Origin of the sequence: Ochrobactrum sp. S1502_03 (assembly GCF_044435015.1) — a bacterium.
Classification (GTDB): Bacteria; Pseudomonadota; Alphaproteobacteria; order Rhizobiales; family Rhizobiaceae; genus Brucella; species Brucella chromiisoli.
In genome coordinates this window covers 56,998-114,668 of the sequence record NZ_JAYEXN010000001.1, presented here as the reverse complement: position 1 = coordinate 114,668, position 57,671 = coordinate 56,998, and the positions used below count along the sequence as shown (strand labels likewise).

Here is a 57,671-nt window from a genome sequence, read left to right as displayed (position 1 = left end):
ATCAGGGGCTGCGCAGCTATATGCTGGGCGTTTACAACATGATGGCTATCGGCTTGGTCGTTACCGGCCTTGCTGCTCTGGCTGTCTCATCGCTGGCAACAACAACAGACCCATCGGCTGCAGTCGCGCAGATGGCGAACGGCAAGATGCTCACTGCACTCGGTGCAGCCCTTTACACATCCCCGCTGCGCTGGGTTGTTATGCTTGCGCCGCTCGCAGCAGTCTTTTTCCTGAGCTTCCGCATTGAGCGTCTGTCGGTATCGACCGCCAATGCTGTGTTCTGGGGCTATGCGGCACTGGTTGGTCTGTCGCTGTCGTCGATCTTCCTGGTCTTTACCGGCCAGAGCATCGTTCGCACCTTCTTCGTGACGGCTGCCTCTTTCGGCGCGCTGTCGCTTTACGGCTACACCACCAAGCGTGATTTGTCCGCTATGGGGTCGTTCCTGATGATGGGTCTGTTTGGCCTGATCATCGCTTCGGTTGTTAACATCTTCCTCGGCTCCACCGCGCTGCAGTTTGCAATCTCGGTGATCGGCGTGCTGATCTTTGCAGGTCTGACCGCCTATGACACGCAGTCGATCAAGGAAATGTATTTTGAAGGTGATTCGGCCGATTCGCAGGGCCGTAAGGTTGTTATGGGCGCGCTGCGTCTGTACCTCGACTTCATCAACATGTTCATGTTCCTGCTTCAGTTCATGGGCAACCGCGACTGATCAGTCTGGAATAGAATGAATGCGAAAGGGCAGCGGAAACGCTGCCCTTTTTGCTTTTCAAAAAGACTTCTTCGGGGCATGTTGAGCGGGTAATTTCAAACAGAGTCCTGGCTTTCGCTATGCCCTTCATTCGAGACTTTCAGCCCACCGATATGGCAACCATTTCCGCGATCTACACGGAAGCGGTGTTAAACGGCTCCGGTTCCTATGAGATTGAGCCGCCTACTCTTGATGAGATGAAGCGGCGCTTCGACACTTTCGTCGATCAGGGTTTTCCGATTCTTGTTGCGGAAGAGCATGGCCGGGTGCTGGGCTATGCCTATATCAGCTATTTCCGCACAAGGCCTGCCTATCGCTGGCTTGCAGAAGACTCGATCTATATCGCACCCGATGCGAAGGGAAAGGGCCTTGGTAAGCTGCTGCTTGGAGAATTGATAAAGCGCGCGACCGCGCTTGGCTTCCGGCAGCTGCTGGCGGTGGTGGGCGATGGTGAGCACAATATCGGCTCGGTGAAGCTGCATGAAAGCCTCGGCTTTATCCATTGCGGGCGTATTCAGGGTTCCGGTTTCAAGCATGGCCGCTGGCTTGATACCGTGCTGATGCAGTTGCCGCTTAATGGCGGTTGCACGGTTGATCCCGGCGCCATGCCACTGACTTAAGTCATCGCTTATTTATCGACCAGCTTGAGGCTCTTGTCGAAAACGCGAAGCACACGCTCAAGCTCGTGCCCGCGCTTCATGATAAGGCCTGTTGCGGCAATGACAGAATAGGCGCCCTGCTTATTTGCGAGCTTTGGATTTTTCTCAATGCGAAAAAGCGGCACTTCGCTTGCCCGACGGAAAATCGAAAAAACAGCCCTGTCTGCGAGATGGTCAATCGCATAATCCCGCCAAACGCCTGTTGCGACCATGCGGCCATAAACATTCAGGATTTTTCCAAGCTCATGCCTGTCAAAGCTGATGGTGGTTGGAGCAGTTTTTATATGCCCCACAAGGGCAATGTTTAGGGTGGACGAAGAGTTGGGAAGTGAATGGGACGCTGCCGCATTCTCATTTGCAGCGCTTTGTTTATCCATGGTTTTCCTTTCGACGCTGGATGGTTAGCCAAGGAAATGTGCAAGTCGCAATTATCTTGCCGCATAAGCCCATGGTGATGGTTTTGTTAAATCTTTGCAAGGTTGTGATTGGCGCTGGTGATCGCGCGCAAATTGATCTATAAAAAATCAATCCCAATTAGTTGTATATTAGCTGGTCACGAAAAAAGAACGCCTGTTCTGAATGGTGATGATTGGCCACATTTTGGCCTTGTTAACTTCGCATTCCGGCCTGATTGTGCGGCCTATATTAGCGTGTTGCCTGAGACGGTTCGGTTCGGGTTTGTCCGACCCCAAGCCCCCCGCCCAAAGGACTGCTCGAACCGAACCAGCTCACACGCGATCAGCCTCTCAGGCAAATGTGAAACTTCCAAAAAATTATCGAAAACAGGCCGTCAAAGACGTGATCCTGATAGCGTTTCGCGCATTACAGGCTAAGCGGGCTTCTTTGCTTGAATATGGCCGCACCATGGATTGGGCCAAGCGCATTGGCGCTGTTGCTTTCCTGCAAAATGATTGCGCAGCCGTTTACGTCCTTGCGCTTGAGCTCTGAGGCAGGCAGCTCGATTTTCATAGCTTCACCGTCCCACATGCCGATCGTGTCAGTGTCCATCACCGTATTGCGGTACGTGACTGACTGGCCGGCATTCTCGCCCCGGTCGATCGGGATCGTGACTGCATCGCGCAAATAGAACATCACTACATGCACCGGACTTTTCGGCTTTTCACCTTTGGCGATCTCGATGGACAGACGTCCGTCATCCAGCTTACGGATCGAAACGGGCACGTTAAGTTTGTTTGCAGCAATATGTTGTTTTACGGCCTCAGCATCGCGACCATTTACTTCAGACGTGCCATTGACGATGGCCTGCGGCGTATACAGCATCTTGGCATTAAACGAATTGCGATAGGCGTTCTGGCGGTCCGTGTTGTCCTGCGATGCAAGCGTATCGTGCCAGCCCATATAGTCCCAGTAATTGACGTGGAATGACAGCGCCAACACGTTCGGGTCATCGGCATATTTCGCCAGATTCTTATCGGCTTGCGGGCAGGATTTGCAGCCTTGGCTGGTATAAAGCTCAATCACCGATGTGCGCGTGCTGCTGGATTCAGCGTTCGCCACGCCATGCATGGACAAACTACCCGTAAACGCCAAACCCAGAGCAGCACAAACACAGCGCAGACCGGGAGCATATTCGCCGGAAAATCGTGTACATGTCCCATTGAAAGGGGAGTGGAAGGTCACTTTGGTTTCATCCTGCAATCAACGCATTTCCAGCAAAACGAAAACGGTTTTGAATGGTTCAATGCGTATATAATTAGCTCTGACATATATTATGTAGGAATTGGCATGATCAATAGGAAGTCACGTTGCAGTGAGTTTCATGTCGGTACTGTTTCTTTTATCCCACGCTTGGCGTGACCTGCGATAAAAGGATGGTGTGCCAGAAAATCCATAGGGACGGGACTGATCGAATATGCGGTTGAGCCTAAGAGAAAGAGCCATCGCCATTTGCGATGAAAAGATAGCCAAAAAGGGCGAGACGGTTGGCATCTCTTTTTACGCGTTCTTTGCCAATAAGAATTCTGACCCCGAATTGCTTATGGAAGCTGCTCAGTGGTGGATTAAAACCCACTCGCTTGATCATTTTGAGAAAGCAGTAAAAATCAGGGATATGATTCGTTCGGGCTTATAAACCAAAAAGCCGCCGGATTTCTCCGGCGGCCTTTTAATTTTGATGCTGTACTGATTAAGCAGCCAGATCGCGCAGAACGGTCTGCAGAATGCCGCCATTCTTCATGTAGTCGAGCTCATCCAGCGTATCGATACGGCAGATGAGTGGAACCTTCTTCACGCTGCCATCGGCATAAGTGATGGAAGCTTCGACCTTTTGGCGTGGGCGCACATCGGCAAGGCCTTCGATGGAGACGATTTCATCGCCCTTAAGACCGAGTGTCTGCCAGCTTGTGCCTTCCTCGAAGACGAAAGGCACAATGCCCATGCCAACGAGGTTGGAGCGGTGAATACGCTCAAACGACTGCGCAATCACAGCCTTGACGCCGAGCAGATTGGTGCCCTTTGCAGCCCAGTCACGCGACGAGCCATTGCCATATTCGACGCCGGCAAAGATGACGAGCGGAACGCCCTCTGCCTTATATTCCATAGCGGCGTCGTAGATCGACATTTCTTCCTTCGACGGATAGTGAATGGTGTATCCACCTTCACGACCGTTTTCGCCCAGCATGTGATTGCGAATACGGATATTTGCAAACGTGCCGCGCATCATCACTTCATGGTTGCCGCGACGTGTGCCGTACTGGTTGAAGTCGGCAATGCCGACGCCATGGTCAAGCAGATACTTGCCAGCAGGTGACTGCGCCTTGATGGAACCGGCAGGTGAAATATGGTCGGTTGTGATCTTGTCGCCGAAGAGACCAAGCACACGCGCGCCTTTGACATCAGAAATCGTGCCAGCCGACTTGCCCATGCCCACAAAGTAAGGCGGGTTCTGCACATAGGTCGAATTGTCGTCCCATGCATAGGTCTGGCCAGCAGGAACCTGAACGGCCTGCCAGTTTTCGTCGCCCTTAAACACATCCGCATATTTCTCGGAGAAGATTTTGCGGGTGACATTCTTGGCGATGAAGTCCTGAATTTCCGCCGATGAAGGCCAGATATCGCGCAGGAATACCGGATTGCCATCTTGATCTTCGCCAAGCGGCTCTGTTGTCAGATCCTTGGTAACCGTACCGGCAAGCGCGTGAGCAACAACCAATGGCGGCGAAGCCAGGTAGTTTGCCTGAACGTCCGGCGAAACACGGCCTTCAAAGTTACGGTTACCGGAAAGAACGGCAGCCGCAATCAGACCCTTTTCATTGATGGTCTTGGAGATCGGCGCAGGCAATGGACCGGAATTGCCGATACAGGTCGTGCAGCCGAAGCCAACGAGGTTGAAGCCGAGTGCATCAAGATCCTTCTGGAGGCCAGCGGATTCAAGATAAGCGGCCACAACCTGAGAACCGGGTGCGAGCGAGGTCTTGACCCATGGCTTGGTCTTGAGACCTTTGGCAACCGCATTGCGCGCCAGAAGACCGGCAGCAATCAGCACGCTTGGGTTGGAGGTGTTGGTGCAGGACGTGATTGCGGCAATCGCCACATCGCCATGACCAAGATCATAGTCTTCACCTTCAACGGCATAACGTGTGGTCTGGCCGGTGGTCTTCTTGTACTCGGTTTCAAGCGAGGTTGCGAAGCCCGATGCAATGTTTTCCAGCGCAATGCGGCCTTCAGGACGCTTTGGACCAGCCATCGATGGAACAACGTCGCTCATGTCGAGTTCGAGAATGTCGGTAAAGACTGGGTCTTCGGAACCGGCTTCACGCCACATGCCCTGAGCACGCGAATAAGCTTCCACGAGCGCGAGGCGGTCTTCTGCACGACCGGTCGTGTTCATGTAGTTGAGCGTTTCCTTGTCGATCGGGAAGAAGCCGCAGGTTGCGCCATATTCCGGGCCCATATTGGCAATGGTCGCACGGTCGGCAAGCGTCATGTTTTCGAGGCCTTCGCCGAAGAATTCGACGAATTTGCCGACAACGCCCTTCTTGCGCAGCATCTGTGTGACGGTGAGCACGAGATCGGTTGCGGTCACGCCTTCCTTGACTTTGCCTGTCAGGCGGAAGCCGATGACTTCTGGCAAAAGCATGGAAACGGGCTGGCCGAGCATGGCAGCTTCCGCTTCAATACCGCCAACACCCCAGCCAAGAACGCCAAGGCCATTGACCATGGTGGTGTGGGAATCGGTGCCAACGCAGGTATCAGGATAGGCAACGGTTTCGCCATCTTCTTCCTTGGTCCAGACGGCCTGTGCCAGATATTCAAGATTGACCTGATGGCAGATGCCGGTGCCCGGAGGAACAACACGGAAGTTCTTGAATGCCTGCTGGCCCCATTTGAGGAAGCGGTAGCGTTCGCCATTGCGCGCATATTCGAGGTCCACATTGGCCTTGAAAGCATTTGGATTGCCGAACTCATCGACGATCACCGAGTGGTCGATGACGAGATCGACAGGAACCAGCGGATTGATCTTTTCAGGATCGCCGCCCAGCGCCTTCAGACCATCGCGCATGGCTGCAAGGTCAACAACGGCTGGAACGCCGGTGAAGTCCTGCATCAGCACACGGGCCGGGCGATAAGCGATTTCAGCGCCTGCCGAGCCGCGATCATTGAGCCACTTTGCAACAGCTTCGATGTCCGACTTCTTGACAGAGCGGTCGTCTTCGAAGCGGAGCAGGTTCTCAAGGAGAACCTTCATGGAGAAAGGAAGCTTGGATATGCCCGTCAAGCCGTTCTTTTCGGCTTCGGTCAGGCTGTAATAGACATAATCCTTACCGCCAACGGTAAGGGTTTTGCGGCATTTAAAGCTGTCGATGTGCGACACTTCATTCGTCCTTTATGCTACTGGCCGGAAAACCAGGACGAACGCCTAGGCTAGCGTTTCAAGGACGCGCCAAGGTGCGGGTGCAGTCATTTCCGCTGTCCGTCCCGAAACTTGTATAATAGGTTACAAGTGTTTGAGATCGGCCAAAATTCGTTTCCACACCGACCGCTGGCATGGTAGCCCTCATATAGAGAGTTTCCTAAAACGATTCCAGACTGAATTTCGTGAATTTGCCCCCTTGCGGCGAAATGTTGCGATAGCCCCTTTTAGACGTTGCCAGAAGGGGCTGAGGAGAGAGAATGCGGCTCAAAGCCGAAAATCTGGCAGGTGAGCGCGCGGGCGAGACGATCTTCGCAGGCCTTTCATTTGACTTGTCGTCGGGTGAAGCACTTATTGTCACCGGCCCGAACGGCTCTGGAAAATCGACATTGCTGCGAATCATCTGTGGTCTTCTGGCGCCGGAAAACGGCACCATTGCGCTCTACGAAGACACTGTTTCGATGCCAGTGCGCGCTGCTTGCCATTATCTTGGCCATCTCAATGCAATGAAGCCCGCTTTGAGCGTGCGCGAGAATCTTTTGTTCTGGCAAAAATTTAATGGTGCTGCACGCTTCGATATTGAAGAGGCACTGGAGGCAGTCGATCTGCCGGGCGTTGACCATCTGCCTTTTGGCTATCTGTCAACCGGGCAGAAGCGCCGTGTTTCCATTGCCAAACTGCTGATCAGTCATCGCCCGGTCTGGATTGTCGATGAGCCGACCGCCGGTCTCGACAAGGCATCCGAGGCGCGCTTTGCAGAACTGATGCGCGATCACAGGCGTGAGGGCGGCATGGTGATTGCCGCAACGCATATTCCGCTTGGTCTGACGGGGATCAAATCGCTCGACATGGCCGCCTATGCGCCCGAGGTGGCGTGATGGGAGCACTGTTTATCAGAGATTTGCGTTTGGGTTTTCGTGCCGGTGGCGGCGCACTGATCGGGATTTTGTTCTTTCTGGCTGTCATTTCAGTGATGCCGTTTGGTGTCGGCCCTGATCTTAATCTGCTCTCGCGCATTGGTCCGGCCATGTTATGGATCGGCGCTTTGCTGGCAACACTTCTTGGCCTCGACCGGCTGTTTCAGGCGGACCGAGAAGATGGCTCGCTTGATCTGCTGCTGATTGGTGCAGACCGCCATATGCTGGCTTTTACAGTCTTTGTGAAATGTCTTGCCCATTGGGTGGCGAGCGTTTTGCCGCTGGTCATTGCGTCACCCATGTTGGGGCTGTTCATGAATATGGATATGACCGCAACCGCTGCAACTGCGCTGACACTTCTGGTCGGAACGCCAGCCATTGCTTTCATCGGCGCAGTCGGTGCGGCATTGGCGGTGGCGCTTCCGCGCGGCGGCTTGCTGGTTTCGGTGATCGTGCTGCCGCTGACCATTCCGGTGCTGATTTTCGGTGTCTCGGCTTCATATGGCGCGACCGATGCTGTGGCCCCATTCTTTGCGCCGTTTCTGATTCTGTGTGCGCTGACTTTGTTTTTTGCTGTTTTAGGGCCGTTGGCAGCTGCTGCATCTTTAAAAAGTTCGGCGGATTGAGCATGATCCCGAAAAGTGGGAACCGGTTTTCGGATAAGATCATGCTCGAAAATAATGTGATCCCGAAAAGTGGGAATCCGTTTTCGGATAAGATCAGGCTCGGCGGATTGACGCAGTTGATTACGGTCAATTGAACGGCATATCGCGTCAGGTATAAGTATAGGCCATGACGAATGACATGATGAAAACCCAAAGCTGGCTCGATCTGGCAAACCCGACCCGCTTTCTCGCTTTTGCGGGTAAGGTTCTGCCGTGGCTTGGAGGCTTTGCCGGGCTGTTTCTGGCAGCCGGGCTTTATATGGTTTTTCTGTCGCCGGATGATTATCAGCAGGGTCTGACTGTCCGCATCATGTATATCCATGTGCCTTTCGCCTGGCTTTCGATGATGTGCTATTCGATCATGGCAATCTCGGCCCTGGGGACGCTGGTCTGGCGCCATCCGCTGGCGGATGTCTCAATCCGCGCAGCGGCTCCCTTGGGCGCGGTGTTCACAGCGCTTGCACTTGCAACCGGCTCGCTCTGGGGCAAGCCGATGTGGGGCACATGGTGGGTGTGGGATGCGCGATTAACTTCCGTGTTCGTGCTGTTTTTGATGTATCTCGGCATTATTGCGCTGTCGCGCGCCATGGATGATCCGGCCAAAAGTGCAAAGTCCGTCGCCGTCCTCACACTGGTTGGTTTTATCAATATTCCGATTATCAAATTCTCGGTCGACTGGTGGAACACATTGCATCAACCCGCTTCGGTTTTCCGCATGGATGGTCCGACGATTGACGGCTCTATGCTGCGGCCGCTTTTTGTGATGGCGATCGGCTTCACGCTGCTGTTTCTCACATTGCACATGATGGCGATGCGCAATGAAATCTGGCGTCGTCGCGTGGCTATGATGAAAAAGCTTGCAGCCCGCAATGCAGATCGCAGCCGTATGAAAAAAGTGCGTGTGGAAGCACAGGAGGCAACGCAATGAGCCATTTCGCTTATGTGGCGATCTCCTATGGCATCGCCGCCGCAGCCCTCGCCATCACGATTGGCTGGATACTGATCGATCAGCGCATTCAGAAAAATGAGATCAAACGGCTTGAAGCGCAAGGCGTGCGCCGCCGCTCGGCAAAGAGTTCTGCGCAATGAGTGAAGCCGATACCGCTAAAAAGCCCCGCATATTGGTGGCGCTGCTGCCTTTGCTAATCTTCGTTGGCCTTGCCGCGATCTTTGCCGTGCAGCTTTTATCCGGCAAAGACAATACGACCATTCCTTCGGCCTTGATTGGCAGACAGGCACCGCCAACCAATCTTCCGCCCGTCGAAGGCCTTCTGCGCGATGGTGCGCCCGTGCCGGGGCTCAACAGCGAAGATTTCAAAACGGGCCCTGGGGGCAAGCTCACGCTCGTCAATGTCTGGGGATCATGGTGCGTACCATGCCGTCAGGAGCATCCGCTTTTGATGGAAATCGCCAAGGACAAGCGCATTCGTGTGGTTGGCCTCAATTACAAGGACCAACCCGAAAACGCCCGCCGTTTTCTTGGCGATCTCGGCAATCCCTTTGCTGCCGTGGGCGCAGACCGCGCGGGACGCTCCGCCATTGAATGGGGGGTCTACGGCGTGCCGGAAACCTTCCTCGTCGATGCAGACGGTAAGATCGTTTACAAGCATGTCGGGCCGTTTACGCCGGAGTCGGTCAAGAACGATTTGATGCCTGCGGTGGCGAGGGCTTTTAAAGCTGATTAAAAAGGCTCGTGTCCGTGTAGTTCGCGAGCAAATTCGTTATCATTGGCTTTTGAGAAGGCTTCTTTTAATGATGGGATGTGATTATCAAAGGTTTCCCTGAATTTATTAGATAAACTGAATTTGTCTATTGAGTTCATCCGTTTTTGAATAAATCTTAAGTGCTGATCATTAATAGCATAAGCGAGCCTTTTACTCGATAGGGCGAACAAATTATTAAATTTGAGTCGGACGGTCTGTAAAGGAACTGCTCTTAATTGATTAGCTGTATCCTCACTTTGATACGCAAAAAATAAATGATGGGGCGAAATCGGGCAGGCCAACCAGCCTTGAGAATTATTAAAAGGTGTATCGAAAATAACGGGTCTATCTGAAGTGATAAAATCATAGTTACGTACATAAAGTACGAACCATTTCATTTTGAGAATTCCATCGATTATTCTTTTGTTGGACATTATCTCTGGTAATTTAAGCATGGCTTTCTGAGGCGCAGGCGCGATTATCTCAGTACTAATTTGATCGAATTGATTATCCGAAGCGCGTCGAATAGTATTATATACTGTTTCGAATTCAGGTATGATAGACTTGTAGAGATCGTGCAACGATGCCTTAAAATTTAAAATGTCATCCGGCATTCTCAACATCAAAGTTGCGATAAATTGAGCCCAAGCATGTCGCTGGGCTGGGGAAAGCGATTGTTTAGATAATAATAGTTTTTGCGCTTCAGCAGCTCGGCTGTCGATAGGGGACAAAAATTCTGTTTCAATTTTCTGCGCAGCTTCGTCTGGGAGGCCGTCAATAGCATACAAACGATAGATATAGCCCGTAGCTGCGGGGTGAACTCGTCGCGGCTTTACAACGTTACCGTAAGGTCTGCTGAACTCAACAAGGGTATCTGCTTCTCCAGTCCATTGTTTGAGGTAAAAAACGGGAAGAAAATGATGCTTTTTTGGAGCGGCCATTATTTTATCTAAATCCTAAAAACGGACTTGAATATTTTACCGGAGAAGCCGTCCAAGAATCACCCCCTCCCCGCATGAAGGAAGGGTTTGATTACTGCATCTGAATTTTCAATCAATCCGGCAATTTCCGCACCGCGCCCTTGGCAGCACTCGTTGCCATGGAAGCGTAAGCTTTGAGCGCGGTTGAAACCTTGCGCTTGCGCTCTTCAAGCGGCTTCCAGCCGGATGCATCCTGCTCGGCGCGGCGTTCCGCCAGCGTTGCATCATCAACAGCCAGATGGATTTTGCGGTTTGGAATGTCGATATCGATAATATCGCCTTCGCGCACCAGACCGATCGTGCCGCCTTCGGCTGCTTCCGGCGAAACGTGACCAATTGAAAGACCCGAAGAGCCGCCCGAAAAACGTCCGTCAGTGACCAGCGCGCAAGCCTTACCGAGGCCCTTCGATTTCAGGTAGCTGGTTGGGTAGAGCATTTCCTGCATACCCGGACCGCCGCGCGGACCTTCATAGCGGATCAGCACAATGTCGCCAGCCTTGATCTTGCCGTTCAGGATACCGAGCACGGCAGAATCCTGGCTTTCGAAGATGCGGGCAGGGCCGGAGAATTTCAGAATGGAATCATCCACGCCTGCCGTCTTCACGATGCAGCCGTCTTCAGCCAGATTGCCGTAAAGCACGGCCAGACCGCCATCCTGACTAAACGCATGTTCTCTCGAACGGATAACGCCCGTTTCACGGTTCGTATCAACGCTGTCAAAGCGGCGTTCCTGGCTGAATGCAACCTGTGTCGGCACGCCGCCGGGGGCCGCCGAATAGAACTTGTGCACCATTTCACTGTTGGTGCGCGTCACGTCCCAATGATCGAGCGCCTTGCCCATGGTTTCACTATGGATGGTCGGCAGATCGGTATTGATCAGCCCTGCCTTGTCGAGCTGGCCGAGAATGCCCATAATGCCGCCTGCACGATGCACATCTTCCATGTGAACCGTATTGTTGGCAGGCGCGACCTTACAAAGAACCGGCACGCGGCGCGACAGACGGTCAATATCGGCCATGGTGAAGTCGATTTCGGCTTCCTGTGCAGCCGCCAGAAGATGCAGGACCGTATTGGTCGATCCGCCCATGGCAATATCAAGCGTCATGGCGTTTTCAAAAGCCGGGACGCTTGCAATCGAGCGCGGCAGGATGCTGTCGTCGTTCTGCTCATAATAACGGCGCGCGAGATCGACAACCAGATGACCGGCTTCCACAAACAGGCGCTTGCGGTCGGCATGGGTTGCGAGCGTCGAACCATTGCCCGGCAGCGACAGGCCAAGTGCTTCTGTGAGGCAGTTCATCGAATTGGCGGTGAACATGCCCGAGCATGAGCCACAGGTTGGGCAGGCAGAGCGCTCAATCGCCTTGACCTGATCGTCGGTATAGTGGTCATCGGCGGCAGCAACCATGGCGTCCACGAGGTCGAGCTTCTTGACCTGATCGTCCCACACGACCTTGCCAGCTTCCATCGGACCGCCGGAAACGAAAACGACCGGAATATTGAGGCGCAGCGAGGCCATCAGCATGCCGGGCGTGATCTTGTCGCAGTTGGAAATGCACACCATCGCATCGGCACAATGGGCATTGACCATATATTCCACCGAGTCGGCGATCAGCTCGCGCGATGGCAGCGAATAGAGCATGCCGTCATGACCCATGGCGATGCCGTCATCGACCGCAATGGTGTTGAATTCTTTCGCAACGCCACCAGCGCTTTCGATTTCACGGGCAACCAGCTGGCCCAAATCTTTCAGATGCACATGGCCCGGCACGAACTGGGTGAACGAGTTCACCACGGCAATGATTGGCTTGCCAAAATCCTCATCCTTCATGCCGGTGGCGCGCCATAGGCCGCGCGCGCCAGCCATATTGCGGCCGTGGGTGGTAGTACGCGAACGATAAGGAGGCATTTTCAAACCTTTTAGGAACTGTTCTAATTTGGTCGTCGGTATGCCAGAATCACCCGCTCTACGCAAAGCGCAAATTGCCCCAGCGCCTGCACTGGTGCGCTATTTTCAAGCACATCGCATTCAGCGGAAATGTTCAGGCGTGCAATCATAATTGCCGACACCGACCGCCCCAACTTAGCATATTGTTGATATAATGCAAAAGATTTTACGCTTTAAACGTAAGGAAATTTCTTAAACGCCGCTCGTTGCTTCCGCCAAGGCGCTGTCAATCAACGCATTGACGGTTTTCATGCACTGCTTTGAAAAACGTGCAGGTCAAAAAGAGCCGATGTTTTCGCTCTAAATGAGCCCGACGTCGAGACAGGAGAGGCGAAACTAAAACCGGCTGAAAAAAACGGCCAAAGCGACATGCGCAGAGTCGGTGCGCGTGATTGTGGTTGTCGCCTTAGGCTTTCGTTTCTCTCAGCACGGTTGCAAAGTCGGGAAAACTGTGCCGCATCGTCAGCGCTGCATCACTTCAGAAGAAAATGCGTAGGCCAGCGTCCTCGTCAGCACGTAGGGTGGCACGGGTTTTCGAAACACCGGCACATCAGGATAGCGCGCAGCAAGATGCGTGGGCAGTCCTCCACCTGTATGAACCACGACAAAAACGTTGCGGCTCTTTAGTCTGTCCAGAATAGGCTCCAAATCACCATCCGCAAGGTTGACGTCGAGAATGGCGGCGTCCACTTCCTGCTTATTGATGAGGTCTATGGCTTGTTTTACGGTGCCCACAGGGCCGATAACAGTGCCCTGGGCATCTTCCACAGTGGCGGCAACGTCGAGAGCGACGAAAATTTCGTCCTCCACGACCAGTACCCGCCTATGTTCAAGATTATCCATGATCTTTCCACTGTCGCTATCGATTTCTGTTTGCTCTAAACCCAGTGTGGGTTGTCGCAGAGTCAATGCTCAGGCACACAAAGAGGTTCCCTGAAGGATCAGGATAATGGATTAATGGTGAATCAAATCTTTATTTCAGGCAGGGCAGCCCGATTTAGCTCACTTTAGAAAGCAGTGAAGGTCAGGGTCGTGAGCGAACGCACAATATTGGGAATATCGAGCACATTTTCATTGATGAATTTGCCGATGTCGTCGCCTTCTTTTACGTAGATCTTGGCGAGCAGATCATATTCGCCGCTCGTCGAATAGAGTTCCGAAACAATCTCACGCTGATAGAGCGTGTCCGCAACCTCATAGGTCTTGCCGGGGGCGCATTGCAGTTGCAGGAAAACGGGCTTCATATCTGTTCCTTTCGCCATATGGCGGTCAGCGGCCATAGAGCTAAATTGGCCATTATCTTTGGCTGTTTCAAGCACGGGCGGATACGCGAAATCAAGAGCGTTTCCCGTATGCAAACGGTGTTTCTATCGCAGGTTTAATTTACAGAATTGTGTTTTTAATCAATGAAGGCGATAAGACACCGCTAAAGTGGAAATAAGATAATCATTACATGCTTTATGTACTCCCAGCCGTTTTAATGCTGTTTTCACTGGCCTTTGTGGTTGTCGGTGCAATGGATAAGCTGCGCCGCCATCTCTTATGGTGTGCATTATGCTTTTTCTGCATCGGCCTGGCCATGCTTTCCCAGCTTGTCGATATACCGGCAGATGATGGTGTCAACACGCTGTTGACCACCACAATATATGTGGTCGGCACTTTATCGGGCGGGCAGGGCATTCTTCTCAGGTCCGCGCGCCGTTTGCCGCTGTGGTTCGGGATTGTCAGTTTTGGTCTGATTGTCGGTGGCGTTGTTTATTTTCTCTACGTGCAGCCCAATGCGATCAATCGCATTTACGTTGTGAATTTTGGCCTCGCATGCATGATTTTGACCTTTGTCTGGTACTTGCGCGGATTGGCGCGGGGCTCTGTCGCTGACCAGCTCATTCTGGGAATGCTGTTTTTGGTTGCGGTGCAGTTTTTTCCCCGAACACTGCTGACCGCGCATTCCATTGTCGGTGATGACACGGCAGCTGACTTTGCTTTTACGCCATTCTGGCAATGGACTGTTTTTTCAACCGCTGTTGCGGGTGTCATTGCCGGTCTGGTGCTATTTGCGGCAGCGGGGGCTGATCGGTTCAGAGAACTGGTTTATGAACGGGATACTGATCCGCTGACCGGGCTTTTAAACCGCCGTGGGCTTGAAACAGGGATGAACGCGCTGGAGCGCGGTCGCTTTTCTGGCTGGGTTGTCGCCTGCGACATCGATTATTTCAAAACGATCAACGATATTTATGGACACGCGACGGGGGACACAGTGCTCACAGAGTTCGCAGCTATTTTAAGGTCCTATTGTACTGATCGTCATCTGACGGCGCGTATCGGCGGCGAGGAATTTGTCATCTGCCTTGAGGATATGCCGAGTGAGGCGGCGTTTGAGCTGGTCGAGAGCATTCGGAGAAGCGTCAAGACACGCGTTTTCTCGCGCCTGTCAAAGGATACGAGCCTGACGTGCAGTTTTGGAGTGGTCAGACTGGGGCATAAAGACGATTTCTGGCGGGCGGTGGAGCGCGCTGATAAGGTTCTTTATGAAGCCAAAGAGGCCGGTCGAGATCGGACTTTGTTTGAAGATAGAATTTCCTGAGCGTTGTGGCGTTTGAAATTCTTGCTGTGAAAACCGGATAAACTTGCTGTGATGATCAAAAATCTGACGCAGATTATGTGTTAGAAGCGTTTTTTACACTCCCGCAAAGCGAGTTATGCGTAAGCCAATGCAATTTTTATCCGCTCTGATTTCGAATTTTCCTTTTCGCTTTTCGTCATTTTTTATCATGAGTGTTGCCGCCTCTTTGAGTACGCCGTCCATGGCAATGACGGCGCTGGAAAAAGCACAACTTGAAAGGCTTGACCCTGCAACGCGTCTTGAGCAGCGTTGCGATGTCGAGGCGATGGAACGCATCAGCAAGGATAAAAGAAAGCTTTCGGTCGATAAGGTGCTGGCCTATGCCTTTTCTGACCCTGTTGCCTCAAAAAATATGATCAAAGCGGATGGCGCTGCTTTTCGCAGCCGCGAGCATTGGTACAAGCTCTCATTCGTTTGCAAAACGGATGATGAGCACATCAATGTCGTTTCATTTGATTATCACATTGGTGAGGAGGTTCCGCAGTCTCAGTGGGACAAGCATTACCTCGTGCCATGATGATGAGCGCACCTTTATAGGTTTGCCGGAACGTTTCTATTGCGCACCATCATCCGCGCGGCAGGCTGAAAGCAGCGTGATTTCTTTGGCCGAATCGTCCGCCTCCAGATGGGTGAGAATGGCCCGTCCATCTTTTTCAGCCCAGCGATAGCTGTCCTGCTCGTCCATTGCGACATATTTCCTGAGCGCATTATGCCATTGCAGAGCAACCATTTTGCCTTCAACGTCAATGACGGCAAAAGCAGGCTCTTCGCCCGCATGAATATAGGTGACAGGCACCACGACCCCGCGTTCACAGACATAATCCGTCCGAATGACCGAATCCCGGCTGATTGTCTGGGCCAGAGCGGGGCTTGATGCGAGTGCGCTCAGAGCAAGAACGATGCCTGTATTGCGAGATTTTCTCAGCATAATGACCTCTGTTTCGTAAAGCGTTATGAAAGGTCTGGCAGAAAAAACAAAGAATTTCAATTTTTTACGGGAACCTAATTTACACTTGGCCGTTCTTCATGTGCTGGTCGTTAGATCGGCCGGGGCCCGGAGTTAATTTGCCCCCGCAATCCTAATCCGGGTCCCACTTTTAAATCTGCCGCTTCATCCTGAAATTGATAATTCTTTCCCCGGAATTCGGTTATTTGAGAAATCGGGTGAAAATTTAATTCCGCATATTTCATTATCATAGCTTATAATTTTCGAAGTGCTTTCAAATAAGAGAAAGCTTATGGCATCCTGTGTGCAAAGACCTCTGATACTCTCAGGTCAATGAAACGCGGAGAGGTGGTCATGAAAATATCGAGAGTCTCATTCACGCTTGCAGCTTTTTTAGCAACGGCGGGTATTGCCGGAACTATTCAGGTCGGTCACGCCGATCAGACATTGCTCAATGTGTCCTATGATCCGACGCGGGAGCTTTATAAGGATTACAACGCGGCTTTTGCGAAGCATTGGAAAGAGCAGACAGGCGAAAACCTGACCATCCGTGTTTCGCATGGTGGTTCGGGCAAGCAGGCACGTTCCGTTATTGATGGCGTGAAAGCGGACGTTGTCACCCTTGCACTGGAAAGCGATATTGACGCAATTGTCGAACATTCCGGCAAAATCGACAAGGATTGGCGCAAGCGCCTTCCGCATAATTCTTCGCCTTATACATCGACGATTGTTTTTCTCGTGCGCAAGGGAAACCCGAAGGGCCTCAAGGATTGGGGCGATCTGGTCAAAGACGGGGTTGAAGTCATCACGCCCAATCCGAAGACCTCGGGCGGTGCACGCTGGAATTATCTCGCTGCATGGGCATGGGCCAATAAGGAATATGGCGGCGATGAAGCCAGGATAAGGGAATATATCGGCGAACTTTTCCGCCATGTCCCGGTGCTTGATACGGGTGCGCGTGGTTCGACCACAACCTTTGTGCAGCGTCAGTTGGGTGATGTTTTGCTGGCCTGGGAAAATGAGGCCTATCTTTCCATCGCTGAATTCGGCGACAATGCCTTTGATATTGTGGTGCCGCCGCAGTCTATTCTGGCAGAACCACCGGTGGCGCTGGTTGACAAAAATGCTGATGACAATGGAACCCGTAAGGTTGCGCAGGCCTATCTCGAATATCTCTATTCACCGGAAGGTCAGGCCCTTGCCTCCAAGCATTTCTATCGTCCATCCGAGCCGGATATTGTGCCTGCTGACCAGAAACGTGATTTTCCGAAGCTCGACCTTGTAACGATTGACGACCCGGTTTTCGGCGGTTGGGCCAAGGCGCAGCCTTATCACTTTGGCGATGGTGGTACTTTTGACCAGATTTACAAACCGGGTAAATGAGCCTCTGTCAGGGCAGTGATTGCTGAGAAAGACCAATAAAAGGGAGCAAATATTGATGTCTTCGCACCCTGCACGGGTCAGAGCAGGGTGGCATTTCAGAAAACCGAGCGTTGTTCCGGGCTTCGGACTGACGTTCGGTTTTAGTGTCGCCTATTTGACTCTCCTCATTCTCATTCCGCTTGCAGCCCTCGTGCTGCGCTCAACAGATGTTGGCTTTGCCGGCTTCTGGCGGATCATCACCGATGAACGCACGTTAAAGGCACTTGAAACCAGCTTTGGCACCGCTTTCATTGCTGCAGTCATTAATGTGATTTTCGGTGTTATTCTCGCATGGGTTCTCGTGCGCTATCGTTTTTTTGGTCGCAGGTTTATCGATGCAATCGTTGATATTCCCTTCGCGCTTCCCACAGCCGTTGCCGGTATCGCGCTCGCTTCAATCTATGCGCCCAATGGCTGGATTGGCAGTCTGCTGGCGCCTTTCGACATTCGCATTGCTTTCACCCGTGCCGGCATCGTTGTGGCGCTGATTTTCATCGGGCTGCCATTTGTGGTGCGCACGGTGCAGCCCATTATGGAAGAGATCAGCCGGGAGGTCGAGGAGGCGGCGGCAACGCTTGGCGCATCGCGTTTTCAGACGATCTGGCAGGTTTTGTTGCCCGCATTGCAGCCCGCAATTCTTACTGGCTTTGCACTGGCTTTCGCGCGCGGGGTGGGCGAATACGGCTCGGTCATTTTCATAGCAGGCAACACGCCTTATGTTTCGGAAATTGCTCCGCTGCTCATCGTGATCCGGTTGGAGGAATATGATTATGCCGGTGCAACGGCGCTTGCGACTGTGATGCTCGCACTTTCATTTGCCATGCTGCTGTTGATCAATCTGTTCCAGTCGTGGTCAAGAAAGAGGTATGGCTATGGCGCGTGACCATGTTTCTCCTGCGCGCAGCGCTGTGAGCGAAAGCCTGCCAACGCGTATTGTGCTGATCAGCATAGCGCTGATCTTTTTGTTGCTGTTTCTTATCCTGCCGGTGGTGGCCGTTTTTGTCGAAGCCTTCCGTAAAGGCATGGGCGAATATCTGGCAGCCTTGGCGGAGCCCGATGCATGGGCCGCAATTCGGCTGACATTGCTCGTTGCGGTTATCTCTGTTCCGGTCAATCTGGTTTTTGGTGTCGCGGCTGCATGGGCGATTGCCAAATATGAGTTCAAAGGCAAGGCGCTTCTGACAACGCTGATCGATCTGCCTTTTTCGATATCACCGGTGATTTCGGGTCTGGTTTTTGTGCTGCTTTTTGCAAGCCACGGCTTGCTGGGGCCGTGGCTTGAAAGCCATAATATTCAAATCCTGTTTGCTGTTCCGGGCATTGTCCTGGCAACGCTTTTTGTGACGTTTCCGTTTGTGGCACGCGAGCTTATTCCGCTGATGCAGGAGCAGGGAAGCGGTGATGAAGAAGCAGCCATTTCGCTGGGCGCCAATGGTTGGCAGACCTTTCGTTATGTCACTTTGCCCAATATCAAGTGGGGCCTTCTCTACGGTGTCTTGCTGTGTAATGCCCGCGCAATGGGCGAATTCGGCGCTGTTTCGGTGGTGTCAGGACACATCCGCGGCCTCACCAACACCATGCCGCTGCATGTCGAGATTCTCTACAATGAATATAATTTCGTTGCGGCTTTCGCGGTTGCATCTCTGCTGGCCTTGCTTGCCCTTGTGACCTTGGCGGCCAAAGCTTTTCTGGAGATGCGTTATGGTGATGAACTGGCTGGCAGTAACGGGCATTAAAAACTAAATTGTCCAAAAGAAAATAAGCCGCCCATGCTTTGGCTGAGCAGTCGGTGGTAGGGGAAAGGATCGGGAATGGAAGTTCGTGTCGCCGGTGTGCGTAAAGAGTTTGGTCGCTTTCCGGCATTGCATAACGTGTCGCTGGATATTCGTTCGAGTGAACTGATTGCTTTGCTTGGTCCGTCCGGATCGGGCAAAACAACCTTGTTGCGTCTGATTGCCGGTCTTGAACGGCCCACAGAAGGAGCGATTTTTTTTGGTGATGAGGATGCCTCGCATAAGAGCGTGCAGGAGCGCAATGTTGGCTTCGTGTTTCAGCATTATGCGCTGTTTCGCCATATGACGGTCGCCGAGAATATCGGTTTTGGCCTCAAGGTCCGCCCCGGCAGCACCCGTCCGCCTTCCGCTGAGATCCGGCGTCGTGCACTCGAATTGCTTGATCTGGTGCAGTTGAAGGGACTGGAAAATCGCTATCCAACGCAGCTTTCCGGTGGGCAGCGTCAGCGCGTTGCTCTGGCCCGCGCCATGGCGATTGAGCCAAAGGTTCTGCTGCTTGATGAACCCTTTGGCGCACTTGACGCGCAGGTGCGTAAGGAATTGCGCCGCTGGCTACGCGAAATTCATGACCGTACCGGCCATACGACCGTGTTCGTCACGCATGATCAGGATGAAGCGCTGGAGCTTGCGGATCGCGTGGTGGTGATGAGCCAGGGGCGGATTGAACAGATCGGTACCCCGGATGAGGTTTATGATCAGCCGAACTCGCCTTTTGTTTATGGCTTTATTGGTGAATCCAGCACGCTGCCGGTAAGGATTGAAAAAGGGGAAGTCTGGCTGGCGGATCGCAATATCGGACTGGTGGCTGATGGCGCGGACGATGGCGAAGCACAGCTCTTCTTCCGCCCGCATGATGTCGAGTTGCTCGATGGCTGTGGGGGCTGCATCGCAGGCACAGTTATTGCCAGCCGAAGATCGGGGGGCAAAAGGCGGGTCGAGCTTGAAATCGGCGGGGCGCGTCAACGTGTCGAGATCGAGATTCCGGCCGAACATCCAGCGGCTGAAAAAAGCCGCATCGCTTTCCGTCCGCGCTATTGGCGGATTTTCGGACATGACCGAGCATCTCGAGCGGATGAAAAAGCAGAGGTTTTGGCTCAAGGCCATTCATAATTCAGGCGTATCGCCCCGATTTTACCCATCAGACATCCGCATTGGCGGGTGTCTTTTTCATTTTAGAAACAAAGAGCATCGGCAGAGCATTTTCGAAATCTATTCTTCAGAGTGGTATTATTCTTATTTTCAGTATGTTAGGGTTGTAGAAACCGCTCATTTTATAACGCAACATTAATGTTCGGAAAGAATTGTGCGTTGCGATCTAAACGATTTGAATATCTCCACAGACTGTCGTCGCATTTTTGTCAAATGAGGACGACATTCAGGGAACCGAATACGGATATTGTCGTTTTTCTGCATTGAAATTCAATCTAATATCCATCCGCCGCATTTCACTCATTCCCTTCGGAAAGGCTGTTAAGGCACATGCCGGAATTGTCTTCTTCGCCGTCTCATTCGTCCATTGCCGATCATAAGACTTCGGATCAAATTCCGCCCGAACAACCTTCTCCGATACGTGCGCTTTACAAAAGCGAGGATGAACTGCGTGAGCTCGCAGCCTCCGTTGCACGTGGTGAAGAACTGGCATTACCCGGTTATCAGTCTTTTGAGTTCGATCAGCGCCTGTCTGAAAATGGCAAGCTTATCCTGCATGCCTATCGCTCGTCGGATGCGGCGTCTCGCGCTGGCGAAACCATCACGCCGGCGGCGCAATGGTTGCTCGATAATCATTATCAGATCGACAAGACGGTCCAGCAAACCCGCCGCGATCTCCCGCGCAAATTCATCCGGCAATTGCCACCCTATGCCGCCCGCGATGAAAAATTTAAGGACATGCCACGTATTTTTGCGCTGGCATGGCTCTATGTCGCGCATACCGACAGCAATTTCTCGCTCAAATCACTCACCGCGCTGGTTCAGGGTTTTCAGACGGTTGAGCCGCTCAAAATCGGTGAATTATGGGCGCTGCCATCCGCTGTTCGCTATTTTCTGATCGAGAATGCACGCCGGTTGGCGCTGCGTGTGGATCGTGCGCGCAATATGCGCAATCTTGCCAATACCGCAGCAGACCGTATCGTCGTTGCCGCCAATGGCGACGAGCTTGATACGGTTCTTGCACAATATGCGCAGGCGGCACGCGACAGTACCTTTGCCACCCATCTTCTCTATCGTCTGCGCGGCGCTTCCACCGATACATCGGCTGCGGCCAGCTGGCTTGAGCATATTCTTGAGCAGGAGGGCAGCAATCCAGAGGACGCCATCGTTGAAGAACATGCGCGCCAGTCGACCGGCGGCGTGACGATGGGCAATGCGATCAGCAGCCTGAAACGCATTGACGATATTGATTGGGAAACCTGGTTTGAAACCGTCAACGAGGTCGATGCGATCCTGCGCGACCACAGCGATTTCGAACTGCTCGATTTCCGCTCGCGCAATGCCTATCGCGTGACAATTGAAAAGCTCGCGCGCTTTTCAAATATGAGCGAAATCGACATCACCTGGGCGGCGCTCAAACTTGCAGAAGAAAGCAAGGCAAACGGACCAGAGGCAAACGGGCAGGAAGGCAGAGGTTCTATTGCCTATTACCTTTCGGGTGAAGGGCGTACAGAACTTGAAAAGGTCTGCGGCTACAAAGCACCCTTTGGCGTCAAAGCCCTGCGCTTTTATCGCAATCTTGGCCTTTTGGGCTTCTTTATCCCGACAGCCATTTTCACGATTTTGATTCTGCTGGGCGTCAATTACTGCATGAGCAGGGCCGGGCTTTCGGCTGATTGGCGCTTGCTGTTCACGCTTCTGGCACTTTTCCCGGCGATGGATGCGTCCTATTCGCTGTTCAATGCGCTGGTGCCGTGGTTTGTTCAGCCGACGCGTCTGATCGGTTTTGAATATAAGGAAGGGCTTCCCGTCGAGGCGCGCACGCTTGTTGCAGTCCCGACGCTGATCAATTCTCGCGATTCCATTGACGAGCAGATCCGTAACCTTGAAGTTCACTATCTTACCAATCCGCGTGGTGAAATCTATTTCGCACTGGTGAGTGACTGGGTTGATGCCAAGCAGGAAATTACACCTGCTGATATGGAAATTTACGAATATGCGCGCGATGAAATTGCCAAGCTCAATGAGCATTATACCGGCAATGAACAGCCGCGTTTCTTCTTGCTGCATCGCCGCCGTCTGTTTAACGAAAAGCAGAGCTGCTGGATGGGCTGGGAGCGCAAACGTGGCAAGTTGCATGAGCTGAACCTGCTTTTGCGCGGCGATCAGGATACGAGCTTCTTCCCACCTGATGAGCGCCTGCCGAAAGATGTCAAATTTGTCATGACGCTGGACGCGGATACACGGCTTACGCCTGAATCCGTGACCAATCTGGTTGGCAAGCTCAGCCATCCGCTCAACCGTCCCGTCTTTGATGAAAAGACCGGTAAGGTGGTTCGTGGTTATGGCATCCTGCAGCCACGCGTGACGCCATCTTTGACAACGGGTGATGAAGCCTCGTTCCTGCAACGTGTCTTCTCGGTCAATCGCGGCATCGATCCTTATGTCTTTGCAGTTTCTGATTCCTATCAGGATCTGCTGGGTGAAGGCAGCTTCACCGGTAAAGGCCTGTATGACATCGACGCTTTTGAAACCGCGTTGAAAGGCCGTGTGCCGGAAAACACGCTTCTCAGCCACGATCTGCTGGAAGGCGGCTATGCGCGTGCAGCACTCGTCAGCGATGTTGAAGTGGTTGAAGATTATCCGACCGGCTATAATGTCGACGTGTCGCGTCATCACCGATGGGCGCGTGGTGACTGGCAGCTTCTGCCATGGCTTTTCTCGACAAGCCGCGGCGTCAGCAACGTTACCCGCTGGAAGATGATCGACAATCTGCGCCGGTCGCTTAATCCTATCCTCTGGCTGATCGCTTCGGTTGTTGGGTGGAGCATTCTGCCGATTGGACCGGCTGCCGTCTGGCAGGCCTTCCTGATCGTCAGCATGTTTGTGGCGCCGACCTTTGGCATCATCACCAATCTCATTCCGTCCAATATGGACTATTCGCTCAAAGGCCACGCGCAGTCGGTTCTCACCGATATTGCTCTTGGTACTGCGGATGTGGCGCTTCGCACCACCTTCATTGCCCATTCCGCTTTCCTGATGGCCGATGCGATTGCACGCACGATCTATCGTTTGTTTGTCTCGCGCCGTGATCTTCTGGAGTGGCGCACGGCTGCACAGGCCAAGTCATCGCCTGATACGCTTTTGTTCTATTTCCAGCTGATGTGGCCAGCCATTGTCATCGCAGGGCTTGCAATTTTCTTTCCGCTCGCCGCGCAAAGCCATGCGGCAATGATCGCCGCGCCCTTTGCGGTGATCTGGTTTGCATCGCCGCTGATCGCATGGCTTGTGAGCCGTTCGGCCAAGCCGCAGGATACGCTGGAAGTTCTCTCTTCCGATAAGGCTGATCTGCGCCGCTATGCACGCCGCACATGGCGCTATTTTGCTGAGTTTGCCAACGAGGAAAACAACCATCTTCCGCCGGATAACTTTCAGGAAGACCCGGCTCCGATTGTCGCGCAGCGAACCTCGCCTACCAATATCGGCGTTTATCTTCTCTCGGTCATTGCCGCGCGTGACTTTGGCTGGATCGGCTTTGCCGAGACGATGAACCGCGTTGAAGCCACCGTCACGACGCTTGAGAAGATGGAGAAATATCAGGGCCATCTCTATAACTGGTATGAGACAAACACGCTGACGCCGATGCGTCCGCTTTATGTCTCCGCCGTGGATAGCGGCAATCTTGCCGGTCATCTTGTGACGCTTTCTTCGGCTTTGGAAGAATGGGCGGAAGCGCCTTCGGTTTATCTTCAGGCTGATCTCGACGGCATTATCGACGTCAATGATGTGCTTGAGGAAGCGATTGCAAAAATCCCGGATGATCGCCGGATTTTGCGCCCGCTGCGTCGTCGTCTGGAAGAGCGGATTGCCAATTTCCGCCGTGCGGTGCGCACCATCAAGGACGAGCCGGAAACAGCCTCCTTCCGCACCATCAATCTGTCGCTCTTTGCGACGGACATTGTGCGCCTGATGGAAGAGCTCGATAGTGAAATTGAAACGCCAGCAAGCGCTGAGGCAAAGGAATGGGCCAATATTCTGGTCGATACCTGCAAGGCGCATACGGATGATTCCGTTGGCGATCGCAACACAGATGAGCTGCGTGAGCGCCTGCGCGATCTCGCAGGGCGCTCGCGCCAGCTGGCATTCGATATGCAGTTTGGCTTCCTCGAACGCAAAGAACGCCGTTTGTTGTCGATCGGTTTCCGCGTTCAGGAAAACGAACTCGATGAAAGCTGTTACGATCTCCTGGCGTCCGAAGCCCGTCTTGCAAGCCTGTTTGCGATTGCAAAGGGCGATGTGCCTGTTGAACATTGGTTCAAGCTCGGTCGCCTTCTGGTGCCTGTTGGCTGGAAGGGCGCGCTGCTCTCCTGGTCAGGCTCGATGTTCGAATATCTGATGCCACCGCTGGTCATGTCCGAACCGCTTGGCTCCCTGTTGGATCAGACCAATAAGCTCGTTGTGCAGCGCCAGATTGATTATGCAACCTCGCGTGGTCTGCCATGGGGCATTTCGGAAGCGGCGTTCAATGCGCGGGATGCGCATATGAACTACCAGTATTCCAATTTTGGCGTGCCAAATCTGGGTCTCCAGCGTGGACTTTCGCGTAACGCCGTTATCGCGCCTTACGCAAGCTTGCTTGCATCGCAATATCAGCCAGCGGCTGCGGTTGCCAATCTGAAGCGTCTGGAAAAGCTTGGTGCACTGGGCCGTTATGGTTTCCACGATTCGGTGGATTTCACCCCGTCGCGTGTTCGCGAAGGTGAAACCTATGCGGTCGTAAAAAACTACTATGCCCACCACCACGGCATGGCCATTATCGCGGTCAACAATGTGATTTTCGAAGGCCGTATGCGGGAACGCTTCCATTCCGACCCGGTGATCGAAGCAGCAGAACTTCTGTTGCAGGAAAAAGCACCACGCGAAATTCCGATGATCTACGCAAAGACCGAAAATCCGATGCGTGTGGATTCGGGCGGCTTCGACGATGCGCCAATGCGCATCATCGACGTTCCTTTCAAGGCACCGCGCACAACGCATATGATGTCGAACGGCCAATATGCGCTGATGGTTACGGCCAACGGTTCCGGTTACAGCCGCTGGCACAATTGGGACATCACCCGTTTCCACGCCGATGCCTCGGAAGACTTGCAGGGCACATTCCTGTTCCTGCGTGACATGGAAAGCGGCTATTCATGGTCGGCAACCGGCGAGCCTGTGCGCAATCCGGATGAAGAAACCAAGACTGTTTTCACGGAAGACAAGGCTGAGTTCTACAAAACCGCAGGCGACATCAAGACGGTCATGGAAGTGATTGTGTCGTCTGAATCCGATGGTGAGGGCCGCAGGCTCGACATCATCAACACCTCTGCGCGCGATCGTATCATTGAGGTCACGTCTTATGCGGAACTGGTGCTGACCGACAGCGACAGCGATGCGGCGCATCCAGCCTTTGCCAAGATGTTTGTTGAAACCGAAATCGCTGATAACGGTTCGACCATCTACGCCAAGCGCCGTAAACGTGCGCCGTCCGACCCGGATATTCATGTCGCACATTTTGTGACCGATCTTTCGGGCTCTATCCGCGAAACGGAAGTCGAAACCGATCGCCGTGCCTTTATCGGTCGGGGCCGTTCGCTGCGTGATGCGGCAGCCTTCGATGAAGGTGCAAAGTTTACGGGAAGTCAGGGCTGCGTGCTTGATCCGATTGCATCGGTGCGCACACGTGTCCGCGTTCCGGCACATAAAAAGGTCAGCCTTGTTTTCTGGACCTTTGCGGGTGGAAGCCGCGATGCGGTTGAACATGCGGTGGCAACGCATCGCCATCCAGAAACCTTTGCGCGGGAATATTCACTCTCATGGACAAGCTCGCAGGTTCAGCTTTATCATATCGGTATCAAGCCTGCGGAAGCTGCTGACTATCAGAAGGTTGCCGCCTATCTGCTTTATCCGGAGCGCAATCTGCGTCAGCCGCCGGAAACCATTGCAGCCGGACTTGGCAAGCAATCCAACCTCTGGCCGATGTCGATTTCGGGTGACTATCCGATCTTTGCCCTGCGCATCGACAACGAGGTTGATCTTGATGTGTTGCGCGGCGTGCTGCGTGCACAGGAATACTGGCGCAGCAAGGGCCTTATCGTTGATGTGGTTGCGGTCAATGAACGCGCCTTCTCCTATGCGCAGGATACGCAACGTGCGATTGACTGGATCGTGGAAGGCTTCCGCGCACGCGGTGGCGGTCTGCCGCATATCTTTGCGGTGCGTCGCGATCAGATGAGCGAGGAAAGCTATAATACACTTCTGGCTTCTGCGCGTATCGTCATGCATGCGCAGAACGGTCCGCTTGCCGAGCAGTTGCGTCGCAGTGAGGAAATCACTGTCGATTTGGCTGCACGCAGTGATGCCAAAACACCGGCCACTGCACAGCAGGGGCTTGGTTCTGCGGGGCTTGGGCCGATTGCGCTTGAACGCGGCTCGGAAGAGCGTCGTCTGGTTGCAAAGCCGAAACCAGTCACTCTGCCGGCTCCATCGGGCGATGATCTAGAGTTCTGGAATGGCTATGGCGGTTTTGCGCAGGACGGCAGCTATGTTGTGCGCATCAACAACCGCACGACCACGCCGCATCCGTGGATCAACGTGATCGCCAATCCGAATTTCGGCTTCCATGTCTCGGCAGAGGGGTCGGCTTTCACATGGGCAGGCAACAGTCGCGATTATCAGCTCACCCCATGGGCGAATGATCCGGTCACCAACCGTCCGGGCGAGGCAATCTATATTCTCGACCGTGAAACGGGCCGCAGCTTTGCTCCAACGGCCAATGTGCTGCGCGACGAGGCGGTCACCTATGAAGCGCGCCACAGCCATGGTTACAGCACTTTTGCCGCTCAGCATGGCGAACTGGCACTCGAACTGACCCATATTGTCGATGCGGAAAAGCCTGTCCGGCTTTCGCGTCTGACGATCACCAATAAGGGCCGTTCCAAGCGTAAGCTGCGCGCTTATGGCTATGTTGAATGGGTGCTGGGCAATGCCCGCTCCAAGAATGTGCCGTTCATCGTTCCATCGCAGGATGAAGAACTGGGCGCACTCTTCGCAGGCAATCCTTATCACCCGGACAAGTCCGTTCAGGTGGCCTTCTTTGCGGCGAGCGAAAAGCCGCAATCGGTAACGGCTGACCGTGGCGAATTCATCGGCACGACCGGATCGGTGGATCGCCCTGAAATCGTGCTTGCAGGCAAGCCGCTTTCCAACACGGTTGAGGCCGGGCGCGATCCTTGTGCAGCGCTTGCCATCGATATTGAAGTCAATCCGGGTGAAAGCCGTGAAATTGTCTTCCTGCTCGGCAATGCTGCCGATCAGATGCAGGCAAAAGCGCTTGTCGAACAAAGCCGCAAGGCTTCGTTTGACGACAAGCTTGAGGGCGCGCGCAGATATTGGGAAGGTCTGTTCGACCGCGTACAGGTCAAGACACCGGATCCGGCATTCGACCTGCTGATCAATGGCTGGTTGCCCTATCAGGCGATTGCCTGCCGTATCTGGGCCCGCGCTGCCTTTTATCAGGCCAGCGGTGCTTTTGGCTTCCGTGATCAGTTGCAGGATACGCTCTCACTTCTGCTGATCGATCCGTCGCTGGCACGTGCGCAGATCCTCAATGCCGCTTCGCGTCAGTTCCCGGAAGGCGATGTTCAGCATTGGTGGCTGCCTGCAACCGGTGCAGGTGTCCGCACGCTGATCTCCGACGATGTGGTCTGGCTCGGCTATGGCACGTCGCTTTACGTCCAGACGACGGGCGATGATGCGATTCTTGATGAAAAGCTGGCCTTCCTTGAGGGACGCAAGCTGGAAGAGGGCGAACATGATGCTTTCTTTGAGCCGGAAATCTCGGATCAGACAGCAAGTCTTTACGAGCATTGTGCGCTGGCGCTTGATCTGGCGATCAAACGCACCGGCAAGCATGGCTTGCCGCTGATGCTGGGCGGCGACTGGAATGACGGCATGAACCTTGTCGGCGTGAAGGGCGAGGGCGAGAGTGTGTGGCTCGGCTGGTTCCTTGCCTATACGCTGAAGCAGTTCATCCCGATTGCCCAGTCGCGCAATGATATGCGCGCAACAGCGTGGGCGAACCATCTTGAAAGCCTGACCAAAGCGCTTGATCGCGATGGCTGGGATGGTGAATGGTATCGTCGTGGCTTTTTCGACAATGGCGCGCCGCTTGGCTCAAAAGACAGCGATGAATGCCAGATTGATGCCATTGCACAGTCGTGGAGCGTGTTGTCGGGCGTTGCCGATCCAAAGCGGTCCGAGCAGGCCATGGCTTCGCTTGAGAAATATCTGCTCGATGATCAGGGCGAATTGCTGCGTCTCTTCACGCCGCCTTTTGACAAGACGGTGCAGGAGCCGGGTTACATCAAGGGCTATCCTCCGGGCGTTCGTGAGAATGGCGGTCAGTATACCCATGGTGCAACATGGGCCATTCTGGCGCTCGCCCGCATGGGCAAGGCCGCTGAGGCATGGCGTTTGTTCTCGCTCATCAGCCCGGTCAATCATGGTCGCAACCCGGATGTTTATCGCGTTGAGCCATATGTGATTGCAGCCGATATCTATTCGGTTGAGCCGCGGCGCGGACAGGGTGGCTGGACCTGGTATACGGGGTCTGCCGGCTGGTTCTACCGCGTTGCGACTGAGGGTATTCTTGGCGTTACCAAACGCGGCAATCGCTTGCATCTTGATCCGGCCTTGCCGCCGGAATGGGAGGGCTATGAAGCAGAACTTCGTTTCGGCGAAGCGCTCTATCGCGTGAAGGTGATCGCCGGTGCCAAGGACAAGGTGATCAGGCTCAATGGCCGCAAGGTCGGCAAACCAGATGAAGGCGTGCCGATCAAGACGGATGGTGAACATGAAATCATCGTAGAGCTTCCCAAATCTGAATGAAGCATTTAAAAAGGCAGGTGAAAACCTGCCTTTCTTTTTGCTGCCAAGCATTTGGTTTGGCTGAAGCACATGCTCATGCAATGGAGGCCGTCATGGCCAAAACCGATATCGCGCGGCGCGTCTATAATCACGCATGGAAGCTTGATCCGATTGTCCGCAGCCTGTTGGATACGGACTTTTACAAACTTCTGATGTTGCAGATGATCTGGGGGCTTTACCCCAAAGTGGATGCGACCTTTGCACTTATCAACCGCACGACAACCGTGCGCCTTGCTGATGAGATTGACGAAGGTGAGTTGCGCGCACAGCTTGATCACGCCCGCACGCTGCGCTTCACCAAGAAGGAAATGATCTGGCTGGCGGGTAACAGCTTTTATGGTCGAAAGCAGATTTTCCAGCCGGAGTTTCTCAACTGGCTGCATGATTTCCAGCTGCCGGAATATGATCTGCGCCGCAAAGACGGCCAGTATGAGCTGCATTTCCATGGTCCATGGTCGCACACCACCATGTGGGAAATTCCCGCACTTGCCATCATCAATGAATTACGCTCGCGCGCTGCGATGAAAAACCTCGGGCCTTTCTCGCTTGATGTGCTCTATGCTCGCGCCAAAGCCAAGATGTGGAGCAAGGTCGAGCGGTTGCGCGAACTGCCAGACTTGAAGATTTCCGATTTTGGTACGCGTCGCCGTCATTCGTTTCTGTGGCAGCGCTGGTGCGTTGAAGCACTCAAAGAAGGTATCGGCAGCGCCTTTACCGGCACCAGCAATGTGTTGCTGGCAATGGATACTGATCTTGAAGCGCTTGGCACCAATGCGCATGAATTGCCAATGGTGCTGGCAGCGCTGGCCAATACGGATGAAGAACTGCGCAGTGCGCCTTATCGCGTGTTGCAAGACTGGAACCGCTATTATGGTGGCAATCTTCTTATCGTTCTGCCGGATGCTTTTGGCACGGCTGCTTTCCTGCGCAATGCGCCGGACTGGGTTGCGGATTGGACAGGCTTCCGCCCAGACAGCGCACCGCCCATTGAAGGCGGCGAACGTATCATTGAATGGTGGAAGTCACGCGGCAAAGACCCACGCGAAAAGCTGCTGATTTTCTCGGATGCGCTCGATGTCGATACAATTGAGGAAACCTATCGCCATTTTGAAGGCCGCGTTCGCATGAGCTTCGGCTGGGGCACCAACCTCACCAATGATTTTGCCGGATGCGCACCGACAACGATCCATGGTCTCAAGGCGATATCGCTCGTTTGTAAGGTGATTGATGCCAATGGACGCCCGGCGGTCAAACTTTCCGACAACCCACAGAAAGCAACCGGCGATCCGAAGGAAGTCGAGCGCTATTTGAAATTCTTCGGCAATGAGGAACGTGTAGAGCAGCTCGTCAGAGTGTGACGAGCTGCGGTTTGTCTATTCCATCAATCGGGCCGTGCCGGAAAGGCGGATAGATTCGCCCCTCACGTGGCCGATTTCTGCGCGCAGATGTGAGGGCACGCCCATATCCTCGCCCTGGATGACTTCAATAGCGCCGCCATGCGGCCAGCCCAGATCACGCAGATAAGCGGCAAAGGCCGCAGTCGATGCACCTGTCGCCGGGTCTTCATACACGCCGCCAGACGCAAAAGGATTGCGGCTGTGGAAGCGCTGTGGTGTTTCCGAATGCACCAGAAGGATCGTGGTCCAGCCCTGCCGGTTCATCAGTACCCGCCCACGCGGAAGGTCATAATGCATGGCGGCAAGCTTTTCGCGTGAGCGCAATGCCAATACGATATGATCAGCGCCTGCATGGATGAGTGCTGGCGGGATGCCCGGTGCGAGATCGTCCTTTTCATAGTTGAACAGCGCGAGCGCCTGCTCAATTTCGATCTCAGAGGCCGCACGGTTTCGCGTAGATGGCGATTGAAGGCTTGCAGAGAACAGATCGCCCTCCTTGCGGCCTTCTACCTTTATTGTCGTATTGTTGAGCATAAGCGTAAAAGCACCATCGCCTTCACGCATGGCCAGCGCTGCACCGAGTGCAATTGTGGCATGGCCACAAAAAGGGACTTCCATTTCCGGCGCAAAATAGCGCACACGAAAGCCTCCGGCTTCCGGCATGGCGAAAGCCGTTTCCGAAAAGCCTACATTGTGAGCGATTGTCTGCATGTCTTGAGCAGAGGGAAGTTTTTCAGAAATCAGCACACCGGCAGGATTGCCGCCCTGATTACCTTGCGAGAAGGCGGCTATACGCAAGACGTTCAATGACATGTCCTTTGCCTATCTTCGATTCTCTCCCGCCCCCCTCTTATAGAAGGCGCGCGATGCGTCGGGTCAAGGGAGCAATTATGCTCAATCGCGCATTTCTGTTGCCCATGGAGGATTGGCGCCTGCACGCGAAACGGTTACCGCGGCTGCACGAACGCCCAGCGCTATGGCGGAGTGAATCTGGTCTTCGTCCAGCTGGGCGAGGGCATGTTTGTTAAGCAGTCCCTGACTATGCAGGCTTGCGAGGATACCGGCATTGACCGTGTCGCCCGCGCCAACCGTATCCACCACATCGACTTTAACGCCGGGAACACGGATGGTCGCGTTTACGCTATAGGCATCGGCACCATGCGCACCTTTGGTAATCACGATGAGCTTAGGCCCGAGCGTGAGCCATCGGGCGGCAATCTCGTCATGACTGCCCTTTTCACCGAACCATTCGAGGTCTTCGTCGGATAGTTTCACAATATCGGCAAGGGCGATCATGCGCTTCATGCGCGCCAGATGCTTTTCGCGGTCAGTGATAAAGCTCGTACGAATATTCGGATCGAGAAAAATGACGCGCTTGGATGCTTCGCGCGTCATCAGTGCTTCATAGACACGCCCGCATGGCTCTGAAATCAGGCTGATACAGCCAAACAGCAGTGCATCAATTCTATCATCGATCTCCGGGATGTCGTTTTCCGAAAGCATCCGCAGCGCTGTGTTTTCATCGTAAAATGCATAGCGTGCCTGCCCGTCAACGAGCCGCACAAAGGCCAGTGTTGTCGGACGGTCAGAGACTGCCGAGAAGGAGTAATCGACATTGGAGCGCGCAAGCGCGTCGCGCAAAACCTCGCCGAAAAAATCTGACGAAAGACCGCAGAAAAATCCGGTCGGAACGTTAAGCCGCCCAAGTGCGATTGATGTGTTGAACACCGAACCACCGGCCAAAGGCATGAAGGCCGTTTCTCCCTCTGCCGTCTGGCGAGGGAGCATGTCGATCAGGGCTTCACCGCAGCATAGGATCATAGAATTCGTCTTTCAATTATACGTGCTGGCCACCATTGATGTGAATTTCCGCACCCGTGACATAGGATGAGGCTTCCGAGCACAGATAATAGATTGTTTCGGCCACTTCTGATGTTTTTCCAAGCCGCCGCATCGGCAATTGCTCGACGAGCTTTTCCGTACCCGGCGAAAGAATCGCCGTATCGATTTCGCCCGGCGCAATGGCGTTCACGCGGATACCATGGGGACCGAAATCGGAGGCCATTTCGCGGGTCAGTGCTGCAAGCGCTGCTTTGGATGTTGCATAGGCAGTGCCTGCAAACGGATGCACGCGGCTACCTGCAATGGAGGTCACATTGACCACAGAACCCTGCGCTGCTTCCAGTTCTTTGAACAGCCCGCGTGCGAGCATGATCGGGGCCATGAAATTCACCTGAAACACATCACGCCACGCGGCCATTGGCGTTTCAATCGAGTTCAGGCGGCGACCGCCTTCGGCTTTGGGCGAAATGCCGGCATTGTTGACGAGCGCGTGCAACTTGCTGCCATTGGCTTCCAGTCTGCGCCGGATTTCAGAAATGGCTTTGCCAATATCTTCCTGATCGGCAAGATCAACTTTGATATGATCTTCCGGACCCGCGGGCCAAGGACAGTTTTCTGAAAAATCCTGTCGCGAACAGGTGATGACGCGCCAGCCGGCGCGGGAAAAACGTTTGACCGTCGCATGCCCTATGCCGCGGCTGGCGCCTGTCAGAACAAGCGTTTTGCGTTCCGCGGCAACATCGGGACGGGACGTATCGGTTGGGGAAATTGTAGACATGGCAACCTCACTCTCAATCTTTGAATAGACTAAGCCGCTCAGGATTTCGAGTGGATTCAACCGATCAGGCCGTTGGATGCTTCACTTGACCGCGATAAGGGCCGGTTGGCGACCGGCCCTGAACGAATTTTATCGTGAATTGCCCATGATAATATCGAGAAGCGTGGTTGAATCACGCGGTTTCTGTTGTCCGCCGACGCTGGCAGGCGGCATTGGCTGAGCGTTATGATCCATACCCGTTGCGGTACCGGCCGGATAATCGGCTGTCGTGCCCTGCTGGATCGTGTTGCGCGCAGGCGAATCGGGTGCCGGTGGCCAATAGCCATCATCGTCATTGCCTGCCATAGGCGGATTGCCATAGCCGCCCTGCGGTGTCATGCCGGGTTCATAAGGCAGGTTCGGATCAATGCCATCGCTGCCGCCGGGAACCATGTTCTGAATATCGTAATGACCGGGCAATTCTGCGATGGGCACGCCCTTATGGGCTTCCTTCATAAAGGCTTTCCAGGCGGCCACCGGAAGCGTGGAGCCGAACACCCGCTTCATGCCCTTGCCGTCATCATTGCCAAACCACACACCTGTGGTGAGATTGGCGGTATAACCGATAAACCACGCGTCACGGAAATTCTGGCTGGTGCCGGTCTTACCTGCTGCTGGCCAGCCGAAGGCCGCGCGCTTGGCAGTTCCGTCCTCCACTGTCTTGCGCAGCATAGCATTCATCATGCCGACATTGCGCTCATCAATCACGCGCGGACCAATACCGTCTTGCCTCTGATAGAGAACCTTGCCCTGTGCATCTGTGACTTTGGTGATGAAATAAACAGGCGCACGATAACCGCCATTGGCAAAAGGCACATAGGCGTCGGTCAGTTCCAGAAGCGATACTTCCGAGGTGCCCAGTGCCAGCGAGGCATTGGGCTCAAGCTTTGACTGAACGCCAAGGCGGTGTGCGGTGTCGATCACGGTCTGCGGGCCGACCTCCATCACCAGCTGCGCTGAGACGGAATTGAGCGAATGGGAGAGGGCGGTGGCAAGCGTGACTTCGCCCATATATTTCCCGTTATCGTTGCTGGGCGTCCAGTTGCCAATCCGCACCGGCGCATCATTGCGCACTGAATCCGGTGTGCGGCCCTGTTCGAGTGCGGAGAGATAAACGAATGGCTTGAAGGATGAGGCAGGCTGGCGCTTGGCATCGGTCACGCGGTCAAACTGGCTGGCGGCATAATCATACCCCCCCACCAAGGCACGCACAGCACCCGTACCATCAATGGAAACGAGCGCCCCTTGGCTCACATTCATCTTCTTTCCGTTTTCGGAAATCTGATCCTTGATTGCTTCTTCACCGATATGCTGGAGGTTAAGATCGATGGTTGTCTCAACCGTGATATCGCTTTTGGTGTCGCCGATCAGCTCTGGCAATTCTGCCACGACCCTGTCTGCAACGTAATTTTCCGAGCCTTGCCAATAGGATGCAGCGCGTGTGGGCGGTTCGCTTTCGGCAATTGCCACCTGACGATCATCGATCATGCCTTCTTCACGCATGGCACCAAGCACCAGCCTGGCACGTGCTGCGGCAGCTTCCGGGTCCCGCGCAGGCGAAAGCCGCGATGGCGCTTTGAGAAGCCCGGCCAGCGTTGCAGCTTCCATAAGGTTCACGTCTTTGGCGGATTTGTTGAAATAGCGGCGCGATGCCGCATCCACACCATAAGCACCCGAGCCGAGATAGACGCGGTTGAGATACATCTCCAGAATCTGGTCTTTGGTATATTTGTGCTCAAGCCAGAGGGCGAGCATCACTTCCTGAACTTTGCGCTCCAGCGTGCGATCCGGTGACAGGAACAGGTTTTTAGCAAGCTGCTGTGTGAGCGTTGAGCCACCCTGTACGGCGCGACCTGATATGATGTTGGTTATGACGGCACGTGCAAGACCAATCGGATCAATACCGAAATGCGACATGAAGCGGCGATCTTCGATTGCCATGACGGCTTGCGGTATAAATGGTGACATTTCGTGCAAGCCCACAGCCTGTCCGCCGGTGGTGCCGCGATTGGCAATCAGATTGCCTTGAACATCGACAATGCGCACGTTTGGTGGCCTGTCGGGAATTGCCCAGTCGGTTGTTGGTGGCATTTTGGCTGCGAAATAGACAAGCATGCCGGCAAAGGCAATGCCGCCCCAGAGGCCGAGCACCAGACACCAGTAAACAGCGCGGCGGACAAAACCAAAAAAACCACCGCGTTTTTTTTTGGCGCGGCGCGCACCGCGTGTTTCACGATCTTTCGACGGTTTGGCTTTACGTTGGGGCCGGGCCATGCGTTCCTCTTCGTCGACGCGAAATACGTCCTCTTCCTGTTCCGGCTTTTTACCGAAAGAAGGTTCGATCCGCCCGTTTCTGCCGTCTCGCGATGCCATGTCTGTTTAGATCCGCCCCGTATTCTTATCGTCTGCCGTCATCATAACCGGCTTAAATGATCAAACCCTGCACATAGGAAGGGCGTTTATCGCCTGAAGGGTAAATGCGGCAGTTTAAAGGGGTGTAAATTGGCAATTAACAAAAAAGCCTAAGATTAAGCACAAAATGAGAAGGCCCCGCAATGCGGGGCCTTCAAAGCAGTCTATCTGATCAGATCAGATTAGAACTTGTATGCAACGCCGAGACGAACTTCGTTGGTCTTGAACTTGTCGCGGACCGAGGCAACACCATCGGTGCCAAAGTCGAAGTTCTTGCGACCGTAATCGGTGTAACGGTATTCAAGGCGAACGATGACGTTGTCGGTTGCAGCATAGTCAACGCCTGCACCAGCAGTCCAGCCGGTAAGGGTCTTGCTCTGCTCAACGCTACCAGCAAGCTCATCAGTCGAAACACTTACCGTGTTCTTGACCTGACCGAATGCTACACCACCAGCGATGTAAGGCAGGAAGCGATCAACTGCGTAACCGGCACGTGCACGAACGGCACCCGACCAGCGCAGCTTGCTTTCAAGAGATGCAGAATCCGTACCATCGGTAATCGAATAGCTGTCCTTGAGGTTGTTGTAGGTTACGTCACCGTCGATACCCAGAACAACGCTGTTGCCGAGGTCGAAGTTGTAACCTGCATAAAGACCACCGAGGAAGCCATCTGGCTTGATGTTAAGCGCACCGGCTTCGCCAAACTGGCTGAAGCGCGACTTGCCCCAACCGTAGCCAATCTGACCACCGAGGTAAGCACCGTTCCATGTGAACGTTGGAGCAACAACAACCGGAGCTGGCTCTTCGTAAACGATAGCGTCTGCAGCTTTTGCGCCAGTTGCAGCAACGAGAGCAACGGTCGACGCGAGAAGAAGGGTCTTGAGCTTCATAATAGGCCTCCACTTGGGAAATAGGGATAATGAACTGTTGTCCCTAATATAGGCCATGGATCGGGAATGTCTGTAGCAAGAAGGACACAGTCACTTCTTAGTCGCAAAAAATGGGTATTTCCGGGCTTTTGTCTTAAAAACCCGCGAAAAATGGTTATCAAATGCTTAAAATTGGCCTCTAAATGATACCAAAGTGGTATCTGGGCATCCATTGCGTTGCGCGCATCAGGTCTTGATTGCGGGGAAATGCATGCACGGGTTAGTGCAACATCGCATCGCGAAAAATGCGAAGCAGTTTTCGGACAACATGCGCGATAAGAAAAAGAAAGGGAGCGTTCTGTTCGGAACGCTCCCTGAAGCCGCCATTTGATTGCGCTTTACGCGTGCGCGAAAATATCCGTCTCAGGCCAGCCCATCAGATCAAGTTCTGAGCGGGTTGGCAGAAACTTGAAGCAGGCCTCAGCCTGTCTGGTGCGGCCATCGCGTTCCAGACGCTGTTCAAACACAGCTTTGAGCCGATGCAGATAAAGAACGTCAGATGCTGCATATTCAAGCTGTGCCTGTGACAGAACCTCTGCCGCCCAGTCCGATGACTGCTGCTGCTTTGAGATAGAAACATCAAGCAGCTCGCCGCAGATTTCTTTCAGGCCATGGCGGTCTGTATAGGTGCGGGTGAGCTTGGATGCGATCTTCGTGCAGAAAACCGGCTGCGGCATGGTGCCAAAAGCGTGCGCCAGCACAGCAAGGTCGAAGCGGCCAAAATGAAAGATCTTGGTGATCGAACGATCTTTCAGAAGCTTGACCAGATTGGGCGCCTTCTTCTGGCCTGCTTCAATCTGGATCACGTCTGCCGTGCCGTCACCGGGCGAAATCTGCACCACGCAAAGGCGGTCGCGATGCGGGTTAAGGCCGAGCGTTTCGGTGTCGATTGCCACCGAATCCACCTGATAATGCTCAAGGTTCGGCAGATCGTGTTTATGAAAACGGATAGTCATTGAATTGTCCTTACTTGGCGGCAATCGCCGCCAAAATACGTACCCAAGAGCGCTGGCCCTTGTGGAAAGAGTTCAGCTCATATTTTTCATTGGGCGAATGGATGCGATCATCTTCGAGGCCGAAGCCGACGAGCAGGGATTCCATGCCGAGGAATTTGTCGAAATCGCCGACAATCGGGATCGATCCACCCATGGCGATCAGCACGGCTGGCTTCGGCCACTCGTCGGAAAGCGCATCCTTGGCCTTGGAAACCAGTGGTGAGTCATATGGCAGCTGGATGGCAGGCGAACCGCCATGCGGATGGAACTCGACCGAGCAATCGGCTGGCAGGCGCTCTTGCACAAAAGCGCGGAACGCTTCGCGGATTTTAACCGGGTCTTGCTTGTGAACGAGACGGAACGAAACCTTGGCGGAAGCTTGCGCTGCAATCACCGTCTTGAAGCCGTCACCGGTATAACCGCCGATGATGCCGTTGACTTCCGCAGTCGGGCGCGCCCAGGTCAGTTCGAGAATGCTGCGGCCTTTTTCGCCCGAGGGAATCGAAAGACCAATGGGGCCAAGGAAGTTTTCAGCCGTGCGGCCAAGGCTTTCCCATGATTGCAAAATCTGTGACGGGGTTTCTTCAACACCTTCATAGAAACCCGGAACGGTGACGCGGCCAGTTTCATCATGCAGGTCGGCAAGAATTTTTGCGAGAATATGAATAGGATTGGCCGCCGCGCCACCAAAAAAGCCTGAATGCAGATCGCGGTCCGCAGCCTTGATGACAATCTCTTCACCAACCAGCCCGCGCAGACCAACGCTGATCGCTGGCGTTTCAGTGTCCCACATCGAGGTGTCGCAAACGAGCGCCACATCGGCTTTCAGCTCTTGCTTGTGCGCATCAAGGAATGGCTTGAGCGACGGTGAGCCGGATTCTTCTTCGCCTTCAAACAGCAATGTCACTTTCACCGGCAGGTTGCCATTGACGGCCTTATAAGCACGGCAGGCTTCCACAAAGGTCATCAGCTGGCCCTTGTCGTCGGATGTGCCGCGACCGGTGAGGATTTTGCGGCCATTGCCAACATCCTTGATCGCTGGCTCGAACGGATCATTTTCCCAAAGGTTCAGCGGATCAACCGGCTGCACATCATAATGGCCGTAGAAGAGCACATGCGGCGCATCAGCGGTTGCACCTTCATGATGCGCAACCACCATCGGATGGCCGGGCGTATCGCGCACACTCGCATCAAAACCAATAGATTTGAGATCCTCGACCAGCCATTCAGCCGCCTTACGGCAATCGGCCTTGTAAGCCGGATCGGTGGAAATCGACTTGATCCGCAAAAGATCGAACAGATGGTCGATGCTTTTATCGAGATTGGAATCGATATGATTGAGGACTTTATCGAGTGATTGGGTGGACATGGATACTTCCTGACGAGTCGTAATGCTGCTGCACAGTACAACTGGCAGGCCCAAGAAGAAACCCAATATGAACGCAAAACTGAGAGCTGAAAATGAATTGGCCGTTGCGGTGAGGGGGTACCACAACGGCCATATCACTACACTCAAAAACGACAGCCCGGAGAGGGGAATGAGGCTGTCGCTTACAACCGGCATCCAACGGGGGACGGGTCAGAAAACCGGCGATCAACATACTGTCGATGAACTGCAAATGGCCCTGCAACTGTGGCTATTCAAGGGCATTTAAGATTACAAATTCGTAACATAAACGTTATCAAAATAAGAGATTTGCATGAACGAGGCGAGAAAAAGCCACCTTTCAAGTGGACACTCGTTTCTACTGACACATGGCTGGTTTTCTTTGGGCTTTGTTTCCTTTAATCCTAAGCCATGAAAAAAGGCGATCATCTCTTCCTCATCGACGGCTCGGGCTATATTTTCCGTGCCTATCATGCTCTGCCACCCCTTACCCGCAAGACGGATGGCTTGCCGGTCGGCGCTGTGTCCGGTTTTTGCAACATGTTGTGGAAGCTGTTGAAAGATGCACGCAATACGGATGTGGGTGTGGTCCCGACCCATTTCGCGGTCATTTTTGACTATTCGTCACAAACTTTCCGTAAGGAAATTTATCCCGAATATAAGGCCAACCGCACCGCACCGCCGGAAGATTTGATTCCGCAATTCGGCCTGATCCGACAGGCAACACGTGCTTTCAATCTGCCAAGCATCGAAAAAGAAGGCTTTGAGGCCGACGATCTGATCGCGACCTATGCGCGTCTGGCAGAGGCTGCGGGCGGCGATGTCACCATCATTTCGTCCGACAAGGACCTCATGCAGCTCGTCACACCGAGCGTGTCCATGTATGACAGCATGAAGGACAAGCAGATTTCGATCCCGGAAGTGGTTGAGAAATGGGGTGTGCCACCTGAAAAAATGATCGACCTGCAATCGCTGACTGGCGACAGCACCGATAATATACCCGGAATTCCGGGTATCGGGCCGAAAACCGCTGCACAATTGCTCCAAGAGTTTGGCGATCTTGACACGCTTTTGGCCCGCGCATCTGAAATCAAGCAGAACAAGCGCCGTGAAAATATCATCGCCTATGCCGATCAGACCAAGATCGCGCGCGAACTCGTCACACTCAAGACCGATGTGCCGCTGGATGTTGATCTGGATGGCCTTGTGCTTGAGCCACAAAATGGCCCGAAGCTGATCGGCTTCCTCAAGGCGATGGAATTTACATCGCTGACGCGCCGTGTGGCGGAAGCAACGGACACCGATGCATCGGCCGTTGAACCATGCCATATCGAAACGGAGTGGGGTGCGGATGCGCACGGCCCCGATGTTGATGTACCGGCAAGCTCGGATTCTGCATCATCTGAAACCGCAGTTCGCGAAGCGCTTAATGTCAGCGGTTACACGCCCAAAGCGCTGGCTGAAAGCCGTGCTTCAACGGCGCTTGCGCAGAAAATCGACACCACGGCCTATATTTGCATTCGCGATCTTTCCACGCTGAACGCGTGGCTCGATGAAGCGATTGAGACTGGTCTTGTAGCTTTCGATACCGAAACCAATTCGCTTGATCCGATGCAGGCCGATCTGATTGGCTTTTCGCTGGCTCTTGCTCCGGGCAAGGCTGCCTATATCCCGCTCCAGCATAAATCCGGTGCAGGCGATCTTTTGGGCGGCGGCATGGTTGAAGGGCAGATTCCGCTTGATCAGGCTCTGACTGCTTTGAAGCGCATTCTTGAGGATAAGTCCGTCCTCAAGATCGCACAGAACATGAAATATGACTGGCTGGTCATGCGTCGTCATGGCATCAATACCGTGTCTTTTGATGACACGATGTTGATTTCCTATGTGCTGGATGCGGGCGCCGGTGGCCATGGTATGGACCCATTGTCCGAGCGCTGGCTGGGCCATACGCCAATCGCTTATAAGGACGTGGCGGGCAGCGGCAAAAGTGCAGTCACATTTGATATGGTGGAGATTGATCGTGCAACGGCCTACGCAGCCGAAGATGCCGATGTGACGCTGCGCCTCTGGCAGGTGTTGAAGCCACGTCTCGCCGCAGAAGGCCTTGCATCGGTTTATGAACGTCTGGAGCGGCCGCTGGTCGATGTGCTGGCCCGTATGGAAGAGCGCGGCATTTCGGTTGACCGGCAGGTTCTCTCGCGCCTGTCCGGCGATCTCGCGCAGTCTGCTGCGCGTTATGAAGATGAAATCTACGAACTGGCTGGCGAAAAATTCAACATTGGATCGCCAAAGCAGCTTGGCGATATTCTGTTTGGCAAGATGGGGCTTCCGGGTGCCTCCAAGACCAAAACCGGTCAGTGGTCCACGTCGGCGCAGGTGCTCGAAGATCTGGCTGCGGAAGGTCTGCCTCTGCCGCGTAAGATCGTTGACTGGCGTCAGCTGACCAAGCTCAAATCCACCTATACCGATGCGCTGCCGGGCTTTATTCACCCACAGACCAAACGCGTGCATACCTCTTATGCAATGGCGTCCACATCAACGGGGCGGCTGTCTTCGTCTGAGCCGAACCTGCAGAACATTCCGGTGCGCACGGCTGAAGGCCGCAAAATCAGAACGGCGTTCATCGCTGAACCGGGTAACAAGCTGATTTCTGCCGATTACAGCCAGATCGAATTGCGTGTTTTGGCGCATGTTGCTGATATTGCGCAGCTGAAACAGGCTTTTGCAGATGGCATCGATATTCATGCCATGACCGCTTCGGAAATGTTCGGCGTTCCGGTCGAAGGCATGGCTCCCGAAGTGCGCCGCCGCGCCAAGGCGATCAATTTCGGTATCATTTACGGCATTTCGGCTTTTGGCCTCGCCAATCAGCTTTCCATTCCGCGTGAAGAAGCAGGGCAATATATCCGCACCTATTTCGAGCGCTTCCCGGGCATCAAGGATTATATGGAAGCGACCAAGGCTTTTGCGCGCGAACATGGTTATGTCGAAACCATCTTTGGCCGCCGCGCGCATTATCCTGATATTCGGGCTTCCAATCCGCAGGTTCGCGCCTTCAATGAACGCGCAGCAATCAATGCCCCTATTCAGGGCTCGGCTGCCGATATTATCCGCCGTGCTATGATCCGTATGGAAAATGCACTCAGCGATGAGAAGCTCAGCGCACGTATGCTCTTGCAAGTCCACGATGAATTGATCTTCGAAGTGCCTGAAAATGAGGTCGAGAAGACAATCCCTCTCGTGCGGCATGTCATGGAAAATGCCGCCATGCCTGCCGTGTCGCTTTCTGTGCCGCTACAGGTCGATGCGCGTGCAGCGCATAACTGGGATGAAGCGCATTGAGGGCTTAGCCGGTTGACCTGAGAGGTCTGACACGATAGGTAAGCGGCAATTCTGTTGCTTCGGTAGTCGTCAGTGGGTTTGTGGCCAAAGGGTTTGCGGCCAAGGGTGTCGACTTGTGAAGCTTTTTTGAAAGTTAATCATGTCTCTGCCTGAATCCATTGCTCCGGCTCTCTCCGGAGCATTAACCGCTCGCGGTTACAACACACTCACCGCTGTTCAGAACGCTGTTCTGGCACCGGAAACACTTCACGGCGATCTGCTCGTTTCCGCACAGACCGGCTCCGGCAAGACCGTTGCTTTCGGTCTTTCCATGGCTTCCACAATCCTTGGTGATGAGCTGCGCTTCGCGAATGCGGGCGCACCACTTGCCATGATTATTGCGCCAACGCGTGAGCTGGCTTTGCAGGTTCAGCGCGAACTGGAATGGCTTTATGCCGATACCGGTGCGCGTATCGCTTCCTGTGTTGGCGGTATGGATATCCGTTCTGAGCGCCGCGTGCTCGAACGCGGTTCGCATATTGTTGTCGGCACGCCGGGCCGTCTGCGCGATCATATTACGCGCAATGCGCTGGATATGTCGCAGCTGCGCGTTGTTGTGCTTGATGAAGCCGACGAAATGCTCGATATGGGCTTCCGTGAAGATCTCGAATTCATTCTGGGCGAAGCACCGGCAGACCGTCGCACATTGATGTTCTCGGCAACCGTACCAAAGCCGATTGCACAGCTTGCCAAGCGTTTCCAGAAAGATGCGCTGCGCATTTCTGCTGCCGGTGAAGCCGGACAGCATGCGGATATTGATTATTTTGCGATGCCGGTTCCACCGCAGGAACGCGACCACGCGATCATCAATACGCTTCTTTATTATGATGCACAGAACTCGATCATTTTCTGCTCAACCCGTGAAGCGGTGAAGCATATGGCGAGCCGCCTTTCCAATCGTGGCTTTGCAGTTGTGGCCCTTTCGGGTGAATTGAGTCAGGCCGAGCGCAACAACGCGCTCCAGTCGATGCGTGATGGCCGTGCCCGCGTTTGCGTTGCGACCGATGTTGCAGCCCGCGGTATCGATCTGCCCAATCTTGATCTCGTGATCCACGCTGATTTGCCAAACAATGCGGAAACCATGTTGCACCGTTCGGGCCGTACCGGCCGTGCGGGCCGCAAGGGCACATGCGTTCTGGTGGTTCCTTTCTCGCGTCGCCGCATTGCAGAACGTCTTTTGCATATGGCAAAGCTTGATGCCCAGACTGTTCCGGCTCCCGGCATTGCAGCAGTTCAGGCCAAGAATTACGAACGCATTCTCAACGGCAGCGCTCTCAGCCAGCCCGTGGAAGAAGAGCATCAGGATCTGTTGAAGGCATTGACCGAGCGTTATACGCCCGAACAGATCGCGAGCGCTTTCCTTAATCGTGAACTCGCAGCACTCCCTGCCGCCGAAGAAGTTTCTGATGCACCGATTCATCCGGTTGGCAGCAAGAAGCCGCGCGAGCGCGGTGATCGTCCAGAACGGGGCGAGCGCTTTGATCGTGGCGAGCCGGGTGAACGTTTCGACCGCAATGCGCGTTTTGATGGCGTTTGGTTCTCGGTTTCTGCCGGTCGCAAGCATCGTGCCGATCCAAAGTGGCTGTTGCCGCTGATCTGCAAGGCTGGCGATGTTTCCAAGCGTGAAGTCGGTTCGATCAAGATTTTCGACAATGAAACCCGCTTTGAAATCGTCGCTTCAAAGGCTGATGAATTCCGTCGTTCGGTTGAAGAACGCGGCACGGGTGAAAAGGGTCTTGTCATCCGCCCAGCCGTTGCAGGCGCTGGTGGTGATGCAACGCCTCGCGAAGGCAAGCGCGATTTCAAGCCGCGCAGCGACAAACCAAGAAGCGATTTCCGTGATGGCGCAAAAGGTGGCTGGTCAAAGCCAAAGGGCGACTTCAAGAAAGATGGTTTCAAGAAGGACGGCAAGAAATCCGGCGAAGGCTTTTCCAAGAAGCCACGTAGTGCCTGATTGTTCTCAATGAAAAGGCCCCGCTTGCGGGGCCTTTTCATTGATCCAATATGCAAAAAGCCCCGGAAGATTTTGTCTTCCGGGGCTTTATTTTTAACTACACGTCCAGATTGGCAACGCTGAGTGCATTTTCCTGAATGAACTCGCGGCGCGGCTCGACTTCATCACCCATCAGGCGTGAGAACAGCGAATCTGCATCGGTCGCGTCATTGACCTTAACCTGCAACAGCGAACGAACATTTGGATCGAGTGTGGTTTCCCAAAGCTGTTCGGCGTTCATTTCGCCCAAGCCTTTGTAACGCTGCAACGTCAGGCCCTTGCGGCCTGTTGCGAAGATCGCGTCCAGCAGCGCCATCGGGCCGGAAAGCGTTTCCGACTTGTCCTTGCGGCGCAGAACTGGCGGTTCGGCAAAAATTTCCGACAGGCGCGAAGCCACGCGGTCGATCTGACGGGCATCGGCAGACCCGAGCAGGGCCATATCGAGAATGGCAACATCCTTCACACCACGCACCATGCGCTCAAAGCGATAGCCGCCGTCTTCGGTGACATGCGCCGTCCAGCCACGCTCGGTTTCTTCCGAAATCATGTCGAGGCGCTTGGCAACGATATCTGCGGAAGTGTGCGACGTTGTGTCGTTTGCGCTGGCACTCGGGTTGAGCAGGCCGGCAATCGCGGCCTGTTCAACGACACTGCGGTCATAGCGCGTATGCAGACCCGAAAGAAGCTGACGCAGCGTGCGCGCATCATCAACCACCGACCGAAGGTCCGGTCCGGCGCGGACTTCGCCGCTGCTGATCGCAAGCGCCGCTTCTTCAAGACCGGTTTCGATGAGGAAATCCTCAAAGGCCGCTTCGTTCTTGATATATTGCGAGGACTTGCCGCGCGACACCTTATAGAGCGGTGGCTGTGCGATATAAATATGGCCGCGTTCAATCAGCTCGGGCATCTGACGGAAGAAGAAGGTCAACAGCAGCGTCCGAATATGCGCACCGTCGACGTCAGCATCCGTCATGATGATGATTTTGTGGTAGCGCAGCTTGTCAGGATTGAAGCCGTGCGCCTCATCCTTGCCGATCGACGTGCCAAGCGCTGTGATCAGTGTGCCGACCTGATCGGACGAGATCATGCGGTCAAAGCGCACGCGTTCCACATTGAGGATCTTACCGCGCAGCGGCAGAATCGCCTGATTCTGGCGCGAACGACCGCTCTTTGCGGAACCGCCAGCGGAATCACCCTCGACGATGAAGATTTCTGACTTTGCAGGATCACGTTCCTGACAGTCGGCCAGCTTGCCGGGAAGCGACGTCACGCTCAGATTGCTTTTGCGGGTGATGTCGCGTGCCTTGCGGGCTGCTTCGCGAGCGGCGGCTGCCTGAATAACCTTTTCAACAATGATCTTGCCGCCGGATGGGTGCTCTTCCAGCCAGGTTGAAAGCGCTTCATTGACGAGGCTTTCCACCACTGGACGCACTTCCGAGGAAACCAGCTTGTCCTTGGTCTGCGACGAGAATTTTGGATCGGGAACCTTGACCGAAAGAACGGCGGTCAGACCTTCACGGCAATCATCGCCGGTCAGGCTGACCTTTTCCTTCTTGGTCATGCCGGACGAATCCGCATAGCCCGTCACCTGACGTGTCAGTGCGCCGCGGAAACCGGCCAGATGGGTGCCACCATCGCGCTGTGGAATGTTGTTGGTGAAGCACAGCACCTTTTCGTGGTAGGAATCATTCCACCACATCGCGACTTCAACGGTCATACCGTCTTTTTCGCTTTTGATATAAATCGGTGTTTCCAGAAGCGATTTCTTGCTCTGGTCGATATATTTCACGAACTCAACAACACCACCGTCATAGTGCAGTTCCTGCTCCTTGACGTCGGCATGGCGGCGATCAGAAAGCAGGATGCGCACACCGGAATTCAGGAATGCCAATTCACGCAGACGACGCTCCAGCGTGTCATAGTCAAAATCAACCATGGTGAATGTTTCAGGCGAGGGCAGGAAGCTTACTTCGGTGCCTGTATCGCTGCCAGCATCACCGGTAACGATGAGCGGCGCATCGGCAACGCCATGTGTGAAGGCCATTTCGTGAATTTTGCCAGCGCGGCGGATTTTCAATCTCAGCCAGATTGAAAGCGCGTTCACAACCGAGACGCCAACGCCGTGCAGACCACCGGAAACCTTATAGGAATTCTGGTCGAACTTACCGCCAGCATGGAGCTGGGTCATAATGACTTCGGCAGCCGAAACGCCTTCTTCCTTGTGAATGTCAGTCGGAATGCCGCGACCGTTATCGGTTACGGTGCAGGAGCCATCGGCATTGAGTGTGACGGTGACAAGCGTTGCATGTCCCGCCAGCGCTTCGTCAATGGCGTTGTCCACGACTTCATAGACCATGTGATGCAGGCCTGAGCCGTCATCCGTATCACCAATATACATGCCCGGACGCTTGCGAACTGCGTCGAGGCCTTTCAGAACACGAATGGAATCCGCGCCATATTCGGCGGGGGCTTCGGAATTCATCTCTGGAGTCTCGCTCATGAAAATCTTTCGAAAATGCGCCGCGAATGCAGCCTTAAAGCCTGCTGCAATGGCAGCATCAAATACCCTGTCGAATCACACGACAAACATGGCTTTAATATAGGCGTTAACGGCGATTTTTCCAAATTTTGGGGTCAAATTTGCCGGGGATTCCACTCATTTGGTGCAGGATGAAGCGTCAGGGTGGTGCGCAATCTCTGGAAGTGCCACAATTGCCCCTTATATGCTTATCTGACGGGGACATTCTCGACACGAGGAGCACGTCATGGAAAGCAAAATTGCGATGAAAAAAGCCGCCAGCCCTTTCGTGCCGCCCGCACCGCGCCCGCGCGAGAAGCCGGTTGGGCGCTTCGAGATGATGCGTGTGGTTTACAAGAACCCGCTCGAATTGTGGGGTGAGCCTTCCTATAACGAACCTTGGGTTTCTGTAAGCTGGCTGGGTATCAAAACCATCATAGCCAATGATCCCGGCCTCATCCGTCATGTGCTGGTCGATAATGCTGCAAACTATCCAATGTCTGCCATCCGCCAGCGCGTGCTCCGCCCGCTTCTGCGCGATGGATTGCTGACTGCCGAGGGCCAAGTCTGGAAGCGCTCGCGCAAGGCAATGGCGCCGGTCTTTACCCCGCGTCATATCGGCGGTTTTGCGCTCGCCATGCGCGATCGCTCCCGCCAGTTTGTCGAGCGTTACAAGACCAACGGCATCATCACCGATGTCGCGCACGACATGACGCTGCTCACCTATGACATTCTCGCGGAAACGTTATTCTCCGGCGAAATTGCCGGTGATCCGAATGATTTCGCCCGCCAGATCGACAAGCTTTTTGAAACCATGGGCCGCGTCGATCCATTTGATCTTCTTGGCTTGCCCGAATGGCTGCCACGCTTCACGCGATTACGCGGCAACAAATCGCTGAGTTTCTTCCGCGAACTGGTTTCTGATACAATCGCCTTGCGCAAAACACGCATGGATAAAGGCGAAGACGTTCCGAATGATTTCCTGACCTTGCTTTTGCGCGCCGAGGGACGGGACGGTTTGAGTCGCTCGGAAATTGAAGATAACATCATCACTTTCATTGGGGCGGGGCATGAGACCACGGCCCGTGCGCTTGGCTGGACGCTCTATTTGCTCGCCAAGGCACCGCAGGAACGCGCGCGTGTTGAGGCTGAGATCGATGCATTTTTTGCAGGTGGTGGACATGATCTGCCGCCGCAGGAGTGGCTGGCAAAATTGCCGCTGACGCGTGCAGCTTTTGAAGAAGCAATGCGGCTTTATCCGCCAGCGCCGTCAATCAACCGCGAGGCCGCAACGGATGACACCTATGGAGATTTGAAAATTGCCAAGGGAACGGCTGTTCTGGTGATGCCGTGGGTGATCCACCGTCACAGGCTTTACTGGGATCAGCCGGATGCCTTCATGCCTGAACGCTTCTGGCCCGAAAACCGCGACAAACTTGATCGCTTTCAATATCTGCCATTTGGTGCAGGTCCGCGGGTCTGCATCGGTGCAAGCTTCGCGCTTCAGGAGGCGGTTATCGCGCTTGCAACCTTGCTTGATGGCCGTCGTTTCGACGTGCTGGAGACGACAAAGCCATGGCCGGTGCAGAAACTCACAACCCAGCCACAGGGCGGTCTGCCGATGAAGGTGGTGAGGCGTTAGGCGACGCCAATGGCGATCCGGGCAAGACGCGGATATTCGGGATCAGCCAAATTACTGAGGCTTTCAAGGTCATCGGGACTGAACCATCCAAGCTCAGAATGTTCATCGCAAACGTTTCGCGGTTCGCCACCGTCCCATTCCGTAATCTGATAAATATGGCTGATGGAATCGCCGTATAGGTCCGGCCTTTTCTCATCCACTGCGCCGATCTTCTGAAACTGCGTTGGACGAATGCCGAGTTCTTCGCCCATCTCCCGAACCAGCGCCTGTTCCAGTGTTTCACCGGGCTCAACATGACCTCCCGGCGCATCCCAATGATTGGGCCACGCCTTCTTCCACGGTGAGCGCAGGCCCATCAGAATTTTTCGCTCGTCATTGACCAGCATGGCACCTACCGTGACAACTTTATCCTTCATCCTGGCGCTCCTGTCATAGCGATGCGTTTGTCAGTCAACTTAACAGCGGGCTTACCAACGCACATCGCCAATTTTTAACGGCCAAGATGTTTGGAATGCCATTGGAGATGCTCATCCATGAAGGACGAGATGAAGAAATAGGAATGGTCATAGCCTTCGCGCATATTGAGCGTGAGTGGGATGCCAGCTTTCTTGCAGACTTCTTCCAATAGCCAAGGACGCAGACCTTCATCGAGAAAACCATCTGCGGTTCCCTGATCGATCAGAAATTCTGAAAAGCGCGCGCCATCCTCAATCAGCAACGTCGCGTCATAGGCGCGCCATGCGCGTTTTTCAGAACCGAGATATTTTTCAAGCGCAGGCTTTGACCAGTCGGCTGTTGAAGGCTGCACGATGGGAGCGAAAGCAGATGCAGATTTGAAGCGCTCAGGATTTTTCAACGCAATCGTTAATGCACCATGTCCGCCCATCGAATGGCCGGTGATGGCCTGACGCGCCATGTCGAGCGGGAATTCTTGTGCCACCAGCTCGGTCAGCTCCTTGGTGATGTAGCTATACATCTGATAGTTCTTGGCAAAAGGCTCCTGCGTGGCATCGACATAAAAGCCAGCACCTTTGCCAAACTGCCAGTTCTGCGGCTCGTCAGGGACATCTTCACCGCGTGGGCTGGTATCCGGGCAAATAACGGCAATTCCCAATTCGGAAGCCATTTGCCGATATTCACCCTTGTCCATTACATTCTGATGCGTGCAGGTGAGGCCGGAGAGATACCACAGCACAGGCACCGGACCGTCCTTGGCCTGTGGCGGCAGGAAAACGGCAAAGGTCATTTCGCACTGATTGGTTTCGCTTTTATGACGATAGACGCCCTGTGTTCCACCAAAGCATTTTGCAGTTGAGATCGTTTCCATGAATAATCCTAACTCCCAAGCGCCACGACCACATTCACCGTCGCCGCGACAAGGACCGTATTGAAAAAGAATGAAACGACGCTGTGCAGAAGCGTTACTTTTCGCATCGCGGTCGTCGTGACATTGGTGTCGGAAGTCTGTGCCGTCATGCCGATGGTGAAGGCGTAATAGGCGAAATCCCAGCCGGATGGCGCGGGCGTCTCAGGAAATGCAAATCCACCTTTCACGCGGCTGGCATGGGCTGAATCTTTTCCGGCGGGTTCTGTTGGTTGCCAAAACATATGAGCGTAGTGAATCGCCGTCATCATGTGGATTGTGCACCATCCCAGCGGTACCGCGGCAAGCGTCATAATCAGCGAAAACAGATCGGCTTGGGGTTTCTGATTGATCAGAACGAACAGCGACACGATCGCCACAACAACGGTGGCAAAAGTCACCAGAAAAATGATCCAGGTAGGCTCATCCGCTATTGCTGCATGTTTTTTAAGATAGGACGCTGTGAGCTTGGGTAAAGCCACAAGCGCCAGAACGAGATAGAGCACAAAGAAACAGTTGGCCCCGATGACCGGGGCGAGCGGACTGTTTAAAAGCCAGGCAATAATGAAGATTGCCGCACCGCCAATGGCTGCCAGATAAAAGGACATATGGCGGTGTAGCAAAAGCATCAGGCGGCACTTTCCTGTGGTGTAAGCCGCATGTCGACATGCGTAATACCGTCTTCGAGATATTCTTCCGAAACAGCGACAAAGCCGAATGAGCCATAGAATTTCTGCAAATGGCTCTGTCCGCCAAGCTCGATGGCAATGCCCGGAAAACGCGCCTGTGCAAAGACAATCGCCTCTTTCATCAGCCGCTGACCAAGCTTGTAACCACGATAATCCCGCGCCACGACGACACGTCCGATTTTCACCGGCTTGCCATCCTTCTCTGGCGGCAGAACCCGCAAACTTGCTGCAAGTTCTTCACCATCGAGAATGCGTAAGTGAAACGCGTCGTAATCCTTGCCGTCGATTTCGGGGTATGGGCAATTCTGCTCCACCACAAAAACGTCCACGCGCAGCTTCAGCATCGCATAAAGCGCGCGCGGGGTCAGCTGGTCGATTTCATCCCAATGGGAAATGAAACGCTTTTCACCCATCAGTACACAATCACCGAGCGGATGGACTTGCCTTCATGCATCAGATCAAACGCCGTGTTGATCTCATCAAGCGGCATGGTGTGGGTGATGAGGCTGTCGATGTCGATCTTGCCTTCCATGTACCAGTCAACGATTTTCGGCACGTCGGTACGACCGCGTGCGCCGCCAAACGCCGTACCCTTCCAGACGCGTCCGGTGACGAGCTGGAATGGACGTGTCGCGATTTCCTTGCCGGCTTCGGCCACGCCGATGATGATCGATTCACCCCAGCCGCGATGGCAGCATTCCAGCGCCTGACGCATGACATCGGTGTTGCCGGTGGCATCGAACGAATAATCGGCGCCGCCGTCCGTCAGGTCTTGAATGGCTTGCACGACCTTGTCATTGCCGATTTCGCGCGGGTTGATAAAGTCGGTCATGCCGAATTTCTTGGCCATTTCCACCTTGGATGGATTGATGTCCACACCAATGATCTTGTCTGCACCAACCATGCGCGCGCCCTGAATGACATTGAGGCCAATGCCGCCAAGACCGAACACAACAACATTGGAACCCGGACGAACTTTTGCCGTGTAAATAACCGCGCCAATGCCGGTGGTGACGCCGCAACCAATATAGCAGATTTTGTCAAAAGGCGCGTCTTCGCGAACCTTGGCAACTGCGATTTCCGGCAGAACGGTGAAGTTCGAGAAGGTCGAGCAGCCCATATAATGGAACACTTCGCCGCCGTCGCATGAAAAGCGGGTGGTGCGGTCTGGCATCAGGCCCTGACCCTGCGTTGCGCGGATCGAGGTGCATAGGTTCGAACGCTGCGACAGGCAGGTTTTGCACTGGCGGCATTCCGGCGTGTAAAGCGGGATCACGTGATCGCCCGGTTTGACCGAGGTCACACCGGCACCCACTTCGCGCACAATGCCAGCACCTTCATGGCCTAGGATTGCCGGAAACTTGCCTTCTGAATCAAGACCGGAAAGCGTGTAGGCGTCGGTATGGCAAACGCCGGTCGCCATGATTTCGACCAGCACTTCGCCAGCGCGTGGGCCACCGATTTCAACGGTTTCGATGGTGAGCGGCTTTTTTGCCTCCCAGGCAACGGCTGCGCGTGATTTCATGTTTGCAATCCTTTTTTCCGTGCGACCTATTTCAGATAAGTGCGCAAAATCCGCATGATTTCGTCGATCTCTGCATCGGGATCAGCCACAGCATTTTGCGCTATCGTTTCGCGTGCTTTTCCGAATGTCTCGCGAAAATGGCTTTCCAGCACTTCCGCCATCAATCCGTTGGCAGCCCCGCGCATTGCTGCAATCTGCTGCAAAAGGGCCGCACATTCCGTACCTTCTTCCACCGCACGCTCCAGCGCCTCGGCCTGCCCTTTAATACGGCGCAGGCGCGTCAAAGCGCGCTTCTTGTCTTCCGGTGAATGCGGCATGGAATCTCCCGATTTTCACGAAGCCTATATACTATAGGGGAGTATGTCAATTGCTCCCGAATTGCCTTTTGTGAGCATGGTTTTCTCAGCAATTGGCGTGGCCCGGATTTTATAGCATTTCCAGCAAAAGTGCGAAGTGGTTTTGCATCGGATAATGCGTAAAAACAAACAGTTACAGCGGTTCAATCTTAACTGGAGCTGCTGTAAGCCTCAAGCTTGAGATGCAACAGCGGATAAGGGCGTCCCTGATCATCCGTTTCCGAACGACCTGTTTCGACAAAACCCACATGGCGATAAAAGCCTAAGCCTTGCGTGTTCTGCTCGTTCACATCAACGGTTAGCGTGCCGCGTTTTTTCGCGTGCGCAATCATATGTTTGCCAATACCCTTGCCGCGCTGATCGGGCGAAATGAACAGGCTGTCGATATTGTTATCGGTCATGCCCATGAAGCCGACCGGTTTGCCCTCATCCTCGATAACATCGACTTCCACATTTGGCAGATATTGTTCGCCGACCAGCTTTTCGATCTCATCGAAATCTTCACGGCTGAGAAAATCGTGCGTTGCCAGCACGCTTGCGCGCCAGATAGCCGTAAGGGCAGGGGCGTCGGCAGGTTTGGATTTTCGGATATGGATCATCGTCGCTCCTTGTGTGATAAGCACCAAAGCAACGCCTTTATAATACGGAATTTCATTTGACGAGTCTGCCCGATCTTCCCGTTATCCGCATTCTGCCGCAACTGGATGCCGCTTTTGCCAATGATGCAAGTGCAGTTCTGGTTGCCCCTCCCGGCGCGGGTAAGACAACGCTGGTGCCACTGCATTTTTTAAATGCAAGCTGGCGCGGCGATGGCATGATTGTGCTGCTTGAGCCGCGCCGACTGGCAGCACGCGCGAGCGCCCGCCGTATGGCGCAGATCTTGGGTGAAGAGCTGGGCGAAACGGTCGGCTATCGTATGCGCCTTGAAAGCAAGGTCTCGGCCAAGACCAAAATCCTCGTCGTTACCGAGGGCGTTTTCGCACGCATGATCCTTGATGATCCCGATCTTAAAGGTGTCGCCGCAGTCCTGTTTGATGAGTTTCACGAGCGTAGCCTTGATGCTGATTTTGGTCTGGCGCTGGCGCTTGATGTGCAGACCGCTCTGCGTGATGACCTCAAGATACTCGTCATGTCGGCAACGCTGGATGGTGCGCGGGTAGCCTCACTTTTAGGTGATGCGCCGATTATTGAGAGCGAAGGTCGCGCGTTTCCTGTCGATATTCGCCACCGCGAGCGCAAGCCGGATCAGCGCATTGAAGATGCGATGGTAAGCGCCATCCGTGAAGCGCTGGCGGACGAAACGGGCAGCATTCTCGCTTTCCTTCCCGGTCAGGGCGAGATCGAACGCACCGCAGCAAGCCTGGAAAAATTCCTGCCTGCCAATATCATTCTCGCGCCGCTTTATGGCGCAATGGAGGGCCGAGATCAGGATGCGGCAATCAAGCCAGCGCCCACAGGTTTCCGCAAGGTCGTGCTGGCAACATCCATTGCCGAAACCTCCATCACCATCGATGGGGTTCGGGTGGTGATCGATTCTGGCCTTGCCCGCCTGCCAAAATACGAACCTGCTACGGGCCTCACGCGTCTTGAGACGGTGCGCACGTCACGCGCAAGTGCTGATCAGCGGGCTGGTCGCGCCGGTCGTACCGAGCCGGGCATCGCTATTCGCCTCTGGCATCAGGGTCAAACGGCGTCACTCCCTGCTTTCTCGCCGCCCGAAATTCTGGAGGCCGATCTTTCCGGCCTTGTGCTTGATGCGGCTGCTTGGGGCGTGACCGATCCAGCAACTTTGTCGCTGCTCGATAAGCCACCCGCACCCGCGCTCAAAGAAGCCAAAGCGCTGCTCGTGCGGCTTGGTGCGCTGGATGATGACGGACGCCTAACCGCCGATGGCGAGGCCATGCGCTCACTGGCACTCCCTGCGCGTCTGGCGCATATGGTGGCGGAAGCGGGAAAACGCGGCGAGGCTTTGCGGGCAGCAGAACTCGCCATGCTTTTGACCGAGCGTGGTCTTGGTGGCAATGAAACCGATCTCGATACGCGCATGTCGCGGTTCCGCAATGATCGTTCTGATCGCGCGCACCGCGCAAAAAATCTCGCGAAGCGACTGACAACCAATGTGCCCAACAAAGGCGAAGCAGCAGGTTCAAGTGTTGGTCGTATGTTGATTGACGCCTATCCAGACCGTATCGCTAAGGCGCGTGGCGCAACGGGGCAATTTCTGCTGGCCAATGGGCGTGGTGGCGAAGTCGATCCAGCGATCAGCCTCAGCCGTGCGCAATGGCTGGTGGTGGCCGATATGTCGGGTAAAGCAGGCCGTGCGCGTATCTTGTCTGCGGCAGAAGTGTCAGAGACGGAAATCCGTGCAGCCCTCGGCAATAAGATCGAGAGCGGACGACAGATCGTCTATGATGCGGACAAGAACGCGCTGCGTGCGCGTGAAGCCGTGCGCATCGGCGCGATTGCTTTGTCGGAGAAGCCATTGGCTGCGCCTTCGGGTGCGGTTGCTGATGAGGGCGTCATAGCTGCCGTGCGCGAGCATGGTTTGCAGATTCTGCCATGGGGCAAAGAAGCCGAAATTCTGCGCCGTCGTCTCGGCTGGCTTTATCGCGGGCTTGGCGATCCATGGCCATCGATGGATGACGACAATCTTGTTGAACGTCTTGATGACTGGTTGCTGCCATTTCTCACAGGCGAGGCGCAACTCGACCGCATCCCGGCGCATGTGCTGAAAAACGGTTTGATGAGCCTTGTGCCGTTTGACCTGCAACGCAGCGTCGATCAGCTGGCACCGACGCATTTTGAGGTGCCGACCGGCTCGAATATTCCGATCCGTTATGATGCGGATGAGCCGATCCTGGCCGTTCGTGTACAGGAGTTATTCGGGTTGAGCATTCACCCGGCCATTGCCAATGGCAAAGTACCGCTCCTGCTGGAGCTGCTTTCGCCTGCCCATCGACCAATCCAGATCACGCGCGATCTTCCGGGCTTCTGGGCTGGCTCATGGGCCGATGTGCGCACCGACATGCGTGGTCGCTATCCGCGTCATGTCTGGCCGGAAGATCCGGCCAATGCGCAAGCGACGCGCAGAGCAAAACCGCGCGGCACTTGATGACGATCAAGAATGCAGAACCACGTGAACCTCATCCTGATCGCGGATGTTGAGGCTTTCACGGATACGCTTTTCTGAGATCAGCTCAAGGCAATCGTGCATATGCGATCCGATACGCCGGAAAACCCACACATTCATGGAATGGGAATGCGCGTGAAGCGTGGCCCGCCAAGCCTGCCCTGTGCCGCGGCGCGGCTTGAAAAGCTTGCGCCGCAGGCTGTTGTTCGCAATTTCGTGCTGTGGGATAACGATGCTCGGTGGAACGAGGCCGCGATCCAGCGCCTTTAGCTGTTTGCGACGGCTTCGCAGAATGGGTGGATATTCCACGATCTGCACATTCAATGAGCCGGAAGCAAACCGATCCGGCCAGTCGCTAGGTGCATTCAAAAGTTTTTTCTTACCCGGAATAACAAGCTCTGAATGCCTGCCCAAGCCTGATGATATCTTCCCCCTGAAGATAACCATGCGTGCCCTCCTACGCTTGTTATTGGGTGTTATAAATTATTCACAAAATTGACACAATTTATCTGGGCGCGCCCTGAAGGCAACGTGATTGCGCTTAAAGCCCAGTAAACTAAGGGGTATCCGTCATTGCTTGTTAAGCTGCGACTGGATGACACAGTTCTGCTTGCATGAATATTTGCGCTGTCGCATAAGAAGCCAAAAGCGGTTTTGTTCTCGTCAGCTTTTTTGATCGGTATTTTTGAGCACAAAACTGTTTCACATTTTCTGGAATGTCTGGGAGTGGCTATGCACGCAGAATTCGATAATCGCGCTTCCAATCTCTCACGCAGGCCACGTCTGACTACATTGGTGCGTTTGCGCTGGTTGGCTATTGCGGGGCAGACAGCGGCAGTTTTGTTCGTGGCGCTTTATCTGCAATTCAGCTTCGCAATCAGCATTTGCCTCGCCTTGATTTCATCTTCAGCCTGGCTCAATCTCTATCTGGCTTTTCGCTTTCCAAACAATCATCGGCTCAATCCCGATGCTGCAAGTCTGGTGCTGGCTTTCGATATTCTGCAATTGGCGGGGCTGCTTTATCTCACCGGTGGTTTGCAGAACCCGTTTATCATTTTGATGATTGCGCCTGTCATTATCTCGGCGACATCGCTTTCGGTCAGGCATACCTTGGCGCTGGCATTGCTGGTGGTTTTTTGCACCACGTTTTTGTTGATGCATCACCGCCCTTTGCCCTGGTATCCGGGTGAAACACTGGTTTTGCCGTTTCTTTTTGTGGGCGGCATCTGGTGCGCCATCATTTCGGCGCTGGGCTTTACCGGCGTCTACGCCTATCGCATCGCCGAAGAAACCCGACAGTTAGGCGACGCTTTGACGGCAACGGAACTCATACTCCAGCGTGAGCAGCATCTGACCGCGCTTGACGGGCTTGCCGCTGCTGCCGCCCATGAACTGGGAACACCCCTTGCCACCATCACACTTGTGGTCAAGGAAATGCAGCGCACCTATGCAAAAAAGCCCGATAGCGACCCCGCATTGGCGGAAGATATTGCGTTGCTGCAATCGCAGGCAGCGCGCTGTCGCGAAATTTTGCAGCGACTGACCAGCCTGTCTTCGGAAAATGAAGAACATATGTCACGTTTGCCGTTCTCGTCGCTGATCGAGGAAGTGATTGAGCCGCATCGCAACTTTGGTGTTGCGCTTGAGGTTACAAAGATTGATGGACCCAAGCCTGAACCGGTTGTGCGTCGCAACCCGGGTCTGCTTTATGGACTTGGCAATCTGGTGGAAAATGCCGTCGATTTTGCAAGCGACAAGGTGAGCGTGACCTGGGGTTGGACCGACGCTCATGTGACAGTGACCATCGAAGATGATGGCGAAGGGTTCAAGCCGGAAATTCTTGACCGAATCGGTGAGCCCTACATGACCAGTCGCGACAGCACGCATAATGGCGGTGG

General features: G+C 54.2%; 46 protein-coding genes (2 of these 46 only partly in view). 22 read left to right on the top strand and 24 right to left on the bottom strand.

What is annotated here, in order from left to right:
* Both VBH83_RS00510 and VBH83_RS00505 read left to right on the top strand, forming a co-directional pair.
* On the top strand, positions 1 to 713 hold the 3' portion of the coding sequence (locus VBH83_RS00510) for a Bax inhibitor-1/YccA family protein (RefSeq protein WP_265982666.1). It extends 67 nt beyond the left edge of the window; the window shows 713 of its 780 coding nt (coding positions 68-780); its start codon lies beyond the left edge, outside the window; its stop codon occupies positions 711 to 713.
* A gap of 119 nt (positions 714 to 832) precedes the next feature.
* Positions 833 to 1,372, top strand: a complete 540-nt coding sequence (locus VBH83_RS00505; protein ID WP_265982667.1) for a GNAT family N-acetyltransferase — start codon at positions 833 to 835, stop codon at positions 1,370 to 1,372.
* 8 nt (positions 1,373 to 1,380) lie between these two features.
* Here VBH83_RS00505 and VBH83_RS00500 read toward each other — a convergent pair whose 3' ends face one another.
* Complete coding sequence (locus tag VBH83_RS00500; protein ID WP_265982668.1) at positions 1,381 to 1,788, bottom strand: DUF2794 domain-containing protein; 408 nt, start codon at positions 1,786 to 1,788, stop codon at positions 1,381 to 1,383.
* Between the two features lie 445 nt (positions 1,789 to 2,233).
* Positions 2,234 to 2,968 (bottom strand): thioredoxin family protein, encoded by a 735-nt coding sequence (locus VBH83_RS00495; RefSeq protein ID WP_265983816.1) that lies wholly within the window; start codon positions 2,966 to 2,968, stop codon positions 2,234 to 2,236.
* A 316-nt stretch (positions 2,969 to 3,284) separates the two neighbouring features.
* Here VBH83_RS00495 and VBH83_RS00490 point away from each other — a divergent pair, with 316 nt between their 5' ends.
* The gene (locus VBH83_RS00490; protein ID WP_265982669.1) at positions 3,285 to 3,503 is read left to right on the top strand and encodes a DUF6500 family protein; all 219 of its coding nucleotides are present in this window, start codon (positions 3,285 to 3,287) and stop codon (positions 3,501 to 3,503) included.
* Positions 3,504 to 3,557: 54 nt separating this feature from the next.
* Here VBH83_RS00490 and acnA read toward each other — a convergent pair whose 3' ends face one another.
* Positions 3,558 to 6,245 (bottom strand): aconitate hydratase AcnA, encoded by a 2,688-nt coding sequence (gene acnA / locus VBH83_RS00485; RefSeq protein ID WP_265982670.1) that lies wholly within the window; start codon positions 6,243 to 6,245, stop codon positions 3,558 to 3,560.
* Positions 6,246 to 6,544: 299 nt separating this feature from the next.
* On the opposite strand from acnA, the gene ccmA reads away from it, so the two are divergent.
* The 5 genes from ccmA (at position 6,545) to VBH83_RS00460 (ending at position 9,551) form a co-directional block, all read left to right on the top strand.
* Positions 6,545 to 7,162, top strand: coding sequence for a heme ABC exporter ATP-binding protein CcmA (gene ccmA, locus VBH83_RS00480; RefSeq protein WP_265982671.1), 618 nt, complete (start codon positions 6,545 to 6,547; stop codon positions 7,160 to 7,162).
* Complete coding sequence (ccmB, locus tag VBH83_RS00475; protein WP_265982672.1) at positions 7,162 to 7,827, top strand: heme exporter protein CcmB; 666 nt, start codon at positions 7,162 to 7,164, stop codon at positions 7,825 to 7,827. Before ccmA ends, ccmB begins: the two co-directional genes overlap by 1 nt.
* Before the next feature lie 166 nt (positions 7,828 to 7,993).
* Positions 7,994 to 8,794, top strand: a complete 801-nt coding sequence (locus VBH83_RS00470) for a heme ABC transporter permease (RefSeq protein WP_265982673.1) — start codon at positions 7,994 to 7,996, stop codon at positions 8,792 to 8,794.
* A complete protein-coding gene (gene ccmD / locus VBH83_RS00465) occupies positions 8,791 to 8,955 on the top strand; it encodes a heme exporter protein CcmD (protein ID WP_265982674.1) in 165 nt (54 codons plus the stop codon). Before VBH83_RS00470 ends, ccmD begins: the two co-directional genes overlap by 4 nt.
* Complete coding sequence (locus VBH83_RS00460) at positions 8,952 to 9,551, top strand: DsbE family thiol:disulfide interchange protein (RefSeq protein ID WP_265982675.1); 600 nt, start codon at positions 8,952 to 8,954, stop codon at positions 9,549 to 9,551. The genes ccmD and VBH83_RS00460 overlap by 4 nt, the downstream gene beginning before the upstream one ends.
* Here the strand turns inward: VBH83_RS00460 and VBH83_RS00455 are convergent.
* From VBH83_RS00455 to VBH83_RS00440, 4 genes are all read right to left on the bottom strand, one after another.
* On the bottom strand, positions 9,548 to 10,510 hold the full coding sequence (locus VBH83_RS00455; protein ID WP_396995915.1) for a DUF4238 domain-containing protein: 963 nt from the start codon (positions 10,508 to 10,510) through the stop codon (positions 9,548 to 9,550). The genes VBH83_RS00460 and VBH83_RS00455 overlap by 4 nt on opposite strands.
* 112 nt (positions 10,511 to 10,622) lie before the next feature.
* Positions 10,623 to 12,458 carry a dihydroxy-acid dehydratase gene (ilvD, locus tag VBH83_RS00450; RefSeq protein ID WP_396995913.1) on the bottom strand — a complete coding sequence of 612 codons (1,836 nt, stop codon included), beginning with the start codon at positions 12,456 to 12,458 and terminating at the stop codon, positions 10,623 to 10,625.
* A 501-nt stretch (positions 12,459 to 12,959) separates the two neighbouring features.
* Positions 12,960 to 13,340, bottom strand: a complete 381-nt coding sequence (locus VBH83_RS00445) for a response regulator (protein ID WP_265982678.1) — start codon at positions 13,338 to 13,340, stop codon at positions 12,960 to 12,962.
* A 164-nt stretch (positions 13,341 to 13,504) separates the two neighbouring features.
* Positions 13,505 to 13,741: an Lrp/AsnC ligand binding domain-containing protein gene (locus tag VBH83_RS00440; protein WP_265982679.1), complete on the bottom strand. Its 237-nt coding sequence runs from the start codon at positions 13,739 to 13,741 to the stop codon at positions 13,505 to 13,507.
* Between the two features lie 209 nt (positions 13,742 to 13,950).
* On the opposite strand from VBH83_RS00440, the gene VBH83_RS00435 reads away from it, so the two are divergent.
* The gene (locus VBH83_RS00435) at positions 13,951 to 15,081 is read left to right on the top strand and encodes a GGDEF domain-containing protein (protein ID WP_265982680.1); all 1,131 of its coding nucleotides are present in this window, start codon (positions 13,951 to 13,953) and stop codon (positions 15,079 to 15,081) included.
* Between the two features lie 187 nt (positions 15,082 to 15,268).
* Entirely contained in the window at positions 15,269 to 15,637 is a 369-nt protein-coding gene (locus tag VBH83_RS00430; RefSeq protein ID WP_265983817.1) for a DUF930 domain-containing protein, read from the top strand.
* Between the two features lie 36 nt (positions 15,638 to 15,673).
* Here VBH83_RS00430 and VBH83_RS00425 read toward each other — a convergent pair whose 3' ends face one another.
* Complete coding sequence (locus VBH83_RS00425; protein ID WP_323054526.1) at positions 15,674 to 16,048, bottom strand: lysozyme inhibitor; 375 nt, start codon at positions 16,046 to 16,048, stop codon at positions 15,674 to 15,676.
* A 372-nt stretch (positions 16,049 to 16,420) separates the two neighbouring features.
* Here VBH83_RS00425 and VBH83_RS00420 point away from each other — a divergent pair, with 372 nt between their 5' ends.
* The 6 genes from VBH83_RS00420 to pncB all read left to right on the top strand — a co-directional run bounded on the left by VBH83_RS00420 (position 16,421) and on the right by pncB (position 30,755).
* Complete coding sequence (locus VBH83_RS00420; RefSeq protein WP_265982681.1) at positions 16,421 to 17,449, top strand: sulfate ABC transporter substrate-binding protein; 1,029 nt, start codon at positions 16,421 to 16,423, stop codon at positions 17,447 to 17,449.
* A 55-nt stretch (positions 17,450 to 17,504) separates the two neighbouring features.
* A complete protein-coding gene (cysT, locus tag VBH83_RS00415) occupies positions 17,505 to 18,371 on the top strand; it encodes a sulfate ABC transporter permease subunit CysT (RefSeq protein WP_396995909.1) in 867 nt (288 codons plus the stop codon).
* The gene (cysW, locus tag VBH83_RS00410; RefSeq protein ID WP_396996094.1) at positions 18,361 to 19,224 is read left to right on the top strand and encodes a sulfate ABC transporter permease subunit CysW; all 864 of its coding nucleotides are present in this window, start codon (positions 18,361 to 18,363) and stop codon (positions 19,222 to 19,224) included. The genes cysT and cysW overlap by 11 nt, the downstream gene beginning before the upstream one ends.
* A 75-nt stretch (positions 19,225 to 19,299) precedes the next feature.
* Entirely contained in the window at positions 19,300 to 20,391 is a 1,092-nt protein-coding gene (locus VBH83_RS00405; protein ID WP_396995907.1) for a sulfate/molybdate ABC transporter ATP-binding protein, read from the top strand.
* Positions 20,392 to 20,760: 369 nt separating this feature from the next.
* Complete coding sequence (locus VBH83_RS00400; RefSeq protein WP_396995905.1) at positions 20,761 to 29,358, top strand: GH36-type glycosyl hydrolase domain-containing protein; 8,598 nt, start codon at positions 20,761 to 20,763, stop codon at positions 29,356 to 29,358.
* A 92-nt stretch (positions 29,359 to 29,450) separates the two neighbouring features.
* Positions 29,451 to 30,755: a nicotinate phosphoribosyltransferase gene (gene pncB, locus VBH83_RS00395; RefSeq protein ID WP_265982685.1), complete on the top strand. Its 1,305-nt coding sequence runs from the start codon at positions 29,451 to 29,453 to the stop codon at positions 30,753 to 30,755.
* Positions 30,756 to 30,770: 15 nt separating this feature from the next.
* On the opposite strand, the gene VBH83_RS00390 is transcribed toward pncB, so the two are convergent.
* The 7 genes from VBH83_RS00390 to VBH83_RS00360 all read right to left on the bottom strand — a co-directional run bounded on the left by VBH83_RS00390 (position 30,771) and on the right by VBH83_RS00360 (position 39,158).
* The gene (locus tag VBH83_RS00390; protein ID WP_265983819.1) at positions 30,771 to 31,601 is read right to left on the bottom strand and encodes a PhzF family phenazine biosynthesis protein; all 831 of its coding nucleotides are present in this window, start codon (positions 31,599 to 31,601) and stop codon (positions 30,771 to 30,773) included.
* Positions 31,602 to 31,688: 87 nt separating this feature from the next.
* Positions 31,689 to 32,615 (bottom strand): carbohydrate kinase, encoded by a 927-nt coding sequence (locus tag VBH83_RS00385; RefSeq protein WP_265982686.1) that lies wholly within the window; start codon positions 32,613 to 32,615, stop codon positions 31,689 to 31,691.
* A gap of 16 nt (positions 32,616 to 32,631) precedes the next feature.
* Complete coding sequence (locus VBH83_RS00380) at positions 32,632 to 33,414, bottom strand: SDR family NAD(P)-dependent oxidoreductase (protein ID WP_265982687.1); 783 nt, start codon at positions 33,412 to 33,414, stop codon at positions 32,632 to 32,634.
* A 129-nt stretch (positions 33,415 to 33,543) separates the two neighbouring features.
* On the bottom strand, positions 33,544 to 35,826 hold the full coding sequence (locus VBH83_RS00375; RefSeq protein WP_396995901.1) for a transglycosylase domain-containing protein: 2,283 nt from the start codon (positions 35,824 to 35,826) through the stop codon (positions 33,544 to 33,546).
* 221 nt (positions 35,827 to 36,047) lie between these two features.
* Complete coding sequence (locus VBH83_RS00370; protein ID WP_265982689.1) at positions 36,048 to 36,755, bottom strand: outer membrane protein; 708 nt, start codon at positions 36,753 to 36,755, stop codon at positions 36,048 to 36,050.
* A 377-nt stretch (positions 36,756 to 37,132) separates the two neighbouring features.
* Positions 37,133 to 37,750: a ribonuclease D gene (locus VBH83_RS00365; RefSeq protein WP_265982690.1), complete on the bottom strand. Its 618-nt coding sequence runs from the start codon at positions 37,748 to 37,750 to the stop codon at positions 37,133 to 37,135.
* Between the two features lie 10 nt (positions 37,751 to 37,760).
* Entirely contained in the window at positions 37,761 to 39,158 is a 1,398-nt protein-coding gene (locus tag VBH83_RS00360; RefSeq protein ID WP_265982691.1) for a dipeptidase, read from the bottom strand.
* Between the two features lie 67 nt (positions 39,159 to 39,225).
* Between VBH83_RS00360 and VBH83_RS00355 the strand changes: the two genes are divergently transcribed.
* The 3 genes from VBH83_RS00355 (at position 39,226) to VBH83_RS00345 (ending at position 44,511) form a co-directional block, all read left to right on the top strand.
* Positions 39,226 to 39,444 carry a hypothetical protein gene (locus VBH83_RS00355; protein WP_265982692.1) on the top strand — a complete coding sequence of 73 codons (219 nt, stop codon included), beginning with the start codon at positions 39,226 to 39,228 and terminating at the stop codon, positions 39,442 to 39,444.
* Positions 39,445 to 39,587: 143 nt separating this feature from the next.
* The gene (polA, locus tag VBH83_RS00350) at positions 39,588 to 42,518 is read left to right on the top strand and encodes a DNA polymerase I (protein ID WP_265982693.1); all 2,931 of its coding nucleotides are present in this window, start codon (positions 39,588 to 39,590) and stop codon (positions 42,516 to 42,518) included.
* 139 nt (positions 42,519 to 42,657) lie between these two features.
* Complete coding sequence (locus VBH83_RS00345) at positions 42,658 to 44,511, top strand: DEAD/DEAH box helicase (RefSeq protein WP_265982694.1); 1,854 nt, start codon at positions 42,658 to 42,660, stop codon at positions 44,509 to 44,511.
* 97 nt (positions 44,512 to 44,608) lie between these two features.
* On the opposite strand, the gene gyrB is transcribed toward VBH83_RS00345, so the two are convergent.
* Entirely contained in the window at positions 44,609 to 47,050 is a 2,442-nt protein-coding gene (gyrB, locus tag VBH83_RS00340) for a DNA topoisomerase (ATP-hydrolyzing) subunit B (RefSeq protein WP_265982695.1), read from the bottom strand.
* A gap of 283 nt (positions 47,051 to 47,333) precedes the next feature.
* On the opposite strand from gyrB, the gene VBH83_RS00335 reads away from it, so the two are divergent.
* A complete protein-coding gene (locus VBH83_RS00335; RefSeq protein ID WP_265983820.1) occupies positions 47,334 to 48,710 on the top strand; it encodes a cytochrome P450 in 1,377 nt (458 codons plus the stop codon).
* Here the strand turns inward: VBH83_RS00335 and VBH83_RS00330 are convergent.
* The 7 genes from VBH83_RS00330 to VBH83_RS00300 form a co-directional block, all read right to left on the bottom strand.
* Positions 48,707 to 49,126 (bottom strand): NUDIX hydrolase, encoded by a 420-nt coding sequence (locus tag VBH83_RS00330; protein ID WP_265982696.1) that lies wholly within the window; start codon positions 49,124 to 49,126, stop codon positions 48,707 to 48,709. The genes VBH83_RS00335 and VBH83_RS00330 overlap by 4 nt on opposite strands.
* A gap of 74 nt (positions 49,127 to 49,200) precedes the next feature.
* The gene (gene fghA / locus VBH83_RS00325; RefSeq protein WP_265982697.1) at positions 49,201 to 50,037 is read right to left on the bottom strand and encodes an S-formylglutathione hydrolase; all 837 of its coding nucleotides are present in this window, start codon (positions 50,035 to 50,037) and stop codon (positions 49,201 to 49,203) included.
* An 8-nt stretch (positions 50,038 to 50,045) separates the two neighbouring features.
* The gene (locus tag VBH83_RS00320; RefSeq protein ID WP_265982698.1) at positions 50,046 to 50,702 is read right to left on the bottom strand and encodes a DUF1345 domain-containing protein; all 657 of its coding nucleotides are present in this window, start codon (positions 50,700 to 50,702) and stop codon (positions 50,046 to 50,048) included.
* Entirely contained in the window at positions 50,702 to 51,175 is a 474-nt protein-coding gene (locus VBH83_RS00315) for a GNAT family N-acetyltransferase (protein WP_396995891.1), read from the bottom strand. The genes VBH83_RS00320 and VBH83_RS00315 overlap by 1 nt, the downstream gene beginning before the upstream one ends.
* Positions 51,175 to 52,287, bottom strand: a complete 1,113-nt coding sequence (locus tag VBH83_RS00310; protein ID WP_187543493.1) for an S-(hydroxymethyl)glutathione dehydrogenase/class III alcohol dehydrogenase — start codon at positions 52,285 to 52,287, stop codon at positions 51,175 to 51,177. The genes VBH83_RS00315 and VBH83_RS00310 overlap by 1 nt, the downstream gene beginning before the upstream one ends.
* Before the next feature lie 26 nt (positions 52,288 to 52,313).
* Positions 52,314 to 52,604, bottom strand: a complete 291-nt coding sequence (locus VBH83_RS00305) for a metal/formaldehyde-sensitive transcriptional repressor (protein WP_265982700.1) — start codon at positions 52,602 to 52,604, stop codon at positions 52,314 to 52,316.
* A 188-nt stretch (positions 52,605 to 52,792) separates the two neighbouring features.
* Positions 52,793 to 53,242, bottom strand: a complete 450-nt coding sequence (locus VBH83_RS00300) for an acetyltransferase (protein WP_265982701.1) — start codon at positions 53,240 to 53,242, stop codon at positions 52,793 to 52,795.
* 56 nt (positions 53,243 to 53,298) lie between these two features.
* On the opposite strand from VBH83_RS00300, the gene hrpB reads away from it, so the two are divergent.
* Positions 53,299 to 55,755: an ATP-dependent helicase HrpB gene (hrpB, locus tag VBH83_RS00295; protein ID WP_265982702.1), complete on the top strand. Its 2,457-nt coding sequence runs from the start codon at positions 53,299 to 53,301 to the stop codon at positions 55,753 to 55,755.
* Positions 55,756 to 55,761: 6 nt separating this feature from the next.
* Here hrpB and VBH83_RS00290 read toward each other — a convergent pair whose 3' ends face one another.
* A complete protein-coding gene (locus VBH83_RS00290) occupies positions 55,762 to 56,220 on the bottom strand; it encodes a DUF120 domain-containing protein (protein ID WP_396995888.1) in 459 nt (152 codons plus the stop codon).
* A 285-nt stretch (positions 56,221 to 56,505) separates the two neighbouring features.
* On the opposite strand from VBH83_RS00290, the gene VBH83_RS00285 reads away from it, so the two are divergent.
* Positions 56,506 to 57,671: the 5' portion of an ActS/PrrB/RegB family redox-sensitive histidine kinase gene (locus VBH83_RS00285; protein ID WP_265982704.1), read on the top strand. It continues 145 nt past the right edge of the window; 1,166 of the gene's 1,311 nt are visible here — the first part of the coding sequence; the start codon lies at positions 56,506 to 56,508; its stop codon lies beyond the right edge, outside the window.

Bases quoted from the DNA above. Each gene is read 5' to 3' on its own strand.
- VBH83_RS00505 (WP_265982667.1), top strand. From the start codon at position 833: ATGCCCTTCATTCGAGACTTTCAGCCCACCGATATGGCAACCATTTCC.
- VBH83_RS00500 (WP_265982668.1), bottom strand. From the start codon at position 1,788: ATGGATAAACAAAGCGCTGCAAATGAGAATGCGGCAGCGTCCCATTCA.
- VBH83_RS00490 (WP_265982669.1), top strand. From the start codon at position 3,285: ATGCGGTTGAGCCTAAGAGAAAGAGCCATCGCCATTTGCGATGAAAAG.
- ccmA (WP_265982671.1), top strand. From the start codon at position 6,545: ATGCGGCTCAAAGCCGAAAATCTGGCAGGTGAGCGCGCGGGCGAGACG.
- ccmB (WP_265982672.1), top strand. From the start codon at position 7,162: ATGGGAGCACTGTTTATCAGAGATTTGCGTTTGGGTTTTCGTGCCGGT.
- VBH83_RS00470 (WP_265982673.1), top strand. From the start codon at position 7,994: ATGACGAATGACATGATGAAAACCCAAAGCTGGCTCGATCTGGCAAAC.
- ccmD (WP_265982674.1), top strand. From the start codon at position 8,791: ATGAGCCATTTCGCTTATGTGGCGATCTCCTATGGCATCGCCGCCGCA.
- VBH83_RS00460 (WP_265982675.1), top strand. From the start codon at position 8,952: ATGAGTGAAGCCGATACCGCTAAAAAGCCCCGCATATTGGTGGCGCTG.
- VBH83_RS00455 (WP_396995915.1), bottom strand. From the start codon at position 10,510: ATGGCCGCTCCAAAAAAGCATCATTTTCTTCCCGTTTTTTACCTCAAA.
- ilvD (WP_396995913.1), bottom strand. From the start codon at position 12,458: ATGCCTCCTTATCGTTCGCGTACTACCACCCACGGCCGCAATATGGCT.
- VBH83_RS00445 (WP_265982678.1), bottom strand. From the start codon at position 13,340: ATGGATAATCTTGAACATAGGCGGGTACTGGTCGTGGAGGACGAAATT.
- VBH83_RS00440 (WP_265982679.1), bottom strand. From the start codon at position 13,741: ATGAAGCCCGTTTTCCTGCAACTGCAATGCGCCCCCGGCAAGACCTAT.
- VBH83_RS00435 (WP_265982680.1), top strand. From the start codon at position 13,951: ATGCTTTATGTACTCCCAGCCGTTTTAATGCTGTTTTCACTGGCCTTT.
- VBH83_RS00430 (WP_265983817.1), top strand. From the start codon at position 15,269: ATGAGTGTTGCCGCCTCTTTGAGTACGCCGTCCATGGCAATGACGGCG.
- VBH83_RS00425 (WP_323054526.1), bottom strand. From the start codon at position 16,048: ATGCTGAGAAAATCTCGCAATACAGGCATCGTTCTTGCTCTGAGCGCA.
- VBH83_RS00420 (WP_265982681.1), top strand. From the start codon at position 16,421: ATGAAAATATCGAGAGTCTCATTCACGCTTGCAGCTTTTTTAGCAACG.
- cysT (WP_396995909.1), top strand. From the start codon at position 17,505: ATGTCTTCGCACCCTGCACGGGTCAGAGCAGGGTGGCATTTCAGAAAA.
- cysW (WP_396996094.1), top strand. From the start codon at position 18,361: ATGGCGCGTGACCATGTTTCTCCTGCGCGCAGCGCTGTGAGCGAAAGC.
- VBH83_RS00405 (WP_396995907.1), top strand. From the start codon at position 19,300: ATGGAAGTTCGTGTCGCCGGTGTGCGTAAAGAGTTTGGTCGCTTTCCG.
- VBH83_RS00400 (WP_396995905.1), top strand. From the start codon at position 20,761: ATGCCGGAATTGTCTTCTTCGCCGTCTCATTCGTCCATTGCCGATCAT.
- pncB (WP_265982685.1), top strand. From the start codon at position 29,451: ATGGCCAAAACCGATATCGCGCGGCGCGTCTATAATCACGCATGGAAG.
- VBH83_RS00385 (WP_265982686.1), bottom strand. From the start codon at position 32,615: ATGATCCTATGCTGCGGTGAAGCCCTGATCGACATGCTCCCTCGCCAG.
- VBH83_RS00380 (WP_265982687.1), bottom strand. From the start codon at position 33,414: ATGTCTACAATTTCCCCAACCGATACGTCCCGTCCCGATGTTGCCGCG.
- VBH83_RS00375 (WP_396995901.1), bottom strand. From the start codon at position 35,826: ATGGCATCGCGAGACGGCAGAAACGGGCGGATCGAACCTTCTTTCGGT.
- VBH83_RS00370 (WP_265982689.1), bottom strand. From the start codon at position 36,755: ATGAAGCTCAAGACCCTTCTTCTCGCGTCGACCGTTGCTCTCGTTGCT.
- VBH83_RS00365 (WP_265982690.1), bottom strand. From the start codon at position 37,750: ATGACTATCCGTTTTCATAAACACGATCTGCCGAACCTTGAGCATTAT.
- VBH83_RS00360 (WP_265982691.1), bottom strand. From the start codon at position 39,158: ATGTCCACCCAATCACTCGATAAAGTCCTCAATCATATCGATTCCAAT.
- VBH83_RS00355 (WP_265982692.1), top strand. From the start codon at position 39,226: ATGAACGCAAAACTGAGAGCTGAAAATGAATTGGCCGTTGCGGTGAGG.
- polA (WP_265982693.1), top strand. From the start codon at position 39,588: ATGAAAAAAGGCGATCATCTCTTCCTCATCGACGGCTCGGGCTATATT.
- VBH83_RS00345 (WP_265982694.1), top strand. From the start codon at position 42,658: ATGTCTCTGCCTGAATCCATTGCTCCGGCTCTCTCCGGAGCATTAACC.
- gyrB (WP_265982695.1), bottom strand. From the start codon at position 47,050: ATGAGCGAGACTCCAGAGATGAATTCCGAAGCCCCCGCCGAATATGGC.
- VBH83_RS00335 (WP_265983820.1), top strand. From the start codon at position 47,334: ATGAAAAAAGCCGCCAGCCCTTTCGTGCCGCCCGCACCGCGCCCGCGC.
- VBH83_RS00330 (WP_265982696.1), bottom strand. From the start codon at position 49,126: ATGAAGGATAAAGTTGTCACGGTAGGTGCCATGCTGGTCAATGACGAG.
- fghA (WP_265982697.1), bottom strand. From the start codon at position 50,037: ATGGAAACGATCTCAACTGCAAAATGCTTTGGTGGAACACAGGGCGTC.
- VBH83_RS00320 (WP_265982698.1), bottom strand. From the start codon at position 50,702: ATGCTTTTGCTACACCGCCATATGTCCTTTTATCTGGCAGCCATTGGC.
- VBH83_RS00315 (WP_396995891.1), bottom strand. From the start codon at position 51,175: ATGGGTGAAAAGCGTTTCATTTCCCATTGGGATGAAATCGACCAGCTG.
- VBH83_RS00310 (WP_187543493.1), bottom strand. From the start codon at position 52,287: ATGAAATCACGCGCAGCCGTTGCCTGGGAGGCAAAAAAGCCGCTCACC.
- VBH83_RS00305 (WP_265982700.1), bottom strand. From the start codon at position 52,604: ATGCCGCATTCACCGGAAGACAAGAAGCGCGCTTTGACGCGCCTGCGC.
- VBH83_RS00300 (WP_265982701.1), bottom strand. From the start codon at position 53,242: ATGATCCATATCCGAAAATCCAAACCTGCCGACGCCCCTGCCCTTACG.
- VBH83_RS00290 (WP_396995888.1), bottom strand. From the start codon at position 56,220: ATGGTTATCTTCAGGGGGAAGATATCATCAGGCTTGGGCAGGCATTCA.